57 protein-coding genes, 2 tRNA genes, 1 pseudogene, 1 riboswitch and 3 other annotated features (1 of these 64 running past the window's edge) are annotated in these 57671 nt (G+C 47.1%); of the genes and pseudogenes, 4 read left to right on the forward strand and 56 right to left on the reverse strand.

The window, feature by feature from the left end:
- The 19 genes and pseudogenes from thrR to BR62_RS0110285 form a co-directional block, all read right to left on the reverse strand.
- Nucleotides 1–223 (reverse strand): annotated as a pseudogene (gene thrR / locus BR62_RS0110195) (transcriptional regulator ThrR); the annotation flags it as partial.
- A gap of 53 nt (nt 224–276) precedes the next feature.
- On the reverse strand, nt 277–1563 hold the full coding sequence (gene obgE / locus BR62_RS0110200; RefSeq protein WP_007408172.1) for a GTPase ObgE: 1287 nt from the start codon (nt 1561–1563) through the stop codon (nt 277–279).
- A gap of 31 nt (nt 1564–1594) precedes the next feature.
- The gene (locus BR62_RS0110205; protein WP_007408171.1) at nt 1595–2173 is read right to left on the reverse strand and encodes a sporulation initiation phosphotransferase B; all 579 of its coding nucleotides are present in this window, start codon (nt 2171–2173) and stop codon (nt 1595–1597) included.
- A 317-nt stretch (nt 2174–2490) separates the two neighbouring features.
- Nucleotides 2491–2775: a 50S ribosomal protein L27 gene (gene rpmA / locus BR62_RS0110210; RefSeq protein ID WP_003152662.1), complete on the reverse strand. Its 285-nt coding sequence runs from the start codon at nt 2773–2775 to the stop codon at nt 2491–2493.
- A gap of 12 nt (nt 2776–2787) precedes the next feature.
- Nucleotides 2788–3129 (reverse strand): ribosomal-processing cysteine protease Prp, encoded by a 342-nt coding sequence (locus tag BR62_RS0110215; protein WP_012118103.1) that lies wholly within the window; start codon nt 3127–3129, stop codon nt 2788–2790.
- 2 nt (nt 3130–3131) lie between these two features.
- Complete coding sequence (rplU, locus tag BR62_RS0110220; protein ID WP_003152660.1) at nt 3132–3440, reverse strand: 50S ribosomal protein L21; 309 nt, start codon at nt 3438–3440, stop codon at nt 3132–3134.
- Nucleotides 3441–3453: 13 nt separating this feature from the next.
- Nucleotides 3454–3527, reverse strand: a sequence feature (ribosomal protein L21 leader region).
- 58 nt (nt 3528–3585) lie between these two features.
- Complete coding sequence (locus BR62_RS0110225) at nt 3586–4452, reverse strand: M50 family metallopeptidase (RefSeq protein ID WP_032866598.1); 867 nt, start codon at nt 4450–4452, stop codon at nt 3586–3588.
- Entirely contained in the window at nt 4445–5248 is an 804-nt protein-coding gene (locus BR62_RS0110230) for a M23 family metallopeptidase (protein ID WP_007408168.1), read from the reverse strand. The genes BR62_RS0110225 and BR62_RS0110230 overlap by 8 nt, the downstream gene beginning before the upstream one ends.
- Nucleotides 5249–5375: 127 nt before the next feature.
- On the reverse strand, nt 5376–6179 hold the full coding sequence (gene minD, locus BR62_RS0110235; protein WP_003152655.1) for a septum site-determining protein MinD: 804 nt from the start codon (nt 6177–6179) through the stop codon (nt 5376–5378).
- Nucleotides 6180–6181: 2 nt separating this feature from the next.
- Nucleotides 6182–6862 carry a septum site-determining protein MinC gene (gene minC / locus BR62_RS0110240; protein ID WP_003152653.1) on the reverse strand — a complete coding sequence of 227 codons (681 nt, stop codon included), beginning with the start codon at nt 6860–6862 and terminating at the stop codon, nt 6182–6184.
- A 53-nt stretch (nt 6863–6915) separates the two neighbouring features.
- Nucleotides 6916–7434 carry a rod shape-determining protein MreD gene (gene mreD, locus BR62_RS0110245; RefSeq protein WP_007408167.1) on the reverse strand — a complete coding sequence of 173 codons (519 nt, stop codon included), beginning with the start codon at nt 7432–7434 and terminating at the stop codon, nt 6916–6918.
- Nucleotides 7431–8294, reverse strand: a complete 864-nt coding sequence (mreC, locus tag BR62_RS0110250; RefSeq protein ID WP_007408166.1) for a rod shape-determining protein MreC — start codon at nt 8292–8294, stop codon at nt 7431–7433. Before mreC ends, mreD begins: the two co-directional genes overlap by 4 nt.
- A 30-nt stretch (nt 8295–8324) precedes the next feature.
- Nucleotides 8325–9338 carry a cell shape-determining protein MreB gene (gene mreB, locus BR62_RS0110255; RefSeq protein WP_003152647.1) on the reverse strand — a complete coding sequence of 338 codons (1014 nt, stop codon included), beginning with the start codon at nt 9336–9338 and terminating at the stop codon, nt 8325–8327.
- Between the two features lie 91 nt (nt 9339–9429).
- The gene (gene radC / locus BR62_RS0110260; protein ID WP_007408165.1) at nt 9430–10125 is read right to left on the reverse strand and encodes a RadC family protein; all 696 of its coding nucleotides are present in this window, start codon (nt 10123–10125) and stop codon (nt 9430–9432) included.
- 31 nt (nt 10126–10156) lie between these two features.
- On the reverse strand, nt 10157–10726 hold the full coding sequence (locus tag BR62_RS0110265) for a Maf family protein (RefSeq protein WP_007408164.1): 570 nt from the start codon (nt 10724–10726) through the stop codon (nt 10157–10159).
- Between the two features lie 140 nt (nt 10727–10866).
- Complete coding sequence (locus BR62_RS0110270; protein ID WP_032870749.1) at nt 10867–11868, reverse strand: SPOR domain-containing protein; 1002 nt, start codon at nt 11866–11868, stop codon at nt 10867–10869.
- A 126-nt stretch (nt 11869–11994) separates the two neighbouring features.
- Nucleotides 11995–12747 carry a prepilin peptidase gene (locus BR62_RS0110275; RefSeq protein WP_007408162.1) on the reverse strand — a complete coding sequence of 251 codons (753 nt, stop codon included), beginning with the start codon at nt 12745–12747 and terminating at the stop codon, nt 11995–11997.
- Between the two features lie 139 nt (nt 12748–12886).
- Nucleotides 12887–14179, reverse strand: coding sequence for a bifunctional folylpolyglutamate synthase/dihydrofolate synthase (locus BR62_RS0110280; protein WP_007408161.1), 1293 nt, complete (start codon nt 14177–14179; stop codon nt 12887–12889).
- Between the two features lie 58 nt (nt 14180–14237).
- Entirely contained in the window at nt 14238–16880 is a 2643-nt protein-coding gene (locus tag BR62_RS0110285) for a valine--tRNA ligase (protein ID WP_020956152.1), read from the reverse strand.
- 58 nt (nt 16881–16938) lie between these two features.
- Nucleotides 16939–17160 (reverse strand) — a binding site (T-box leader).
- 172 nt (nt 17161–17332) lie between these two features.
- On the opposite strand from BR62_RS0110285, the gene BR62_RS0110290 reads away from it, so the two are divergent.
- On the forward strand, nt 17333–17524 hold the full coding sequence (locus BR62_RS0110290) for a hypothetical protein (RefSeq protein ID WP_003152639.1): 192 nt from the start codon (nt 17333–17335) through the stop codon (nt 17522–17524).
- A gap of 14 nt (nt 17525–17538) precedes the next feature.
- Here BR62_RS0110290 and ysxE read toward each other — a convergent pair whose 3' ends face one another.
- The 8 genes from ysxE to hemA all read right to left on the reverse strand — a co-directional run bounded on the left by ysxE (nt 17539) and on the right by hemA (nt 26736).
- Nucleotides 17539–18561: a spore coat protein YsxE gene (gene ysxE / locus BR62_RS0110295; protein WP_032870779.1), complete on the reverse strand. Its 1023-nt coding sequence runs from the start codon at nt 18559–18561 to the stop codon at nt 17539–17541.
- A 33-nt stretch (nt 18562–18594) separates the two neighbouring features.
- Nucleotides 18595–20355, reverse strand: a complete 1761-nt coding sequence (locus BR62_RS0110300) for a LysM peptidoglycan-binding domain-containing protein (protein ID WP_032870751.1) — start codon at nt 20353–20355, stop codon at nt 18595–18597.
- 132 nt (nt 20356–20487) lie between these two features.
- Complete coding sequence (hemL, locus tag BR62_RS0110305; protein WP_021494394.1) at nt 20488–21777, reverse strand: glutamate-1-semialdehyde 2,1-aminomutase; 1290 nt, start codon at nt 21775–21777, stop codon at nt 20488–20490.
- Between the two features lie 28 nt (nt 21778–21805).
- Nucleotides 21806–22780: a porphobilinogen synthase gene (gene hemB, locus BR62_RS0110310; protein WP_015240312.1), complete on the reverse strand. Its 975-nt coding sequence runs from the start codon at nt 22778–22780 to the stop codon at nt 21806–21808.
- Between the two features lie 5 nt (nt 22781–22785).
- The gene (locus BR62_RS0110315; RefSeq protein WP_032870754.1) at nt 22786–23565 is read right to left on the reverse strand and encodes a uroporphyrinogen-III synthase; all 780 of its coding nucleotides are present in this window, start codon (nt 23563–23565) and stop codon (nt 22786–22788) included.
- Nucleotides 23555–24496 carry a hydroxymethylbilane synthase gene (gene hemC / locus BR62_RS0110320; RefSeq protein WP_032870756.1) on the reverse strand — a complete coding sequence of 314 codons (942 nt, stop codon included), beginning with the start codon at nt 24494–24496 and terminating at the stop codon, nt 23555–23557. Before hemC ends, BR62_RS0110315 begins: the two co-directional genes overlap by 11 nt.
- Nucleotides 24497–24530: 34 nt before the next feature.
- Nucleotides 24531–25361, reverse strand: a complete 831-nt coding sequence (locus BR62_RS0110325; RefSeq protein ID WP_007408154.1) for a cytochrome c biogenesis protein — start codon at nt 25359–25361, stop codon at nt 24531–24533.
- Nucleotides 25362–25368: 7 nt separating this feature from the next.
- Nucleotides 25369–26736 (reverse strand): glutamyl-tRNA reductase, encoded by a 1368-nt coding sequence (hemA, locus tag BR62_RS0110330; protein ID WP_020956157.1) that lies wholly within the window; start codon nt 26734–26736, stop codon nt 25369–25371.
- A 194-nt stretch (nt 26737–26930) separates the two neighbouring features.
- Between hemA and BR62_RS0110335 the strand changes: the two genes are divergently transcribed.
- Entirely contained in the window at nt 26931–27422 is a 492-nt protein-coding gene (locus BR62_RS0110335; protein WP_015240316.1) for a hypothetical protein, read from the forward strand.
- Between the two features lie 32 nt (nt 27423–27454).
- Here BR62_RS0110335 and yihA read toward each other — a convergent pair whose 3' ends face one another.
- From yihA to ilvB, 13 genes are all read right to left on the reverse strand, one after another.
- Nucleotides 27455–28042, reverse strand: coding sequence for a ribosome biogenesis GTP-binding protein YihA/YsxC (yihA, locus tag BR62_RS0110340; RefSeq protein ID WP_003152626.1), 588 nt, complete (start codon nt 28040–28042; stop codon nt 27455–27457).
- Nucleotides 28039–30363 carry an endopeptidase La gene (gene lon / locus BR62_RS0110345; RefSeq protein ID WP_007612896.1) on the reverse strand — a complete coding sequence of 775 codons (2325 nt, stop codon included), beginning with the start codon at nt 30361–30363 and terminating at the stop codon, nt 28039–28041. Before lon ends, yihA begins: the two co-directional genes overlap by 4 nt.
- 199 nt (nt 30364–30562) lie before the next feature.
- Nucleotides 30563–32221, reverse strand: a complete 1659-nt coding sequence (gene lonB / locus BR62_RS0110350; RefSeq protein WP_012118116.1) for an ATP-dependent protease LonB — start codon at nt 32219–32221, stop codon at nt 30563–30565.
- Nucleotides 32222–32370: 149 nt separating this feature from the next.
- Nucleotides 32371–33633, reverse strand: coding sequence for an ATP-dependent protease ATP-binding subunit ClpX (clpX, locus tag BR62_RS0110355; protein ID WP_007408149.1), 1263 nt, complete (start codon nt 33631–33633; stop codon nt 32371–32373).
- Nucleotides 33634–33904: 271 nt separating this feature from the next.
- Nucleotides 33905–35179, reverse strand: coding sequence for a trigger factor (gene tig, locus BR62_RS0110360; protein WP_003152618.1), 1275 nt, complete (start codon nt 35177–35179; stop codon nt 33905–33907).
- 216 nt (nt 35180–35395) lie between these two features.
- Nucleotides 35396–36400 (reverse strand): DNA damage checkpoint antagonist DdcA, encoded by a 1005-nt coding sequence (gene ddcA / locus BR62_RS0110365; RefSeq protein WP_032870758.1) that lies wholly within the window; start codon nt 36398–36400, stop codon nt 35396–35398.
- A gap of 117 nt (nt 36401–36517) precedes the next feature.
- Nucleotides 36518–37117 carry a 3-isopropylmalate dehydratase small subunit gene (gene leuD / locus BR62_RS0110370; protein WP_007408146.1) on the reverse strand — a complete coding sequence of 200 codons (600 nt, stop codon included), beginning with the start codon at nt 37115–37117 and terminating at the stop codon, nt 36518–36520.
- A gap of 15 nt (nt 37118–37132) precedes the next feature.
- On the reverse strand, nt 37133–38551 hold the full coding sequence (gene leuC / locus BR62_RS0110375) for a 3-isopropylmalate dehydratase large subunit (protein WP_007408145.1): 1419 nt from the start codon (nt 38549–38551) through the stop codon (nt 37133–37135).
- A gap of 49 nt (nt 38552–38600) precedes the next feature.
- Nucleotides 38601–39698: a 3-isopropylmalate dehydrogenase gene (gene leuB / locus BR62_RS0110380; protein ID WP_032870760.1), complete on the reverse strand. Its 1098-nt coding sequence runs from the start codon at nt 39696–39698 to the stop codon at nt 38601–38603.
- Between the two features lie 20 nt (nt 39699–39718).
- Entirely contained in the window at nt 39719–41275 is a 1557-nt protein-coding gene (locus BR62_RS0110385) for a 2-isopropylmalate synthase (RefSeq protein WP_032870763.1), read from the reverse strand.
- Entirely contained in the window at nt 41262–42290 is a 1029-nt protein-coding gene (ilvC, locus tag BR62_RS0110390; RefSeq protein ID WP_007408142.1) for a ketol-acid reductoisomerase, read from the reverse strand. The genes BR62_RS0110385 and ilvC overlap by 14 nt, the downstream gene beginning before the upstream one ends.
- A gap of 22 nt (nt 42291–42312) precedes the next feature.
- The gene (gene ilvN, locus BR62_RS0110395) at nt 42313–42831 is read right to left on the reverse strand and encodes an acetolactate synthase small subunit (RefSeq protein ID WP_003152598.1); all 519 of its coding nucleotides are present in this window, start codon (nt 42829–42831) and stop codon (nt 42313–42315) included.
- Nucleotides 42828–44552 carry an acetolactate synthase large subunit gene (gene ilvB / locus BR62_RS0110400; RefSeq protein WP_032870781.1) on the reverse strand — a complete coding sequence of 575 codons (1725 nt, stop codon included), beginning with the start codon at nt 44550–44552 and terminating at the stop codon, nt 42828–42830. Before ilvB ends, ilvN begins: the two co-directional genes overlap by 4 nt.
- 119 nt (nt 44553–44671) lie before the next feature.
- Nucleotides 44672–44923: a binding site (T-box leader), on the reverse strand.
- A 422-nt stretch (nt 44924–45345) separates the two neighbouring features.
- Here ilvB and BR62_RS0110405 point away from each other — a divergent pair.
- Nucleotides 45346–45696 carry a hypothetical protein gene (locus BR62_RS0110405; protein WP_015417942.1) on the forward strand — a complete coding sequence of 117 codons (351 nt, stop codon included), beginning with the start codon at nt 45346–45348 and terminating at the stop codon, nt 45694–45696.
- Nucleotides 45697–45735: 39 nt separating this feature from the next.
- Here the strand turns inward: BR62_RS0110405 and BR62_RS0110410 are convergent, their stop codons facing one another.
- From BR62_RS0110410 to sdhC, 14 genes are all read right to left on the reverse strand, one after another.
- Complete coding sequence (locus tag BR62_RS0110410; RefSeq protein ID WP_007408136.1) at nt 45736–45921, reverse strand: hypothetical protein; 186 nt, start codon at nt 45919–45921, stop codon at nt 45736–45738.
- A 249-nt stretch (nt 45922–46170) separates the two neighbouring features.
- Nucleotides 46171–46244 (reverse strand) — tRNA-Arg (locus tag BR62_RS0110415).
- 124 nt (nt 46245–46368) lie between these two features.
- Nucleotides 46369–46442: transfer RNA gene (locus BR62_RS0110420), tRNA-Arg, on the reverse strand.
- 113 nt (nt 46443–46555) lie between these two features.
- On the reverse strand, nt 46556–47065 hold the full coding sequence (locus BR62_RS0110425; RefSeq protein WP_032870765.1) for a YfcE family phosphodiesterase: 510 nt from the start codon (nt 47063–47065) through the stop codon (nt 46556–46558).
- Between the two features lie 15 nt (nt 47066–47080).
- Complete coding sequence (locus BR62_RS0110430) at nt 47081–47677, reverse strand: XTP/dITP diphosphatase (protein WP_087920775.1); 597 nt, start codon at nt 47675–47677, stop codon at nt 47081–47083.
- A gap of 11 nt (nt 47678–47688) precedes the next feature.
- Entirely contained in the window at nt 47689–48426 is a 738-nt protein-coding gene (rph, locus tag BR62_RS0110435; protein WP_007612934.1) for a ribonuclease PH, read from the reverse strand.
- Nucleotides 48427–48535: 109 nt separating this feature from the next.
- On the reverse strand, nt 48536–49621 hold the full coding sequence (locus BR62_RS0110440) for a GerMN domain-containing protein (protein WP_032870767.1): 1086 nt from the start codon (nt 49619–49621) through the stop codon (nt 48536–48538).
- 106 nt (nt 49622–49727) lie between these two features.
- Nucleotides 49728–50546, reverse strand: a complete 819-nt coding sequence (gene racE, locus BR62_RS0110445; protein ID WP_012118125.1) for a glutamate racemase — start codon at nt 50544–50546, stop codon at nt 49728–49730.
- A gap of 7 nt (nt 50547–50553) precedes the next feature.
- The gene (locus BR62_RS0110450; RefSeq protein WP_003152580.1) at nt 50554–50994 is read right to left on the reverse strand and encodes a MarR family winged helix-turn-helix transcriptional regulator; all 441 of its coding nucleotides are present in this window, start codon (nt 50992–50994) and stop codon (nt 50554–50556) included.
- Nucleotides 50995–51180: 186 nt separating this feature from the next.
- Nucleotides 51181–51405, reverse strand: a complete 225-nt coding sequence (gene gerE / locus BR62_RS0110455) for a spore germination transcription factor GerE (protein ID WP_003152579.1) — start codon at nt 51403–51405, stop codon at nt 51181–51183.
- Nucleotides 51406–51525: 120 nt separating this feature from the next.
- Entirely contained in the window at nt 51526–51963 is a 438-nt protein-coding gene (locus tag BR62_RS0110460) for an acyl-CoA thioesterase (RefSeq protein WP_012118126.1), read from the reverse strand.
- A gap of 59 nt (nt 51964–52022) precedes the next feature.
- Nucleotides 52023–52781 carry a succinate dehydrogenase iron-sulfur subunit gene (gene sdhB, locus BR62_RS0110465; protein WP_003152575.1) on the reverse strand — a complete coding sequence of 253 codons (759 nt, stop codon included), beginning with the start codon at nt 52779–52781 and terminating at the stop codon, nt 52023–52025.
- Between the two features lie 2 nt (nt 52782–52783).
- Nucleotides 52784–54544 carry a succinate dehydrogenase flavoprotein subunit gene (gene sdhA, locus BR62_RS0110470; protein WP_003152573.1) on the reverse strand — a complete coding sequence of 587 codons (1761 nt, stop codon included), beginning with the start codon at nt 54542–54544 and terminating at the stop codon, nt 52784–52786.
- A gap of 33 nt (nt 54545–54577) precedes the next feature.
- Nucleotides 54578–55186, reverse strand: coding sequence for a succinate dehydrogenase cytochrome B558 (gene sdhC / locus BR62_RS0110475; RefSeq protein ID WP_003152571.1), 609 nt, complete (start codon nt 55184–55186; stop codon nt 54578–54580).
- Between the two features lie 296 nt (nt 55187–55482).
- On the opposite strand from sdhC, the gene BR62_RS0110480 reads away from it, so the two are divergent.
- Complete coding sequence (locus BR62_RS0110480) at nt 55483–55929, forward strand: YslB family protein (protein WP_007612940.1); 447 nt, start codon at nt 55483–55485, stop codon at nt 55927–55929.
- 46 nt (nt 55930–55975) lie between these two features.
- Here the strand turns inward: BR62_RS0110480 and BR62_RS0110485 are convergent, their stop codons facing one another.
- On the reverse strand, nt 55976–57205 hold the full coding sequence (locus tag BR62_RS0110485) for an aspartate kinase (protein WP_032870769.1): 1230 nt from the start codon (nt 57203–57205) through the stop codon (nt 55976–55978).
- Nucleotides 57206–57330: 125 nt separating this feature from the next.
- A riboswitch (Lysine riboswitch) is annotated at nt 57331–57510 on the reverse strand.
- A gap of 61 nt (nt 57511–57571) precedes the next feature.
- A protein-coding gene (gene uvrC, locus BR62_RS0110490) for an excinuclease ABC subunit UvrC (RefSeq protein ID WP_032866574.1) crosses the window boundary here: on the reverse strand, nt 57572–57671 show its 3' end. It continues 1673 nt past the right edge of the window; only the last 100 of its 1773 coding nucleotides appear in the window; the start codon falls outside the window, past its right edge; the stop codon is at nt 57572–57574.

The raw sequence follows: 57671 nt of genomic DNA on the forward strand, positions 1-57671 counted from the left end.
AATGAAAGAAAAGTGTGATTATTTGTTCTTTAACCATCGTGTAAAAAGGGAAAACCGCATCTCGGTATTTGTAAAAAGCGCTTCTGCTTAAATCAACTTTCTGCACAGCATCTGCAACCGATTCAGCCTTTTTTCTGTCGAGCAGCTTTTTGACTTCAAGGGTTTTCCGCATCGCATCAGGCAGAACGTCTTCACGCACTAAATAAAATGTCTCTTCTTTCACCTGCACCCCTCCCTTTTACATCAGAGAGCCTGCATTGCAAGCTCTCCGTTTTTTTAATCAATAAATTCAAATTCAAATTCCAGAAGCCGGATGATATCGCCGTCTTTAGCACCGCGTTCTCTGAGCGCTTCATCAACGCCCATACCGCGCATCTGTCTTGCAAAACGCTTGACGGATTCGTCACGGGAGAAATCAGTCATTTTAAAGAGGCGTTCCAGGCTGTCACCTGAAAGCACAAACGCGCCGTCCGGATCACGCGTAATGTTAAATGGAATTTCTTCATCTTCCATCGTGTACATTACGCGGTTTTCCGCCAGTTCTTCTTCATCATACAGCGGGAATTCAGGCGTTGTTTCCAGCTGGTTGGCGACTTCAAACAGAAGATCGCGGAGCCCTTCTCTCGTCACAGCGCTGATCGGAAAGACAGGGTGATCATCCTGAAGCTTTTCTTTAAACGCTTTAAGATTTTCAGCCGCTTCGGGCATGTCCATTTTATTCGCAACGATAATTTGCGGACGCTCCGTCAGCCGCAGATTATATTCACTGAGCTCCTGATTAATGGTGACATAATCCTCATACGGATCACGGCCTTCCATCGCTGACATGTCAATGACGTGAACGATGACGCGCGTCCGTTCGATATGGCGGAGAAATTGGTGGCCTAAGCCGACTCCTTCGTGCGCTCCTTCAATCAAACCGGGCAGATCCGCCATGACGAAGCTTCTTCCGTCATCCGTTTCCACCATGCCCAGATTCGGAACAAGCGTTGTAAAATGATAATCGGCGATTTTCGGCTTTGCCGATGAAACGACAGACAGAAGCGTAGATTTTCCGACGCTCGGGAAGCCGACGAGACCTACGTCTGCAAGTACTTTCAGTTCAAGCACGATATAGCGCTCTTTTCCGGGCTCTCCGTGCTCTGACAGCTGCGGTGCCGGGTTGGCCGGTGTTGCAAAGCGGGTATTTCCGCGTCCGCCGCGTCCGCCTTTTGCGATGACGGCGCGCTGCCCGTGCTCTGTCAGATCAGCAATGACCTGTTTTGTATCGTCATCCGTTACGACTGTGCCGGGCGGAACTTTAACAACCATATCGTCCGCATTTCTGCCGTGCTGGTTTTTAGACATGCCGTGCTCGCCGCGTATCGCTTTGAAATGCCGCTGGTACCGGAAGTCCATGAGCGTGCGCAGTCCTTCATCAACCTCAAAAACGACGTCGCCTCCATTACCTCCGTCACCGCCGGCAGGCCCGCCTTTCGGCACATATTTTTCACGGCGGAACGCAACCATTCCGTTACCGCCGTCGCCGCCTTTTACATATACTTTCACCTGATCTACAAACATAATATCCTCCGTTCTAAACCGTAAAAAACCGCTAGTTCATTCCAATTTCGGCCACACATTCATGGCCGGTCAGCTCAAATTGCATGACATCAAAGTCCTCATGCCGGGATTTGCGAAATTCATCAAACACATCTGCATTTGCAATCGTTCCATGAAAATCGAGATATACAATAAGCTGTCTGTCAGGGTGATCCGTCTGCAGCGATACGGTCAGATGATTTTCACTTTCATTGTTTACCGCCAGACCGAACAGATGAAACAGTTTTCTCATCAGGTTCGACAGCTTTTGATCATATGCCGATAAATCTTTAATTTCTCCGAGCACTTCGTATTCGAGCCTCATATAACGGGACTTCCAATTAAATGTAAGAAAGTCAAACGCCAAGTGCGGGGTTTTCAGGTTTGAGAGCTTTGATTCGTGCTTTGCATCTATGACCATTTCGTCAATAATTTCAACGACCCTGTCATACTTCTGCAAACTTAAGTTTCCTTTTATCAGCTGCAGCTTATTCATCCAATCATGACGGAAATGGCCCATTAATTGGATCAGCTCATTGATCAGAGCCGCATCGCTTACAGGTTCTTCTTGTTTCTTCGATACATCCTTCATTTTCGCACTCCCAATCGTTTAATTTCTTTTTAGGAGTCTTGATAAGTGTGTACTATGAATTATAACAGAGAAGGCTTTGTTAAAAAAACACTTGTTTTTCCTGGTTCATCATGTTCCTTTTTCGGATCGCATACAATGCGGATGCCAGGCAGAAACATTTTTGGTATCACTGCTTGGGGAACATATCCAGTGGGTATGGGAAGCTGATGTCCTCATTCAAGGCGGGGTTCACTCACGCATCCTCTGCTTTTCATTCTTGATGTTACTCCGCTTACTGCAAAAAAAACTCCAGTCAACGACCGGAGTTTTTTGTGTCATTATTGAGCTACAGGATATACGCTCACTTTTTTGCGGTCACGGCCGAAACGTTCGAATTTAACAGTTCCGTCGATTTTAGCAAAAAGAGTGTCATCTCCTCCGCGGCCCACGTTTTCACCTGGGTAGATTTTCGTTCCGCGTTGACGGTAAAGGATAGATCCGCCTGTTACGAATTGACCGTCTGCACGTTTAGCGCCTAAACGTTTAGATTCAGAGTCACGTCCGTTCTTTGTAGAACCTACACCTTTTTTAGAAGCGAAAAACTGAAGATCTAATCTAAGCATGTAACTCACCTCCTATATTTGGTTTGCAGTCAACCGTAAGTGTTCACTGTAATCCCGCTCGATCGTTTCAAGAGAAACAATCATGCCTTCAATCAGCAGCTGCGCTTTTTGCAAAGCTTCCTGATCAGCGGCTTCAGGGAATTCAAAGTAGAAATAACCCCCGTCCTCGCCTATATCAAGAATCGGTTCGAGAGGAGCCAGCGCGATAACCGCATTGACCGCTCCGAAAACGACAGCCGTGACCCCGGCGCATACGAGATCTCGTCCATGTTCAGCAAAATCGGCATGTCCCGTCATTTCAAAGGACAATATGCCCCCGTCATTCCGGGATCTTCGAATTGTTGCCTCAATCATGCTTACGCGTTGATTTTTTCGATTGTCAATTTAGTATAAGGCTGACGATGACCTTGTTTTTTATGAACATTTTTCTTTGGCTTGTAACGGAAAACAGTGATTTTTTTCGCACGGCCTTGTTTTTCAACTTTAGCTGTAACTGTCGCGCCTGCAACTGTTGGGTTGCCGACTTTCACGCTGTCTCCGCCAACAAACAATACGTCTTCAAACGTCACTGTTTCACCTGCTTCAGCAGCAAGTTTTTCGATGTAAACAGTTTGACCTTCTTCAACTTTGATTTGTTTTCCGCCTGTTTTAATGATTGCGTACATTCTCTGCACCTCCTATTAGACTAAGACTCGCCAGCAACAGGGGGCTTTAAAGCTCTTATCACCTGTCCCGAGCGGTTGTAGCATTGGTGCTACATCCATAACATTAAAAAATATATCAGAACCAAAAGGATATGTCAATCTATTTCTAGTAAGGCAGCAGCAGGTCTTCCATAGAGGAATCTGTCCGTTTATCGGCAAAATACGCATGAAGCACTTCATTTTCATCGAGCTGGCTGAGCTTTTCGCCGGCTTTTTCAACGATAATGGGGTGCTTGCATCCCCGTTTGAATTCGGCCATGACATGCTTTACTTTGGCATCGGCCGCGACCGTCAAAGGATGCAGCATGGCGACATCGCGGTTTTTGCCGTAGTATCTCTCCAAAAGAAACCTCAGCTGAATATAATGCCGCTTCCGGTATTCATCCCATAAAGAAGCGGCGAGAAAGACGAACAGCACCCATGCGCTGACCTGAAGGGGGACGGCCAGCACAACCCAGCAGCAGAGCAAAAGCGCGGAAACGGCCGATGTCTGCAGGCTGAGGAGATGCGCTTTTTGAAAAGCCATTTGTTTAGAGAAGTATAAAAACACGAACTTTCCGCCGTCAAGCGGCCAGATCGGCAAAAGATTGATGAAAAGAATGGAGAGATTATAAAAGGTAAACATCTCAAATGTCTGCTCACTTGCAAAGCCTGACATGAAAAAGAGCCAGGCTGCCGCCTGAAGCCACACATGCTGAAGCGGGCCCGCCAGAATGACCGCGAATTCCTCTTTAAGCGGCCGGTTTCCGTGCTCCTCCACCTCAACCGTCCCGCCGAAAGGGAGCAGAAAGATTCGTTTAATGCGCCACGAAAAAAACACAGCCAGAGCAGCATGCCCCAGCTCATGAACGGATACGACCAGCAAAAGACACAGCAGCGCTTTGATGTGCCCCGTCATAAGACCAAGCCCCATGATAATCCAAAGAAAAGGATGGACATGAATTTTAAAAAGGAGGATGAGCCATTTATTCATCAAATGTGATCACCTGGATCGGATCTATGAATTTATCGCCATCCTGGATCGCGAAATAGTACTGGCCTTTACTTTTATCGTTGAGCTTGATCGAACCGATCTTTTTCCCTTTATCGACAAAGTCGTACAATGAAACGTTAACATCTTTTAGCCGGCCGTAAATGCTGCTGGTATTGTCGGCGTGCTGCACCTTCACCGTCAGCCCTGTTTTTTTATCTTTGCTCACTTCCATAATGTAGCCTTCTTTTACGCTGTCAATGGCTTCGCTGGCGGTTTCGACGACGACGCCTTCTCCGTTATTTTGAAAGTCCTGCTGGATTTTCCCCGCGGCAGGAACGGCCATATCCTGACTGACCGCCACCTGACCGTCCTTCTTTTTCGTTCCCGGCGTAAGAAAAGCGAGCGGGTTTCCGAAGGAAGATACGAACCAATTGCTTACGGCAGCAAACTGAAATTCTTTTTGAAAGGTTTGTGCGATCGCCGGTTTGATCTGACTCAGCGGCTGTTTGTCAGTTTTATAGGCAATAGCGGAGATCAGTACGAGACAGGCGGCCAGCAGGCATTTTAAAATAATAGAATGAGCGCTGATCAATGGATGCCGTCCGTTAAATTCGGGCGGGTGTTCCGTTTGATATTCGTAGTCCGGAAGAAGTTTGTGCTTTTCCTGCTCCTTGACCGTCTGCCACGCGGGAAAATTCTGCGTTTGGGCGTTTTGAACGAAAGTCCGTTTTGATTCAGGCCGCTGTTTTCTTCTTTTGGCCAGTCTTTTTCTAATTTCATCAGCTCTGTGACTCATCGCCATCATCCTTTGCAATCGTTGGGTTTGTACATCCTATGTCTTGTCCATTGCAAATATGCGCTCTTGAAAAACAAAAAAGACCTGACAAGCTGGGCTTCATCAGATCTTTGTATTCTGGTATATATTATGAACGCACGCCGAAAAATGACTTGATTTTCGCCATCATCCCTTTTTGCTGCTCTTCAAGCACCTGCAAAGGAACGGATTCTCCTAAAATGCGCCGGGCGATATTGCGGTACGCAATGCTGGCGCGGTTTTTGGAATTCATGGCAATCGGTTCGCCGATATTTGAAGCCCTGATCACTTCATCATCGTCAGCAACGATTCCGAGGAGATCAATAGACAGATGATGAACAACTTCATCCACATCCATCGTGTCACCGTTTTTCACCAGATGATTTCTGATGCGGTTCACGATAAGGCGCGGCGGTTCGATATCTTCCTGCTCCAAAAGTCCGATAATGCGGTCAGCGTCCCGCACCGCTGATATTTCCGGCGTCGTCACAACAATCGCCTTATCAGCTCCGGAGACGGCATTTTTATAGCCTTGTTCAATTCCGGCCGGACAATCAATAATGACATAATCAAATTCCTGCTTAAGCTCCTGCACAAGCGATTTGATCTGCTCAGGGACAACAGCCGTCTTGTCGCTTGTCTGGGCAGCCGGCATTAAATGAAGCAGATCATCAAAACGTTTGTCTTTGACAAGCGCCTGATGCGTCTTGCATCTGCCTTCAATTACATCTACTAAGTCGTAAATAATTCTGTTTTCAAGACCCATTACGACATCAAGGTTGCGCAGTCCGATATCTGTGTCTACCAAACAGACGCGCTTCCCTAAAATGGCTAAGGCGGTACCGAGGTTTGCAGATGTTGTTGTTTTACCTACTCCGCCTTTTCCCGAAGTTATTACGATAGCCTCACCCAATTTCACATTCCTCCCTCAAGCCTTGTTAGATCAGGTCTTAAATGAGCCAATTGCTGAAGGCGTTCAATGACCATATTTCCGTCAGTATCTAAATAAGCACATTCCATGTCGTTCCCTTTTTGAATGTGGTCTGGGGAGCGATTTAACACGTGATTGATCCTCAATTGTGTCGGCATCATTTCTGATGCGGCGATCACAGCCCGGTTATTTCCGTTATAACCCGCGTGGGCAATCCCTTTTAATGAACCGAGAACAAATATATTTCCTCCGGCTCTGATCGTACCGCCGGGATTCACATCTCCGATTAAAAGCAAATCTCCCGTCACGTGAAGCACCTGGCCCGAACGGACGATTTTGGAAACAGAAACAATTTCCTGCTCCTCTTTCATCCGCTGCGCTTCTTCTTTGGCGATGACTTCACTGTCAATTGAATGCACGACTAAATCTTTCTTTGACGCGATCAGATCAGTCAGCTGCTCTGCCTGTTCCTGATACAGATACCGATGCCCGAGTTTAATATGAACACTGATTTTTTGGCCTTTGCCATCAGTATATTGTTCAATCGACAGCATGTTTTGAAGACCATCGAGAAGCTCATCAAAAGAACACGCATCATCCAGATGCAATGTTAAGCCGTTTTTTGTTCCTTTTATTGTTACATATTGCTGCTTTTTGGTCTTCATCAATGTTCACCTCAACAACATACTCTTTTCGTCAAAAAAAGATAAAATCCTTTTTACTCATCTCTTAATTCTTTCTTCAGACTTATATAAAACAGCCTGAAGGGCAGGACTAATATAACGGCTCCCGCAATATTCAGCAAAGCGGTCGGCAAGAACCTCTGAATGACAAAATCGTTAAATGTCATTGTGCCGCTGCGGATTAACGTCTGAATGCCGTAGACGTAAAATTCAAGCACACATACGCTCAGCACCGCAACCAGAATGACCATCAGGGCGTTTGTCTGCAGCACTTTAAACGCTTTGGCCGCCAGATAGCATAAACCGGCAAAACCAAACATATAAACGCCTAAAACACCCGTATAATTGATGTCATAAAGAAATCCGAAAATCAAACCGTAGATCACCGCATGCTTTTGGTTGATATAAGCGGACATAAAAATCAGCGCAAGCAAAAGAAAATGCGGAACGACCTGCTGCTCGACGGAAACGAAAGGAAAACGCACCAGATCGGTATAGATGCTTTCCGCACAAAAGACCAAAATCATAATCAAAGGGAGAAGGAAACGTTTCACGATCCTTCCTCCCCTGTTGCTACGCTTCGGTTCACGACGATGACATGGTCAAGATCGTACAAGTCGGCAGCCGGTTTCACGTAAGCGATTTTCGTCAGGCCGTAAGCATCTGATTCTACATCGGTCACTTCCCCGACCGTCAGCCCTTGAGGAAATACGCCGCCCGTTCCGGATGTCTCCACGAGGTCGCCTTTTTTCACTTCACGTTTTTCATCCGGCTCAAGGATGGTCATTTTCAGAGTCTGTTTCTTTTTATCATACCCTTCAATTAAACCGTAGCCTTTGCTTCCCTTTTTGCCGGAGATTTTGGTGGCCACTCTGTTATTGCGGTCAACATCGCTCAGCAGCTGAACGGCGGATGTGAAACTGTTGAGTCCGCTGCTTTTGATCTTCCCGACCAGCGCACCCTTTTCGTTCGTGACAGCCATGTCTTTGGCCACTTTCTGCTTCGTTCCCTTATTGATCATGATCTGCTTGTACCATTGATCAGGGTTTCTGGCGATAACGGTCGCTAAAATCGGATCATAGTCGGAAATTGATTTGACATGCCCGAGTTCATCACGCAGCTTCTTGTTTTCATCTTTGAGTTCTTGGAGCTTCGCTTCATATTGTGTCTGTCCGTCCAGCTTTTGTCTTAAGCGTTCGTTTTCTTTGTACGTGTTTTTCAGGTCTTTTATGTCCCCGAAGAACCCTGCAAAATATTCGGCAGGCGTGTGAAAAATGTTTTGAAATACTCCCGTCGTATCACCGATCAGCTTTTCAGGCCAGGTGGTATTACGGCCGTTCTTCAGCGAGAATCCAATCATAGCCACCAATATGATAATACACAGAAGTAATAGCATTAACCGTTTGTTCGGCATCGTGATACACCTCTTCTATTTAACTCCTGATTATCTTGTTTTTCCTTTGAAAAGATGGATGTGCTCCAGTGCTTTTCCAGTGCCGATCGCAACACAATCCAGCGGATCTTCAGCGATAAGAACAGGCATTTTCGTTTCGTCGCTGATGACTTTGTCGAGATTGCGGAGCAGGGCGCCTCCCCCTGTTAATACAATACCTCTGTCCATAATATCAGCGGCCAGCTCAGGCGGTGTTTTTTCAAGCGTGCTCTTCACCGCGTCAACGATTGAGAGAACTGTATCACGCAGTGCATTTGCAATTTCCGTTCCCGTAATTTCGATCGTTTTCGGCAGACCTGTCAGAAGATCGCGGCCGCGGATTTCCATTGACGCATTTTCTTCACCGGTTTCTGCTGAACCGATTTCCATTTTAATGGCTTCCGCCGTACGGTCACCGATCATCAGATTATATGTTTTTCTGATATAGCTGATGATTGAGTCGTCCATTTCGTCACCGGCTACGCGGATTGACTGAGACGTGACAATGCCGCCTAAAGAAATGATCGCCACTTCAGTTGTTCCGCCGCCGATATCAACGACCATGCTGCCCGTCGGCTCCCATACCGGAAGATTCGCGCCGATTGCTGCTGCAAACGGTTCTTCAATCGGATAAGCGTCACGTGCGCCCGCTTGTCTTGTCGCGTCGATGACCGCCCGTTCTTCAACGGCCGTAATACCTGACGGCACACACACCATAACGTAAGGCTTTCTCGCAAACAATCCTTTATTTTTCACAGCCTGATTAATGTAGTATTTCATCATTGTCGCAGTTGTTTCATAGTCAGCGATAACGCCGTCTTTCATCGGACGGAGCGCGACCACGTTGCCCGGAGTTCTTCCGATCATGTTTTTCGCATCGTTACCGACCGCAACGATGGACTTCGTATCCGTTTGCAGAGCAACGACAGACGGCTCTCTCACTACGATTCCTTTTCCTTTAACAAACACAAGCGTATTCGCGGTTCCCAAATCTATACCAAGGTCTCTTGTACCAATTCCGAACATATGTATGTATCTTCCTTTCTTAAAGCAAAAATACCCTAAAGGGAAAAACTCATAAAATCTATTATATCTTAAATCAACGAAAAAAAAAGTGTTACAAATATCCTTTTTCCTTTAAACTCACAAATTTTTTGTCACCAATGACCAAATGATCCAGCAGCTCGATGCCGATTAAATTGCCGCACTCAAAAAGCCGCCTGGTTACCTCTATATCTTCCCTGCTCGGTGTAGGATCTCCTGAAGGATGATTGTGAACACAAATGAAGGACGCGGCGGATCGTTTGAAAGCTTCTTTAAACACCTCCCGCGGGTGGACAATAGATGAATTCAGACTTCCGATAAAAACGGTGCGTTTATGAATGACTTGATTTTTGGTATTTAAATATAAACAGACAAAATGCTCCTGGGATAAAAAGCGCATATCCTCCATCACATACTTCGCCCCGTCTTCCGGAGAGCGGATGACGCAATGCTCCCCGGCGGATGTCTTATGAATGCGGCTCCCCAGCTCAATTGCGGCAAGAATCTGAACGGCTTTCACCGTGCCGATTCCCGGAATGCTGGAAAGCTCCTGGGCAGAGGCGCCTTTTAACAGTCGCAGCCCGTCAAACGTCCGCAGCAGCCGGTGAGCGAGGTTCATGACGGACTCATGTTTCGTTCCCGTCCGCAGCAGGATGGCGAGCAATTCATTGTTAGAGAGATGTTCGGCTCCGAAGTGCAGAAGCCGCTCTCTCGGTTTTTCTTTTTCGGGGAAATCTCTTAATTTTAACGGCAGATCACGGATGATCAACCCCTCCTTGTTCCCCTTCCCGGTTTGAACATCAAGCTTTTATATTAAATTCTTTCAAGGCTCTCATTGTTTTAGCGACAGGAAGCCCGACGACAGAATAAAAATCACCGTCTATTTTTTTCACTAAAAGCGCGCCTTTTCCTTGGATGCCGTATGCACCTGCTTTATCCATCGGTTCTTTTGTTTCAATGTAGAGCTGTATGTCGTCTTCACTGAGCGGCCAAAACGTCACTTCCGTCGTGTCACAGAACGTTTCTTTCCGGTCATGCGTCTGAATGCTGACCGCCGTAATAACTTGATGGCTTCGGCCGGAAAGCCTCCGCAGCATGTGTGCCGCTTCTTCTCTGTCATGCGGTTTGCCGAGGCATTCGCCGTCTATGCACACCATCGTGTCAGCCCCGATAACGACTGCATCGGGATTTTCGGCCAATACAGCTCCGGCTTTTTGCTCGGCCAAACATTGGACGTTTTCTTCCGGCGAAAGGTTTCGATTTAATTTTTCTTCTGTGCGGCTTGCAATAATGCTGTAAGGAATCTGAAGAAGAGTAAGGAGTTCTTTTCTTCGCGGAGATTGTGATGCGAGTATTAAGCGTTTTGTCATGATTGTCATCCTTTCAGGGTTTGCTTAAGAAAAAAAGATACTTGTCTATCCTACCAAATCAAACGGGCAACCACAATTTCAGAAAAATAACTTTTTGATGACAAAATAAAAAATCCCGCCGGATGACGGGAAATGAGATACTATTTTACAACACTTAAAAGCTCTTTTTGGGCTTTCCAGCCGGATTCCGAACCCGGCGTTTCCAGTTCTTTCAGCGCTTGAAGCACGGCCTCTTTCTGCTTTTTGTCAGCGGCGTCTGCACCGTCTGCCGCTTTTGCCGCTTCAGCCACTTCCGTTTTTGAAAGATCTTTGCCGGTAATCGCTTTGGCGGAGAGCTCAGATGCTTGTTTAAAAGAGTCTTCCAGTCCTGAATCGACCGCAAAGCTGAGCTCTTTTCCGCCCCAAGCCTCAAAATCATGGTCTATCAGTGTCTGACCCAATTGCTGTGATAGGCTTTTTTCCGCTGCAAGCCCGGCGATCACGTATGTGTATCCGTCTTCTTTAGCCAGAGAGACGGCCGAGTATCCTTTTTCAGTCAGCTGGTCAACAAGCGTTTGCGCTCCTTTTTCTGATGAAAATTTTCCGGCCTGCACCGCATATGTTTTATAGTTTCCCTCTGAAGATTCCGCATCTCCTGTGCCGGCTGTTTCAGATTTGTCTTTAGAAACATCTCCCGCTTTCGCCGTCTGCCCTTGTAAACCTTTGTCAGCTGATGCGGGAGCGGAGGCTTCTTTACTTCCCGACATATTTAAGGCGACAAGGCCGAGCCCGGTGCCTAAAACAGCCGCAACGGCAATTGTCGTGACCGCTTTTTTAACTGGAGAAGACGGCTGCTTTTTTTTCGGAAAATGAGGGCCGTTTTTTTTCTTCTGGTATGGCGGAACGACTTTCGGGTCATCTTCAAATACCTCAGAATTCTTCTCATGATCCCAATTGAAATCTTCTTCTTTCGGATCTTCATGGGATGCGGCGGTCTCCTGCTCCGCCTTTTTTGTTTCTTCCCAATTTGAAAATGTGACGGTTTTCTCCCCGCCTTCTTTCACATCTTCTTGTCCATACATCGTTTCTTCTTGTCCGTTAATGGTTACTTTAAGGGCATTGTTTTTGGCTTTGCTGTGCTTTTTGCTCTTCCTTTTTTTCAACGTCTCTTCCCCCTTGCATTCGTCTTGGCCGTACTTTGAACTGATCATGGTTCACACTTTAGCATAGGCGAAAAAAAAAAGAACAAGACTTTTGTCGTCTTGTCCAAAAAACGTTCGCCAAATTTTTCAAGCCCCGCCTGAAGCGAGCTTGATGTAAAACGAAAACAGCTCTTCACCGTATAAATAACTCAAAGCGCTCCCGGCTGAGATGGCCGGCGCAAACGGAAATGGCTGCTTTTTACCAAGCCTGCCCCGGGCTGCGGCGCACATACCGTATACGGCTCCGATCATAACGGAAAGAAAGAATGCAATGAGCACGAGCTTCACGCCGAGCGTCAGGCCGATCACCCCAAACAGTTTCACATCACCTGCGCCGATGCCTCCTTTACTGACAAACATGATAAAAACAAGCAGAAAAAATCCGCAAACGGCTCCGGCAAACCCTGCATACCATGAATCCAGCGGAGAAAACATACGGCCGGCGATAAAAAGCGGAAGAAAAAACAGCAGAACCTTGTCAGGAATCAGCATATATTGCAGATCCGTCACGGTAACAATCATGAGCAGAGACAGAAATAACAGCGCGACTAACAGTTCTTTTGAGAAACCGAAATGAATGCCTGCAGCCGTGAATAAACACGCCGTCCAGCATTCCGCCGCCGGATACATAACCGACAGCTTTGCACGGCAGTTTCTGCATCTGCCTCTTTGCAGAATATAGGAAACGACGGGCACAAGCTCCCCCCAGGAGAGCGGCAAGCGGCAAAACGAACAGGCTGAACGCGGCGAAATAACCGAGATTCGCAGCGGGATACGGCACGCTGCTGTATAAAAAAAAGAACCGAAAATCAAGCCGAGAAAAAACAGAATCAAAAGCACTCAGACCACACCTTTACTATCAATCTGGCTCAGATTATAGCAAAGAAAAACACCATGACTGAAATGGCTGAAAATATATTTTCAGCATAAAAACACCCGGCAAAACCGTAAAATGGTCCGCCGGGCATCCGAGGGGCTGTCAGATAAGCCGCTTTCTCATTTCGGAAATAAAATATAAGGAGCCGGTAATGATGATGACATCATCCGCCCCGTCTTTTTGTTCTATCCATTCTTTCACACTGTCCGGGTTCTCATCGAAGCTCTTATCCGCTAGACTGCTTGCGTTATAAAGGGCTTCGGCGCTTGAAGCACGCGGAAAGTCAAATGATACAAAGTGAATGGAATCCGCTTCGGTTTCAAGCTTTTTAATCATTTCCTGATACGGTTTGTCTTTTAATGCGCTGAATACGACATGGACGTTTTTACCGGCAAAGCGCTGCCGGATCGTTTCTGTCAGCGTTTCAACGCCCTCTTCGTTATGCGCGCCGTCCGCAAACACTAAAGGGCGGCTTTGAAGACGTTCAAACCGGCCCGGCCACGATGCTTTTTTCAGGCCGTTTCGTATCGCTTCTTCAGAAATGGCTGCGGCTTCCATGCGATTCAGCCATTCAGCGGCCAATATCGCCAATGCCGCATTCTGTCTTTGGTGAATGCCGATCAGCGACGTTTGAATGTTTTCATAGCATTTCGTTTCCGTTTCCAGCGAAAAGCTTTCACCGGAAGGAAGCGCCGCTTCATTAAACAGTCTGCACGTTTTATATAGTGACTGATACGGAGCCTGCTTTTTTTCGGCTTCCGCTTCAATAACGCCGAGTGCTTCCGGCTGATTGACGCCCGTAATGACCGGAATGGAATTTTTAATGATACCAGCTTTCTGCCCGGCGATCTCCTCGATGGTATTGCCTAAAATCGCCATATGGTCATGTCCGATACTTGTAATGACCGACAGGAGCGGATTCACAATATTGGTTGAATCAAATGTGCCGCCGAGCCCCGCTTCAAAAATGACAAAATCGATATCAGCCCGCTTCGCAAAATATAAAAATGCACACGCTGTAATGATTTCAAATTCTGTCACCGTTCCGGCATCGGTCTTATCAAGCTCATCGACTATCGGTTTTATGTCATTAACGAGCGTTCTCCATTCCTCATCAGAAATCGGCGTGCCGTTGACGCTGATACGCTCATTAAACGTAATGATGTAAGGCGATGTGAACGTGCCGACTTTATAACCGGCTTCTTGAAGCACGGAACGGATAAAAGCGACGGTTGATCCTTTGCCGTTTGTGCCCGCCACATGAATGGCGCGAATGTTCTTTTCCGGGTGTTCCAGTTTTTCCATCAGCTTTTCCATACGGAGAAGGCCCGGCTTAACGCCGAACTTGAGTCTGCCATGAATCCAGCTGATCGCTTCTTTGTACGTATTAAACAATGAAATCCCCTCTTTTATACGACAAGGCGGTTTCTTAGGAAACCGCCCCGCTGTTTTATCAGCCTTTCAGCTCTGCAATCCGCTGCCGGACAGCTTCGCGTTTTGCCGTGTAGTCTTTCTCTTTTCCGCGTTCTTCTTCAATGACATGCTCAGGAGCTTTTTTAATGAATCCTTCGTTGCCGAGTTTTTTCTGAACGCGTTCGACCTCTTTTGTCAGCTTGTCGAATTCTTTTTGCAGACGGGCGATCTCCTCATCAATGTTAATCAGCCCTTCAAGCGGCAGAATGACTTCCGCTCCGGTGACGACCGCTGTCATCGCTTTGTCTGCCGCAGTGATATCCGTCCCGATTTTCAGCGTGCTCGGATTCGTAAAGCGCTCAACGTAAGAACGGTTCTTCTCAAGGCGGCCGGCAATGTCTTCGGTAGCTGTTTTAATATAAAGCTCAACCTGCTTGCTCATCGGCGTGTTGACTTCGCTCCGGATATTGCGGACAGAACGGATTAATTCAACGAGCAGTTTCATATCCGCCGCTGCCTCTTTATCCGTATGCTCCGGCACCGGAACCGGCCAAGAGCTGATCGTGATTGACTCGCCTTCATGAGGAAGGTGCTGCCAGATTTCTTCCGTTAAGAATGGCATAAACGGGTGAAGAAGACGCATCGTCTGGTCAAGCACGTATGCCAGAACAGAACGGGTTGTTTTCTTCGCCGCTTCATCTTCCCCGTACAGCGGAAGCTTCGCCATTTCGATATACCAGTCGCACACATCGTCCCAGATAAAGTTGTACAGGTGGCGTCCGACTTCACCGAATTCATAACGATCCGCAAGCTGGGTTACGTCTTCTATCGTTTCATTCAATCTTGTGAGGATCCACTTATCAGCAACTGATTTTTCACCGGACAGATCAAGCTCGTCATACGTCATGCCGTCCATGTTCATTAATGCAAAACGGGAGGCGTTCCAAATTTTATTTGCGAAATTCCATGTGGATTCCACTTTTTCATAGCTGAAACGGAGATCCTGTCCCGGTGAACTTCCGGTTGCCAGGAAATAGCGCAGGGAATCCGCTCCGTACTTGTCGATGACATCCATCGGGTCCACGCCGTTCCCAAGGGATTTACTCATTTTTCTGCCCTGCTCGTCACGGATTAAGCCGTGAATCAGCACGTCTTTGAACGGACGCTCGCCGGTAAATTCAAGACCTTGGAAAATCATCCGGGATACCCAGAAGAAAATGATGTCATATCCCGTTACAAGAACATCGGTTGAGTAATACCGCTTAAAGTCTTCAGCGTTTTCATCAGGCCAGCCCATTGTAGAAAACGGCCAAAGCGCGGAGCTGAACCATGTATCAAGCACGTCTGAATCCTGTTCCCAATTTTCACTGTCCTCAGGCGCCTCAAGGCCGACGTACACTTCTTTTGTTTCTTTATGATACCAAGCCGGGATGCGGTGGCCCCACCACAGCTGACGGGAAATACACCAATCACGGATATTTTCCATCCAGTGCAGGTACGTTTTCTCGAACCGGTCTGGAACGAAGTGAACTTTCTCTTCTTTTGACTGAAGGTCAACCGCAGCATCGGCCAGCGGCTGCATTTTGACAAACCATTGTGTGGACAGGTACGGTTCAACAACGGCGCCGCTTCTCTCACTATGTCCGACAGAATGCATATGGTCTTCGATTTTAAAGAGAACACCGGATTCCTGAAGATCTTTGACGAGTTTTTTGCGGCATTCAAACCGGTCCATGCCGTTATATTGCAGCGCTTTTTCATTCATTGTTCCGTCTTCATTCATGACGAGAATCCGCTCTAAATTGTGGCGGTTTCCGAGTTCAAAATCATTCGGGTCATGGGCAGGCGTGATTTTAACGGCTCCTGATCCGAATTCCATATCAACATAATCATCGCCGACAATCGGAATTTCACGGTTTGTAATCGGCAGAATCACCGTTTTGCCGATTAAGTGCTTGTAGCGCTCATCTTCAGGATGAACCGCGACAGCCGTGTCGCCAAGCATCGTTTCCGGACGGGTGGTCGCGATTTCAATTGAGCCTGAACCGTCTGCTAACGGATAGCGCAAATGATAAAACGCGCCCTGTACGTCTTTGTAAATTACTTCAATATCGGATAAAGCCGTTTTTGTGGCAGGGTCCCAGTTGATGATATATTCGCCTCTGTAAATCAAGCCTTTTTTGTACAGCTTGACGAATACTTCCCGCACGGCTTTGTTCAGCCCTTCATCAAGAGTAAAACGTTCGCGTGAATAATCGAGTCCGAGTCCCATCTTAGCCCATTGGCTGCGGATGAAATCAGCATACTCTTCCTTCCACTTCCACGTTTCTTCTAAAAACTTTTCACGGCCGAGGTCATAACGGCTTGTGCCCTGTTCGCGGAGCTTCGCTTCGACTTTTGCCTGAGTGGCGATGCCGGCGTGGTCCATGCCCGGAAGCCAGAGCACGTCATAGCCCTGCATGCGTTTCATACGCGTAACGATATCTTGCAGCGTCGTATCCCACGCATGTCCGAGGTGCAGCCTGCCCGTCACGTTCGGCGGCGGAATAACGACAGAATACGGCTGTTTCGTTTGATCGCCGCCCGCTTCAAAATATTTTCCTTTCAGCCAAAAATCATAGCGGCCTTTTTCAATCGCAGACGGATCATATTTTGTCGGCATTGTTTGTTCGTTTGTATCCATGATAACCCTCCAGCATGTTTAGAAATGGCTGAGCAACTAAAAAAGAGCCTTCATCCTGATAAAGGACGAAAAGCTCTTTCGCGGTACCACCTTTTTTCATGAACAGATTTGTTCATGCACTTAAACGGATAACGGGTGCGGCCCGAATTTCTCTACTGTATGTTCAAGAAATTATGCTCCCGGGCGACCTTCCAATGAGACGGCATAAGAAGCCTTTCAGCACAGTAGCTTCTCTCTCTTCATGCGTCTTTCTTGTACTCTTCCCGTTCAAAGCAGGTGTATTTATATCAGCTCATGATCTTATTTATTATGTTCTTTATTATAGTAAAAGTGTTTTTGATTCGTCAATCATCTTTTCCAAAAACCGCTGCCGTCATACATAAATGGGCATGCACCCCGCCCTTTCCCTTACATACGATACATAGAAAGGCGAATGTGAGGAGGAATTGCCCGTGAGAAAAAAATTCAATTCTTATTCGCTCCCCCAGTGGGCCAGACAGGTCCGCCTTGTATCCGTGCAAGTCATTATCCCGATTACGATCTTTCAGGGGATCAGGACGATTTTCTTTCCGACGACTTTTGATGTCCTGCTGCTTGCCATCCTGCTGTTTTTAGCGTGCGCCCTGCATTTGGAATGGATATAAAAAAACGAGTCCCGTTATGAAGAGGACTCGTTTTCCGCTTTTATTTTTTTCTCCCGCTCAATCTGATGAACCTTCATGAGAAAAGGCTCAACATTTTTCATCTGCCAAAACGCTCTTAATAATTGCGTGCACTCTTCTTTTTCAGAGCCCCTTTGGCCGGTCTGATACCGTTTTAGCACTTTGTACATGGCGGACGGATAAGCCATATAGCTGAGAAACAGGCTGATTTCCGCTTCACGGAGCGGGAATGATTTGTGATACGTATAAAACCAGTCCAGACACTCCGGGCATGCTTTCGGATAGCTTCTGAACATTCTGGAGTAAAAGCCGAGCAGGTCATTTTGCGGAGGGCCCAGCGCAGCTTTCTCGAAATTCGTGAAAAAGCCCGATCCCGCATCATTATACAGAAAGTGGCGGCTCGATAAGCTGCCGTGGTTGATCACCGTTCTCGTCTTGTCATGATCCTTTGCCGCGTCAAACCATTCTTCCAGACGTTCGAGAGCAAAATTGACGGCGGAAACCGTTTCTGTAAGATACGTAACAGCCTGCAGTTCAAAAGGTGAAAGATACCACTCTTTTTCCGCCCGGTCGGCGAATTGTTCATAGACAAGCTTATCATTTTCCCAATCTCTTTTCGTTGCTTCATAAAAGCCGCTGATATCTTCAGTCCGGATTTGGATGTCCCGCACAGTCGCAGAATGGAGCTTCGCGACCTCTTTAAAAAGGTAAACATGTTTTTGATCCCGTTCCTCTTCCTGATCGTACTGAAGCCAAGGCATTAAATAATAAGAATTCTCCGTCTGTCTTCCCGCAAAAAAATCGCCGGCATACGTGCGGCAGATCGGCACAAATGATCGGTAGCCTTTCTCCTCAATCTCAATCATAAGATCCGTAAATTCACTGCTGCGGGCCGGCTTGAGCTGTTTCAAAGCAAAAATGCCGTAGTTTGAGTAGACCTTCCAAACATGCGGGCTGACAGGCTCAATATACTCAGCCGACAGCCCGTATTCCTGAAGCACTGATTGGACTGCTTCCATTCCATTCACCACATTTTTACGGCCTCTTTGTGCTTACGCATGGCTGTTATTATATTCAGGTATATACAGAAGCTGACCTTCTTCAAGCTCGTCATCAAACGATAAAGCATTCGTTCTGATGAGCTGCTGGGATGTTATGTCATATCGTTCACACACCCGGTCGATAGTATCTTGCTGCTGTACGATACAAATTTTCATTCTTGAAAACTTTTCTTCTTCCCTTGTAAATAATTTTGTCAAGTAATGTGAGTTGTCATTTTCCTTCTGCTCGGTTCCCGGTGCAGCTTCTTCATTCTTTCTTTCAGACTTAAGCGGCTCAGGCGGTTCAGCTTGCGCCGGCTCCTCAGGCGGCAGTTTGGAAAACTGAAAAGACAAATCGAGAGGCTTCCCGGTTTCCTCCTCCGGCGGCGCCATCTTCCTTACCTCAATTTCAAACCCTTCTTCATCATGAGCCTCTTCTTCAAGCAGCTTAGGAGCGCTGTAAAACTCCTCTTCCTGCCGTTCCGGAACGAACTCGCGATAAACGGGCGCCTGCTCTTCTTGAAAAACCGCAGGCTCATCTTCGTCTTCTGCCGCCTCATGATCACTCTGACGGAGAAGCGGCTCGGCCTCTGGCTGCTCTTCTTTTTGAAGGAAGGGCTGTTCCGCAATTTTTGGCTTTTCTGCATGCGGAGTCAGAGTGAACGCAGGGAAAACCGGCTCGTTATCATCTTTTGGCTCTTCCTGCACTTCTGCTGAATCATCCTCAAATACAGGTTCATTCCTCACAGCCGACATGATTGCAGGCTCCTCAGCTTCTTCCGGCTCTTCTTCGTGTTGGAAGGAAACGGGAGGAGGAGGCTCAGTAAAGGAAACAGGTTTCGGCACCTCTTCCTGCTCCCTCAGAACCGAGGCGGTCTCCTGCTCTTCTTCTTCCTGCTCCCTCAGAATCGGGGCTGCTTCCTGCTCTTCTTCTTCCCGCTCCCTCAAAATCGGGGCTGCTTCCTGCTCTTCTTCTTCCTGCTCCCTCAGAATCAGGGCAGTCTCCTGCTCTTCTTCTTCCTGCTCCCTCAAAATCGGGGCAGTTTCTTTCTCTTCTTCTTCCTGCTCCCTCAGAATCGGGACAGTTTCCTGCTCTTCTTCTTCCCGTTCCCTCAGAATAGAGGCAGTTTCCTGCTCTTCTTCCTCCTGCCTGAGTAAAGGCGGGGTTTCTTCCTCGTTCTTCTCGGTTTCTTGTGCTGCTTCTTTTGATACACTCAAAGGTATTTCAGGCTCATGGCGTATCATTAGTTCTGGTTCGTTTTCGTCCTCAGAATGATGTCCGGCAAGATTGATCATTTCTTCTCTGGCAAATTCAGGCGCCACGTACAAAGGGATCTCCGGCTCTTTTGGCTCGGATTCCTCAAGCAGCCCTTCAATTGCCAAATCAGCCTGAATGGTTAAGATCCTTGAATCCGTCAGCTGATAATCAAAGGCATCGATAAATACGAAAACATCATTGAGGTGGCTCACTTTATTTTTCGGAATCGTGATGTCCACCGGGAAACAATGAATGAGCTCGGCCGTGCCATCCTCCCTCGCCCTCACTTCCTCTACATGCCTCAGCTCCCTGTCAAGCTCTTCAAAATGACTGCTGTGATCTATGTTGTACTCGCCAGTAAGTTCTAATGATCCTTTAATTGAGACATAATCATTTACTTCCTGCACCCTGATGTCAGGGTCTAATGAAATCGAAAGTAATTCAGAAACTTCCTGTCCTTTTTGGAAACAGATTGATTCTTCAACAGAAAATTGCAATCGGTGATTATGCGGCAAGTTCATATCCTCCTTTCATCTAATCCATACAATTAGATGTCACTAAAGGTGTATGCCGCAATCCGGAAAAATATGATAATGGAGGCATTGAAAAAAGCCGATACAAGTCTTGCTTGCATCGGCTTTTCTGTATCAGCGGCTGATCGCCTGGAACACTTTCTCAGCGGCTTGAATGGTTTTTTCAATATCCTCCATTGTATGCGCAGTGGAGAGAAACAATCCTTCAAATTGAGACGGCGGCAGAAATACGCCTGCATCAGCCATCCCTTTATAATATTTAGCAAACAGCTTTAAATCAGATGATTTGGCTGCTTCATAGTTAATGACAGGCTCATTTGTGAAAAAGAAGCCGATCATTGAACCCGCCCGGTTAAACGTGTGCGGAATGCCATGTGCTGCAGCTGCTTTTGAAATGCCTTCTTCAAGCATATCGCCTTTTTTCACAAATTCTTGGTAAGATTCAGGTGTGAGCTGCTGTAACGTCTCAAGTCCCGCTGTCATGGCAAGCGGATTTCCTGACAATGTTCCAGCCTGATAGATCGGACCGCTCGGCGCGATTCGTTCCATAATGTCAGCTTTTCCGCCATACGCACCGACAGGAAGACCGCCGCCTATGACTTTGCCGAGACACGTTAAGTCAGGCGTCACGCCGAAATACCCTTGCGCACAGTTATAATCCACGCGAAAACCGGTCATGACCTCATCAAAAATGAGCAGCGCGCCATACTGTTCCGTCATGTCGCGAAGTCCTTGTAAAAAGCCTTCCTGCGGCGGAACAACGCCCATATTGCCTGCTACCGGTTCAACAATGACCCCGGCAATATCTTCACCGTACTCCCGGAATGCGAGTGCAACGCTTTCCAAGTCGTTGTATGGAACGGTAATCGTATTCATTGCTATTCCTTCCGGCACGCCCGGGCTGTCCGGAAGGCCGAGTGTCGCCACCCCGGATCCCGCTTTGATCAGCAGTGAATCACCATGGCCGTGGTAACAGCCTTCGAATTTCAAAATTTTGTTTCGGCCGGTATATCCTCTTGCCAGACGCAGGGCGCTCATTGTCGCCTCTGTGCCGGAGCTGACCATCCGTACGATTTCAACAGACGGCACACGGTCAATGACCAATTTGGCCAGTTCGTTTTCCACCTCAGTAGATGCTCCGAAACTTGTCCCGTTCTCGGCTACTTTTTTCAGGCTTTCAACGACCCGGTCGTTCGTGTGACCCAAAATGAGCGGCCCCCAGCTCAGGACGTAGTCGATATATTCATTGCCGTCAATATCAAATATTTTCGATCCTTTTCCGCGCTGCATAAAAATCGGATCCATATCGACTGATTTAAACGCGCGCACCGGGCTGTTCACTCCGCCCGGCATCAGTTTCTGCGCTTCTTTAAAAGCGGCTTTTGATTTTTCATAGCTTCTCATCTGCCTCAGCTCCCGTCAAATGAAATCGTTACTCAGCAAGCCATTTTGCTGCGTCTTTTGCATGATACGTCATAATCAGATCGGCTCCTGCACGTTTCATGCTCGTTAAAATTTCCAGCACCATTTCTTTTTCTTTAATCCAGCCGTTTTGGGCTGCCGCTTTCACCATGGAATACTCCCCGCTCACATTATATGCGACCAGCGGCAGGTGATGGCGGTTTTTCACATCACGCATAATATCTAAGTATGACATAGACGGTTTGACGATTAAAAAGTCAGCGCCTTCTGCCGCGTCTGATTCAGCCTCACGGAGCGCTTCCAAGCGGTTGGCCGGATCCATCTGATATGTTTTTCGGTCTCCGAACTGCGGCGTGCTGTCAGCCGCGTCGCGGAACGGACCGTAAAATTCACTTGAATATTTCACGGCATAAGACATGATCGGAATATTCGTGAATCCTTCTTTGTCGAGCGCTTCCCTGATCACTGTGACAAAACCGTCCATCATATTTGAAGGAGCGATGATGTCAGCGCCGGCTTTGGCCTGGCTGACGGCTGTCTGAGCCAGCAGTTCAAGCGACTCGTCATTGAGGATTTCTCCGTCTTTCACGACCCCGCAATGGCCGTGATCCGTGTATTCACAGAGACACGTATCAGCGATTACGATCATTTCAGGATAATGCTTTTTAATTTCAGCAATCCCTTTCTGCACAATGCCGTGATCGTGAAAAGCCTGGGTTCCGCAGGCGTCTTTTTCTTCCGGCACGCCGAAAACGATGACCGACTTAATGCCGAGCGATATCAGCTCAGCCATTTCATCCTTTAACAAATCGAGTGATACATGATAAACCCCCGGCATGGAAGGAACTTCTTTTTTTCCTTCGAGCCCTTCAACGACAAATAACGGGTAAATAAAATCTGAGGGGTGAAGACGTGTTTCTTTTACTAAATCTCTCATCGCAGCGTTCGCACGCAAACGGCGGTGTCTGTTAAATGTTTGATTCATCATTATCAATCCTTTCCCGACATGCTGCACATGACGTCCAGCATGCCTTCAATCGTATAAGTGTCAGGCACATGGGATGAGATCCCGTATTCCAAGAGCGCTTTCTCTGTCAAAGGGCCGATGCTGATATAGCTCGCACCGCTGTTTTCCCACGCTTTTTCTCCGTCTCCGACCGCGTGCATAAACGTATGCACCGCCGATGAGCTGGTAAACGTAATAAAATCAAAATGAGAGCGGGATGCAGCCCGTCTCAGCTCGTCCATGCCTTTTTCATCCTGAATGGTATTGTATAACACCCATTCCCTTATTTGATAGCCAAGCGGCTCAAGCTCCGCTTTTATGACATCGCGTGATAAATTGCCCTTTATCACTGAAATGGGTTCGGCAGCTGATGCGTGCCGTTTTAAAGTATCAGCCAGACATTCCGCCACATACTCGTCAGGCATCGCATCCGTCCGGGCTCCCCGCTCTTTCAGGGCGCGCGCAGTCTTTTCACCGACGGCTGCGATTTTTTTCCGTCCCGAAAGCGCAAGATCGTGACGATCAAGATAGGAAAAAAAGAACCGGACACCGTTTACGCTTGTAAACACAAGCCATCCCGGCTCAGAAAGGTCTTCCCGCAGACTGTCCGCACATTCATCCGGGAGCGCTTCCTGAAAAGCGATCAGCGAAGCGGAAACAGCCGTTCCGCCGAGCGCCTCCACTTTTTTTCGGAACGGAGCGGCCTGTCTTTTGTTCCGAGTGACAAGCACGGTCTTTCCTTGTAAAGGAAGGTCATTTGCCATCCTGATCGAGCTCCTGTTTCACGCTGTCGATTAATGCTTTGGCTCCTTTGTCAGACATCATCGCCGCACAGCGTTTTCCGATTTCTTCCGGATCATGTCCCGCCGCTGTTTCTTTATAAATCGTCTTTCCGTCCGGAGACGCGACAAGACCGACCAATTCAACCTCATCCCGGTCATTGACGGACGCATACCCGGCTATCGGCACTTGGCAGCCGCCTTCCATCGCGTGTAAGAAAGCCCGTTCGGCTGCCACCGTGCGCTGCGTATACTCATCGGTAAATTGCGCAAACAGCTTCAAAAGCTCCTCATCTGACTCTCTGCATTCAATGGCAAGAGCGCCTTGGCCGACCGCAGGCAGACAGCGGGCCGGTTCGAGAAATTCAGATACGACATCATCTTTCCAGCCCATTCTTGAAAGTCCCGCAGCCGCTAAAATAATAGCATCGTAATCTTCCGTTTCAAGCTTTTGAAGTCTCGTATCGATATTGCCTCTGATCCACTTAATTGTAAGATCAGGGCGTTCAGCAAGAATCTGGGCGCTTCTTCTTAAACTGCTGGTGCCGATGATGCCCCCTTCTTTTATGTCGTCCAGCTTTTGATGCCCCTTTGAAATCAGCGCATCACGCGGATCCTCACGTTTCGGTATGCAGCCTATGACAAGACCCTCAGGCAAAACGGCGGGCATGTCTTTCATGCTGTGAACCGCCATATCAATCTCCTGATGCAGCAGCGCCTGTTCAATCTCTTTGACAAACAAACCTTTGCCGCCCACTTTTGACAGTGTAACATCGAGGATGCGGTCGCCTTTTGTGACAATCTCCCGGATTTCAAAGTTATAGGAAGGGTTCAATTCCTTCAGTTTGTTAATCACCCATTTTGTCTGGGTCATAGCCAGTTTGCTCCGTCTGGAACCTACCTTAATCGTTCTCATTTTCTTTCCTCCCGAATCTGTTTGGGCGCGTGCGTTAACTGAACCAATGGAACTGCGACAGGCTTCCGAGCAGGAAGTAATTAATCATCAGCACGAGAAAACATGCTGAATTCCATAACGCCGCCACTTTTCCCTGCAGTTCCTTAATCATTCTGATATATAAATAGTAGCTGTATAAAAGCAGCACAATAAACGAGCCGAGCACTTTTGAATCAAACCAGTACAGCGTTTCCAGCGACACATACGCCCAGATCACGCCTAATATCAGGCTCAACAGCAGCATCGGAACCCCGATGACATTTAAAACGTAAGCCATATAATCAAGTTTTGACAAATCTTCAATTCTCAACAGCCATTTTCCCCACTTTTTCTTCTTTAATAAAGAGTATTGAAACTGATAAAGAAGCGAAAAGACAAAAGAAAGGGAAAAAGCGCCGTAAGACAGAATCGCCATTGTAATATGAATGACCAAAAGCTCCGAGACCAGCTGGCCGGAAAAAGCGGCCGAATGCTGATCCGTCGGTGAAAACGTATGGATCGCAATCATCGAGAAACCGATGACATTCGTGAAAAACACGATAAAATCAACGCGCAGAATCTGCGTGACCACAAGTGAGAGCGTGACAAGCACCCACGCATAAAAGTAAAGGGCCTCCGTAATATTCAAGACCGGAAATCTGCCCGTCTGCCACATGAAATAAGAAAGATAGACGGTTTGCAGAGTCCAGACAATAGAAAGCAACCAGAAGGCCATTTTCCCAGCCTTCCGGTTGTGTTGAAGAAAATCTATAAAGTAAAAAAGGACGCTTACTGCATAAATAACAATTGTCGCTTCATTAAGTCTTGCCATTGCTGTATCAATCATACAGCCCTCACTCACTTACAAGCGGACGTAAGCCCGTTTTTGCTTCTGCCTTTTGAAACGAATGAACCGTCTGGCGGTTATCCAGGCTTTTGTCCAGCTGGCGGCCGGCCTCTTCCTCAATATCGAATATCTGCATAAACAGCTTCAGCTTTTCATCTGAATCCGCTTCAGCCGCAAGCTCTTTCGCTTTCAGAATCGGGTCGCGCAGCATTTGGTTAATGATGCTTTTCGTATGTTTGCTGAGAAGTTTTTTCTCTCTTACCGTCAGATGAGGCAGCTTGCGCTCAATGCTCTGCATCGTATCAGACTGGATGGACAGCGCCTTTTCACGCAGCGCCGAAATGACCGGCACGACGCCGAGCGTATTAAGCCACTGCTTAAACTCAACAATTGCCGCTTCAATAAACAGCTCGACTTTTTCAGCGGTTTCACGGCGTTCTTGTAAGTTGGCTTCAACGATTCCTTCAAGGTCATCAATATCGTACAGAAAAACACCTTCAAGATCGTTCAGCGCCGGATCGAGGTCCCTCGGCACAGCGATATCCACCATAAATAACGGGCGGCCTTTCCGCTGTCTGCCCGCTCTCTCCATCATTTCTTTAGACACGACGAAATCACTTGCGCCTGTCGAACTGATTAAAATATCAGCTTCAGCAAGTGCATGTTCAAGCTGGTTTAAGCTGCGCGCTTCTCCGGAGAAACGGTCAGCAAGCGCTTTTGCCTTCAAAAACGTTCTGTTGATGACCGTTACTTTGCCGATGCCCTGACCGTGCAGGTTTTCTGCGGCGAGCTCGCCCATTTTTCCCGCACCGAGAATCAAAATGTGCTTATTTGACAATGAGCCGAAGATTTTTTTCGCGAGTTCAACGGCGGCGTAACTGACGGAAACGGCATTGGCGCCGATATCGGTTTCGGCATGCGTGCGTTTGCCGACGGTGACCGCCTGTTTAAACAGCTCATTGAAAATGGTGCCGATCGTCTTTTCTGCCTGCGCCGTTTTAAAGCTTGAGCGGACCTGGCCGAGTATTTGCGTTTCTCCGATGACCATGGAATCCAAGCCGCACGCCACACGGAATAAATGCTCGATCGCCGCGTCGCTCTCATAAAATTTCAGAAACGGAGACAGCTCTTCTTTCGGCAGTGAGAACCATTCGGATAAAAATGTCTTTATATAATAACGGCCGGTATGAAGCTGGTCGACCACCGCATATATTTCGGTGCGGTTGCAGGTTGACACGATAATGTTTTCAAGAACGCTTTTTTCTCCTTGTAAACGGAGCATCGCTTCTGCAAGCTCATCCGGCTGAAAACTTATTTTTTCGCGTATTTCAATAGGGGCGGATTTATAATCTACTCCCACAACAAGAATATGCATCGCTTTCATGCACCCCCGTACATCGCAATTTATTTATAATCATTCTAACATAGAATTTATTATTTATAATGATTATAACATAGTTTCTTCGGGAAAATGTGAACAGATTTCAAAAATGTTATGCTATAGTATAAAAAGCTCGTTTCCACTGTAATCATCATACTAAAAATCCTTTACTGCGGGTAGGTGACAGGATGAAAAAAACATCAATTTTATTACCGGGACTTCTGCTTGCCGCTTCATTATTCGCATGGCTTCAGAGCGGACAGGTTCACCTGTTTGCGAATCAGGGGGAATGGCCGGTGCTCCTTATGCTTTTGGGCGCTGTGCTCTTGTATCAGGGCAAAAAGGAAGCGGCCGGGCCTCACGTCCTGATCGGCATGCTTCTTTTCGGCATAGGTTTACACTTTTTCGCCAAACCTGAGCTCTCATGGTGGCCGGGAGATTTTGAAATGATTCTCTTCGTCTTCGGATTCTCCTTATTTGCGGCAGCCAGAAAAGAATATGTATACGAAGCGGTTGCCATGATTGGTTTTTCCCTCTTTTTATACTTCTTTAAACAAATTACGGCGTGGCTGGAGTCCGTCCATATTCCGACGGAACACTTCAAAACATACTGGCCGTATGTTTTCATCGGAATCAGCCTTTTATTATTGTTTATCAAGCGGAACAAAACTATACGATAAAACCCAAAACGCACTGCGTTTTGGGTTTTTCATTACCGGCTGATCATTTTTTTAATGGCTCCCCATGCTTCATCTTTGCCTTTTTTCGTTTCAGAGGAAAATAAAATCAGCTCATCTTCAGGATCCATATCAAGCGTCTGTTTGACAACCTTTAAGTGCTTGTCCCATTTTCCTTTTGGAATCTTATCCGCTTTTGTCGCGATAACGATGACGGGAATGCCGTAATACTTCAGGAATTCATACATGTTCACGTCTTCAGCAGACGGCGCGTGCCTGAGATCGACAATCTGCACGCAGGCTTTCAGCTCTTCGCGGGTCGTCATATAGGTTTCAATCATTCTCCCCCATGCTTCCCGCTCGCTTTTGGAAACTTTCGCAAATCCGTACCCGGGAACGTCGACAAAATGCAATTCATCATTGATGATGTAAAAGTTTAGGGTCTGTGTTTTCCCCGGTTTTGATGACGTTCTGGCCAAGTTTTTCCGATTGATTAATGAATTGATAAAAGATGACTTTCCTACATTTGATCTTCCCGCCAGCGCGATTTCCGGAAGCCCCCCATCAGGGTACTGTTCGGGTTTGACCGCGCTGATCACGATTTCTGACTTTGTGACTTTCATTTCTTCTCTCCTACTAAGGCATGTTCCAAAACGTCATCCAGGTGAGAAACGAATATAAACTTCAGTCCTTCTCTGACGCTTTCTGGAATATCCTCTATATCTTTTTCGTTATCTTTAGGCGCAATAATAGTGGTCAGGCCCGCTCTGTGCGCGCCGAGCGCCTTTTCTTTCAGTCCGCCGATCGGAAGCACGCGGCCCCGCAGCGTAATTTCTCCCGTCATACCGACTTCGCGTTTTACCGCACGGTCCGTTAATGCTGAAACGAGCGCCGTGGCCATCGTAATTCCGGCAGAAGGGCCGTCTTTCGGCACCGCTCCTTCAGGGACATGGATATGAATGTCATACTTCTCATGGAATTTCGGATCGATTCCGAACTGTTCCGCTTTCGAGCGGACATAACTGAAAGCGGCCTGCGCTGATTCCCGCATGACATCTCCAAGCTTCCCGGTCAGAATCAGCTTTCCTTTTCCCGGTGACAATGACACTTCGATTGACAGCGTATCTCCGCCGACCGTCGTATACGCAAGCCCCGTGACAACCCCGATTTGATCTTCGGTTTCCGCCTGTCCGTATCTGAATATCCGTTTTCCGAGATAGTCGGCCAGATTTTTCTCTGTAACGGTAATGCGTTTTCTCTCCTCAGACACAATGGCTTTTGCAGCCTTTCGGCAAATGGCGGCAATCTGGCGTTCAAGCGTTCTCACGCCGGCTTCCCTCGTGTAGTAGCGGATGATGTCCGTAATCGCCTGGTCCCGAATCTGCAGGTTGCTCTTTGTGAGCCCGTGCTCTTTGATTTGTTTCGGAAGCAGGTGGTCCTTCACGATCTCCAGCTTTTCGTTTTCAGTATAGCCTGACAGGCTGATAATCTCCATTCTGTCTCTGAGAGGTCCCGGTATGGAAGCAAGGTTATTCGCAGTCGCGATAAACAGCACTTTCGATAAATCGAACGTCTCTTCAATATAGTGGTCGCTGAATGTGCTGTTTTGTTCCGGATCCAGCACCTCAAGCATCGCCGAAGACGGATCGCCTCTGAAATCAGACGACATTTTGTCGATCTCATCCAGGAGAAAGACCGGATTTTGTTTACCGGCTTTTTTCATCCCCTGTATAATACGGCCCGGCATCGCTCCGACGTATGTACGCCGGTGCCCGCGGATTTCAGACTCATCGCGCACTCCGCCCAGTGAAATTCTCACAAAACGGCGCCCCATGCTCGTACTGATTGATTTTGCAAGAGATGTTTTACCGACTCCCGGAGGTCCGGCCAGACAAAGAATCGGCCCTTTCAGCGTTTTCGTCAGCTGTTTCACGGCCAAATATTCCAAAATCCGCTCTTTCACTTTCTCTAAGCCGTGGTGCTCTTTATCTAAGATTTCCCCGGCTTTTTTAATATCAAGTTTATCTTCTGTTTCATCCGACCACGGAAGGGCGATGAGCCAGTCAATATAGTTGCGGATAACAGAGCTTTCCGCTGAGCTTGACGGCACTTTTTCGTAACGGCTTAATTCCTTAAGCGCCGTTTCTTTGACACGCTCAGGCATGCCTGCTTCTTCTATCTTTTCCGTGAGCGACTGAACTTCGCCGGTTTTTCCTTCTTTGTCGCCAAGCTCCTTCTGAATGGCTTTCATCTGTTCACGCAAGTAGTATTCCTTTTGAGTGCGTTCCATCGAACGTTTGACGCGCTGACCGATTTTTTTCTCAATCTCCAGCACTTCTTTTTCATTATGAATGGAACGGATGACCTTATTCAGACGTTCTTTAATATCCGCCGTTTCTAAAATGTCCTGCTTGTCCTTTAATTTCAGCGGGAGATGAGAAGCGACGATATCCGCCATTCTGCCGGGCTCTTCAATATCAGTCACAGCCGCATACGTTTCTGCGGAGATTTTTTTAGAAATTTTTATGTACTGGTCAAAATGGTCCAGCAGCGTCCGCATAAGCGCTTCGTCTTCCACGTCTTTTGAATCATCCTCATGCATCAGCTGTATATCGACCGAAGTATAATCTTCGAGCTCGGTGTATTCAAGGATCTGCGCCCGCTGAATTCCTTCTACGAGCACTCTGATCGTACCGTTGGGCAGCTTCAGCATCTGTTTAATTTTTGTATAAGTGCCGACGGCGAAAATATCCTCTTCACCCGGTTCGTCTATCGAAATATCCTGCTGAGTGGCTAAAAAAATCATATGATCATGCATCATTGCCTGTTCAAGAGCCTGAACCGACTTGTCACGGCCTACATCTAAATGTAAAACCATTGTCGGGTATACCAATAAGCCTCTTAAAGGGAGGAGCGGGATGCTGCGTTTTGTATCTTCTGCCATGTGACTGACACCTCCGTGACTTTAGTATGAACCATTATAATACAACTTTTTCATCGTTGTACAATTCCGGGATCGGGCTTTAATCGGCTTATCCGCCTGCCCTGTATATAAAACAGTCTCTTCGTAGTATACCCTTTCTTTCTGTTCTGAAAAAGGAAAAGATGTCCTCCATAAAAAAACCCCATTATAAAAATGGGGTTTATACGGATTCTTTATTCATTTGGATATCAAACGGTTTTTGTTCTGAAGGAGGGTCAACCAATATGACGTCCAGCACTTCCTGGAACGTTTTTACCGCTTTAATGGTGATTCCGTCTATTCGTTTCAGAATGGACTGCTGATTTTCATATGGGATAATGACCGTTTTTGCTCCGGCCTGTTTTGCGGCTTTAATTTTCGGAATGACGCCGCCGATCGGTTTGACAAGCCCCGTCAGGCTGATTTCTCCCGTCATCGCCACCGTATGGTCGATCGGGATGCGGTGAATCGCGGAAAAAATCCCCGCGGCCATCGCGATACCTGCTGAAGGTCCGTCAATCGGGCCTCCGCCCGGAAAATTCACGTGAATGTCATAGTCTGAAGGTTTGATGCCCATTGTGCGCAGAACCGTCAGAACATTTTCCACAGATCCCTTTGCCATGCTTTTGCGGCGGATCGACTTCGATTGGCTGCCGATACTTTCTTCCTCTGCAATTCCCGTGATATTCAGGCTTCCTTTGTCCTGCGCAGGTGTGACATTCACTTCGATTTCCAGCAATGCGCCGCTGTTCGGCCCGTAGACGGCAAGTCCGTTCACGATGCCGACTTGCGGTTCATCGGCGATTTTCTGCTCATTTTTAGGTGTAAGCTGACTGGAATGAACAACCCATTCTATATCTTCTGTCGTAATTTCTTTTCTGTCCTCAGTCACCGCCATGCCGGCGGCGATCTGGATCATATTGACGGCTTCACGTCCGTTTCTCGTATATGTGGTCAGCACACTGAGAGCTTCGTCAGAAATCTCTTTCTGAATTTTGTCGGCTGCTTTTTTCGCAACGATTTTAAGTTCATCCTTTTCCAGCTCGCGGAAAAATACTTCAAGACAGCGCGAACGGATGGCCGGCGGAATTTCATTCGGCATTCTCGTTGTCGCTCCGATCAAACGGAAATCTGCCGGAAGCCCATTTTGAAAAATATCATGAATGTGATTCGGTATTTGCGTATTTTCTTCACTGTAATACGCACTGTCTAAAAATACTTTTCGATCTTCAAGCACCTTCAGCATTTTATTCATCTGAATCGGATGAAGCTCGCCGATTTCATCAATAAACAATACCCCGCCGTGAGCATGGGTCACAGCCCCCTGTTTCGGCTGCGGAATGCCTGCCTGGCCCATCGCTCCCGCTCCCTGATAAATCGGATCATGCACTGAACCGATAAGCGGATCGGCAATCCCCCGTTCATCAAACCGCGCGGTCGTCGCATCAAGTTCAACAAAAACAGCCTGCTTTTGAAACGGTGACTGTTTATGTTTTTTCGCTTCTTCCAATACCAGCCGCGCCGCAGCCGTTTTTCCGACTCCCGGAGGACCGTAAATAATGACGTGCTGCGGGTTCGGTCCGCAAAGCGCTGCTTTTAACGCTTTAATTCCGTCTTCCTGGCCGACAATGTCCTGAAAGCTTTTCGGCCGCACCTTTTCTGATAAAGGTTCTGATAAACTGATGGCGCGCATTTTGCGCAGCTGTTCCATTTCTTTTTTTGATTCTTTATCTATCGTCACTTTTTGTGTACGCTGGTTTTTGAGCAGATTCCAAAAATATAATCCGATGACTATCCCGAAAAACAGCTGTACAAATAATGCGATCCCTGTCCAACTCATGCTGGTCCCTCCTGAAAAAACGATTTATGTATCCAATTCATTCCTCTGTCCGCTAGTATCTCCCAGCAAAGCCCGGAATAAACATTTTCAGAAGGGTCAGGACAAGAAAAAAACCTCCTGATCAATTCGAGTCAGGAGGTTTTGTCATGTTATGCTGATGTTTTATCTTGGCCGACAACTGTGCCGTCTTTTAATACAAGACGCGGTGCTTCACCGTCTGCGACTGTCGCTCCGGTAATGACACATTTTTCAATATCATCGCGGGACGGCAGATCAAACATGACGTCAAGCATGATGCCTTCAATGATAGAACGCAGGCCGCGTGCGCCTGTTTTACGCTCGATCGCTTTTTTCGCAATTTCAGATAATGCCTCGTCTTCAAATTCAAGCTCGACATCATCAAGTTCTAACATTTTCTTGTATTGTTTGACGAGTGCGTTTTTCGGTTTAGTCAGAATTTCAACCAGTGCCGTTTCGTCAAGCTGCTCAAGGCTTGCAATGACAGGAAGACGGCCGATGAATTCAGGAATCAGACCGAAACGGAGCAAGTCTTCCGGAAGAACTTTAGAAAGCAGTTCTTCTTTTTCAAGGTCTGCCGCTTTATTATCTGAGCCGAAGCCGATGACTTTTTGTCCGAGACGGCGTTTGATGATTTGTTCGATGCCGTCAAATGCACCGCCGCAAATGAACAGGATGTTCGTCGTATCGATCTGGATGAATTCCTGATGAGGATGTTTGCGTCCTCCTTGAGGCGGCACGCTTGCAACCGTTCCTTCAAGAATTTTCAGCAGCGCCTGCTGAACGCCTTCGCCTGATACGTCGCGTGTAATGGACGGGTTTTCAGATTTTCGCGCTACTTTATCGATTTCATCGATATAAATAATGCCTTTTTCTGCTTTTTCCACATCATAGTCTGCTGCCTGAATCAGCTTGAGGAGGATGTTTTCTACGTCCTCACCGACATATCCGGCTTCAGTCAGAGATGTAGCGTCCGCGATCGCAAACGGCACGTTCAGAATACGCGCAAGCGTCTGGGCAAGAAGTGTTTTCCCGCTTCCAGTCGGTCCGATTAAAGAAATATTACTTTTAGAAAGCTCGACATCATCCACTTTACTGTTGGAGTTGATGCGTTTGTAATGGTTGTATACCGCAACCGCAAGTGATTTCTTCGCCTGATCCTGTCCGATGACATATTCATTCAGAATCTCACGGATTTCCTGCGGCTTCGGAACGTCTTTAAATTCGACTTCTTCTTCCGTACCAAGCTCTTCCTCTACGATTTCTGTACAGAGCTCAATACATTCGTCGCATATATATACACCCGGTCCTGCAACCAGCTTACGAACCTGATCTTGCGTTTTTCCGCAGAACGAGCATTTCAATTGTCCTTTTTCCTCGTTGAATTTAAACATTCTTTCACCCCTTAATCTTGTCTCACTTTTTCTTTTACCTGAAGGGCAAAAGAAAACGGTTCTTGCTACGATCGAGTATGTATTGCATTTTACCATACTTTCCAGTAAGACGGTAACAATGTGTTTCGCACTTGCACATTCTATATGTATGACGAAAAACAGCCCGGCAATGACTATCTTGCCCCAAGAAAAAGAGTTATATCATAATTGTACAAAACAAGGCACGAATTAATCGCGCCCTGTTTTATTATGTCTATTATTATGAACCATATTAACGGTTTTCTACAAGAAAATCAATTGCTTTTCGAACTTTTAAATCTTCTTTCATCGCGTCAGTTGAACCGATTGCCTGCTTAATGTTTTCAACCGGCATGTTGTAAGCTTCAGCCATTTTAGTCAGCTCAGCTTCAACTTCTTCGTCCGTTACTTCAAGGTTTTCCGCTTGAGCGATCGCTTCAAGAGTCAGGTTTGATTTTACGCGTTTTGCGGCATCTTCTTTCATTTGCTCTTTTAACGCGTTTTCGTCTTGGCCTGAGAATTGAGTGTAAAGCTCAAGGTTCATGCCTTGCATTTGCAGACGCTGTTCGAATTCTTTCAGCATGCGGTCAAGCTCAGTGTCGATCATCGCTTGAGGAACATCAGCTTCAGCGTTTTCAGATGCTTTCAGAACAAGCTCTTCACGCAATTTAGCGTCAGCTTCGTTTTCTTTTGCTTCTTCAAGGCGTTTTTTTGTTTTCTCAGTTAATTCAGCAAGCGTTTCAACTTCTTCGTCAATGTCTTTTGCGAATTCGTCGTTAAGCTCAGGAAGCTCTTTCGCTTTGATTTCATGAATTTTCACTTTGAAAACAGCTGGTTTTCCGGCAAGCTCTTCAGCGTGGTACTCTTCAGGGAATGTTACTTCAACATCCTTTTCAGCGCCTGCTTCAAGGCCTGTTAACTGCTCTTCGAAGCCCGGGATGAATGAACCTGATCCTACTTCAAGTGAGTAGTTCTCAGCTTTTCCGCCTTCAAACGCTTCGCCGTCAACGAAACCTTCGAAGTCAAGAACGACTGTATCGCCGTTTTCAACAGCGCCTTCTTCTTTCACGACAAGCTCAGCCTGACGCTCTTGAAGCGCTTTAAGTTCGTTTTGTACATCTTCGTCAGTAACGGCAGTGTCATCTTTTTCGATTCCTAAGCCTTTGTAGTCGCCAAGTTTCACTTCCGGTTTTACAGTCACTTTTGCAGTGAAAATTAAGCTTTCGCCTTTTTCGATTTTTTCAACATCGATTTCAGGGCGGTCTACAGGCTCAATGCCGGCTTCTTCAACCGCTTTAGGGTATTCTACAGGAAGTAAAATATCTAAAGCATCCTGGTAAAGAGCTTCAACGCCGAAACGCTGTTCGAATAAACCGCGGGGAACTTTCCCTTTGCGGAATCCAGGAATAGAAACCTGTTTTACTACTTTTTTAAATGCATCATCAAGAGCTGTTTTGAACGTATCCGCATCAACTTCAACCGTTAATACGCCTTCGTTGCCTTCTTGTTTTTCCCATTTTACAGACATGTGTTTCCCTCCAAAAATCTATTCAGGTTGTGTCGGTCTTCCATTCTAAAGCAATCCGCGGCTTTGTCAAAGAAAAAACCGCTTTGAATCAGAATCATTATGTAATGAACTGGCAGCCTGTCCAACCGTAATTCTCATTTCAGTTAAACCGCTATACATAAATACAACCACTATATTATAACATAACGCCTACCGCTTTCAACTATATGGTGTGATTTACAAATAAGAAATTTCTTCAATATCCTTAATCATCGTGCAGGCTTCTTCAAGTTCGCGGCTGTCAAACTCGTACATCATATGAAGTTCCTCCAGCTCAATGTCAATGCCGTGCATCTCGTAACCGACCTTATGAAGCGCCGCCGCCCATAAATCTGCGTTCAAAAACTTCGGCATAAAAGGGTGCAGGACGTACAGATGCCTTCTCCACAGCTCCTCGACGGCAGCGTATAATGTAGGGTTTTCATTGCCGAGCGTTTCATCAAGCACCCGGAGAACACGATGCAAAATCGGAGCCGCATCAGGCTGAACCGTTTCACTCGGAACCGCGGTCATTGAATCGCCGAATTTTGTAATATGAACCGGCTTGCTGTAGTCGTGCTCCGCCATCAGCGTCAAAATCATCGTTTTGATAAGCGGATGTGCGCCCGGATCTTGAAGAATCGTTTTTAAGAGACCCGTGTATTTTGCAATATTGCGGTCTTTGAGAGAATGAATCAGATTCATTTGTTCAGCGGGGTTGTTCAGCACTTTTTCCGCATCAAGAATGTCCTCGTATTCCTCCTCCCACGCTTCATCCTGCTGGTCGGGATCGGTCATTTTGCGGCTGAATTCGAGCAGCCGGTAGAATTGCTCCGCACTTTCTGCGGGCAGCTGGTTTTCTTCCAGCACAGCTTCAATTGTGCTTTTGACTTCTTCATATTGTTTCAGCTGAATTAAAATGGTCATGTACACCTGCAGTACGGTGAAATAATGGCCGTACCCTTCATTCAGCATTTTCTCGCAAACTTGTTTTGCTTCTTCCAATTCCCCGAGTTCCAGAAAACAAATCGCCATGCCTAAATGCACGTCGGACTCGGTATCGCCGTGGCTTACCGCCTCTGAAAACAGTTCGAGGGCCTCCTGATACTGTTTATCCTTCATGGCGGCCATTCCTTTATCAACCAAGCGTTCTTTCAGACGGGGGAAAGGAATGATATCAGCTTTTTTCTTGTCATGCGTCATACTTTATTTCCTTTCAGGCGCTATTTTTTTCAAGTGTATCAACACGCGTCAGGAAACACAAGAAAGGATGGTGCGCACGGTAAAAAAAGCCGCCGGACAGATGCCGGGCGGCTTTTTTCAGGCTTGAAGCCATGAACTTCTTTTCGATTCAAACTGCTGAATGTCGTCCTCCAGCAGAAGCGTTAATGAAATTTCATCATAGCCGTTAATCAGCATTTCCTTCCAGTGCGGATCGACTTCAAATGAAATCTCTTTTCCTTCACTGTCGTGAATGAGCTGGTTTTCCAAATCAACCGTCATGTTAAGAGACTGATTTTCATATTGACCGGCGAGTTTTTTCCACTGATCATACGGCATACGGATGGGAAGCATACCGTTTTTAAAACAGTTTTGATGAAAAATATCGGCAAATGACGGAGCAATGATAATTTTGAAGCCGTAATCATCCAGCGCCCAAGGAGCGTGCTCACGGGATGATCCGCAGCCGAAATTCTCTCCGGCAATTAATATGGACGCGCCTTCATAGACTTTGCGGTTTAATTCAAATTCAGGATCAGGCTCACCGTTCTCAAGGTATCTCCAATCAAAAAACGCGAATCTGCCGTATCCGGTTCTTTCAATTCTTTTCAAAAACTGTTTCGGAATAATCTGGTCCGTATCGACGTTGATCCGGTTTAAGACGGCCGCTTTTCCCGTATGCGTTTTTAAAGGTTCCATCTTTTCGCGCACTCCTTACACAACTGTTTTTTCTTGATAAAACTTTCTTACATCGACGAAATGCCCGTGAATGGCTGCCATTGCCGCCATCGCCGGACTGACAAGGTGTGTTCTCGCGCCTTTTCCCTGTCTGCCTTCGAAGTTGCGGTTGGAAGTGGAAGCGCATCGTTCCCCTTCAGGCACGACATCATTGTTCATACTGAGGCACATGCTGCAGCCTGATTCTCTCCATTCAAATCCGGCCTCGAGAAACACGCGGTGCAGCCCTTCTTCCTCGGCCTGCTGTTTCACGCTTTGAGAACCCGGGACCACAATGGCTCTGACGCTGTCAGCGACTTTTCGGCCTTTGATCATATCCGCAGCCTGGCGAAGATCGGTCATCCGCGAATTTGTACAGGAGCCGATAAACACATGCTCGACTTTAATATCTTCAATTTTTTGATTCGGTGAGATTCCCATGTATTCGTACGCGCGGATGGCTTCTTTTTTACCGTCTTCAGAATCAATCGTTTCCGGCGCCGGTATTTGGGCATCGACCGGAAGAACCATACCGGGATTGACGCCCCATGTTACCATTGGAGAAATCTCGCTGCCGTCTAACACGATGGAATGATCGTATACGGCGCCCGGATCGGTTTTTAACGCTTTCCATTCTGCGGCGGCTTTTTCAAATTCCTCGCCTTTTGGCGCGTATTTACGGTTTTTACAATATTCAATCGTCGTGTCATCCGGAGCGATCAGTCCCGCCCGTGCTCCCGCTTCTATTGACATATTGCAGACCGTCATGCGTTCGTCCATAGACATGTTTCTGAATACTTCCCCGGTGTATTCAATGACATATCCGGTACCGAATTTCACCCCGTATTTTCCGATGACCGACAAGATGACATCCTTCGCGGTCACTCCTTTTTGGAGCGTTCCGTCAACACGGATTTCAAGCGTTTTCGGCCGCTGCTGCCATAGTGTCTGAGTGGAAAGAACATGTTCCACCTCACTTGTGCCGATACCGAAGGCAAGCGCTCCAAACGCGCCGTGAGTCGATGTATGGCTGTCTCCGCAAACGATCGTTTTTCCCGGAAGTGTCAGACCAAGCTCAGGCCCGACCACGTGAACGATCCCCTGGTCTGCGCTGTGAAGATCCGCAAGACGGACGCCAAACTCCTCGCAATTCCGTTCAAGCGCGGTTACTTGGCGCTTTGCGACTTCATCTTTAATGTCAAAACGGTTGACGGTCGGAATATTGTGGTCCATCGTTGCGAATGTATTCTGCGGCCGTCTGACCTTTCTCCCCTTCTGCCTTAACCCTTCAAACGCCTGAGGAGACGTCACCTCATGAATTAAGTGCAGATCAATATAGAGAAGGTCGGGTTTTCCTTCACCGCTTTTTACAACATGCCGATCCCAAATCTTTTCGATGATTGTTCGAGGCATCATCTTTGTTTCCTCCCTCTACCTATGAACTAAGACCGCTTTCTTTAAAGCGTCACACTATAGATTTTGTATTCGAGCCGGCTAATGCGGCTTTTACTTTTTCAGTAATGTCATGCGTTCCGGCATATTGGCCGTCCCGGGCGATATCACGTGTACGGCTGCCATCTGCAAGCACCTTTGCGACCGCTTTTTCCACCGCCTGCGCTTCGTTTTCAAGCCCGAAAGATGTTCTCAAAAGCATCGCCGCTGATAAAATCGCCGCAAACGGATTGGCCATCCCTTTACCGGCGATGTCAGGCGCAGATCCATGCACGGGTTCAAACAAGTGAAGACCTGAACTTGATAAACTGGCTGACGGCAGCATGCCGAGCGAGCCTGTCAGCATGGAGGCTTCATCGCTTAAAATATCGCCGAACATATTCTCAGTTACGATGACGTCAAACTGGCTCGGGGCGTAGATGAGCTGCATCGCGGCATTATCGACAAGCATATGTTCAAGCGTCACATCAGGAAATTCTTTTGCGATTTCATTTGCGGTTTCCCGCCACAGCCTGCTTGAAGAAAGCACATTCGCCTTATCAACGGACGTCACTTTTCCTTTTCTGCCGGCAGCCATCTTAAAAGCTTCTCTGACAACGCGTGCGATTTCTTCTTTCTTATAAAAAAGGGTATCGACCGCTTCCTTTTCTCCCGCTTCATTGACATACTGTCTGCTCGGTTCTCCAAAGTAGAGGCCGCCCGTCAGTTCCCTGACGATTACAAAGTCGACGCCTCTGATATATTCTTTTTTCAGCGGAGACGCCTCAGACAAGCTTTCAAATACGGTCACGGGACGCAGATTGGCAAACAGGCCGAGTTTTTTTCTGATGCCGAGCAGGCCTTTTTCCGGTCTGAGCTCCGGAGGATTTTGGTCCCATTTCGGCCCGCCGACTGCCCCGAGCAGGATGGCGTCGGATCTTTCACAAAGAGCCACCGTCTCCTCAGGAAGGGGGTTTTGATGGGCGTCAATAGCCGCTCCCCCGATCAGCCCGTTTTCAAATTCAAATTCATGTCCGAATTGTTCGGCAACGCTTTTCAATACATCTGCCGCTGATTCCGCCACTTCCGGTCCGATTCCGTCACCGGGCAGCAAAGCAATACGTTTTTTCAAATCAAACGTTCTCCTTTCTATTACGAGCCGACCGCAGTCTGTCTCTTTAATCCGTCTAAATTGCAATCCAGCACCAGCTGCCGGTTCACGGCGTTCAGATAAGCTTTAGCAGAAGCTTCCAGAACATCCTGCGCGATTCCCCGCCCTGATGTTTCTTTTCCGTTCACGGTCACTCTGACAAAAACTTGAGCCAGCGCGTCTTCGCCTTTCCGGTTGGATTGGATGCGGTAGTCTGTCAGTTCAATATTTTTATCGATGCAGCGCCCGAGCGTATTATAAACGGCTTCTACGCTGCCCGCCCCCGTTGCCGCCTCTTGAATCAGCTGTTCGTTTTCCTGATTTTTTAAAGAGACTGTTGCAGTCGGCACCTGAGACGTCCCGTAATGCACTTGCAGAGACAAAAATTCATAGCCGATTTTTTTGTCTGTCACTTTTTCTTCTAAAATAAGAGAAATCAAGTCATCATCGGTGATTTCTTTTTTCTTTTCGGTCAGTTCTTTAAACATCGTAAAAAATTTATTGATTTCCTCACTATCAAACTGGAATCCAAGCGCATTCAGGCGGTCTTTGAACGCATGGCGTCCGGAATGCTTTCCGAGTACGAGCGCATCAGCAGTCACGCCGACAAGTTCCGGTGAAATGATTTCATATGTTGATTTTTCTTTCAGGAAACCGTCTTGGTGAATGCCGGACTCATGTGCGAAAGCGTTATCTCCGACGATTGCTTTATTGCGGGGAACGGCCATGCCCGTCAGTTTGCTGACAAGATCACTCGTCCGCTTCAATTCATGAAGATTAAGAGATGAATCGGCTTGATGCGCGTCATTTCTGACATGAAGCGCAACGGCGATTTCCTCTAGCGCGGCGTTCCCGGCTCTTTCTCCTATGCCGTTAATGGCGCATTCAATTTGATCAGCGCCGTTCTCAATTGCCGAAAGCGAGTTGGCAACCGCCATTCCGAGATCATCGTGGCAATGGGCTGAAAGCTTTACCCGGTTGATATTCGGAACGTGTTCCTTCATATATTTAAAGATGTTTCCGTATTCAGCCGGCGTCAGGTAACCTACAGTGTCCGGCAGGTTGATGACGCTCGCGCCGGCATCAATCACTTCTTCAACGATTTCAGCCAGAAACGGAAGTTCGGTGCGGCATGCGTCTTCTGCTGACCATTGAACGATCGGAAAGCGTTCTTTTGCATACTTCACCATTTCAACCGCTTTTTCCTTAACCTCTTCCCGCGTCATTTTCAGCTTATGCTTCAGATGAATGTCAGAGGTGGCGATAAAGATGTGAATCCGCGGGCTGGCCCCGTCTTTCAGCGCTTCCCAGGCTGCGTCGATGTCACCTTTGACAGATCGGGCAAGCCCTGTTACCGAACAATTTTTAATCGTTCTTGCGATTTCCTGCACGGCTAAAAAATCACCTCGGGATGAAGCGGGAAATCCCGCTTCAATAATATCCACCCCGAGTCTTTCAAGCTGCTTGGCTATCGCCAGTTTCTCCCGGGAATTGAGGTTGACCCCGGGGGATTGTTCACCGTCACGAAGGGTCGTGTCGAAAACATTAATTTTGCGCAACGGAGACCACCGCTTCCTTCTTTTTGCCTTGTTTGACAAACGGCATCATTTCACGAAGCTGTCTGCCGACCTTTTCAATCTGATGCTCGTTTTCACTTGCATTGATCGCATTGAAGCGAGGACGGTTCACTTGGTTTTCCACGATCCATTCTTTCGCGAATGTACCGTTTTGAATATCTGTTAATACTTGTTTCATCGATTCTTTTACCTTTGCATCGACTACGCGCGGCCCTGAGACAAAATCTCCCCATTGAGCCGTATCGGAGATAGAGTATCTCATGCCCGCCAATCCTTCTTCATACATCAAGTCTACGATCAACTTCAGTTCGTGCAGACACTCGAAGTATGCGAGTTCAGGCTGGTAGCCGGCTTCTGTCAGCGTTTCAAAACCCGCTTTGACAAGCGCCGTTAAACCTCCGCACAGAACAGCCTGCTCACCGAACAAATCCGTTTCCGTTTCTTCCTTAAATGTTGTTTCAAGAACGCCCGCACGCGCTCCGCCGATTCCTTTTGCATAAGCAAGAGCCGTATCTTTCGCTTCGCCTGATACATCCTGGTAGATGGCAAACAATGCCGGTACGCCCGCGCCTTGTTCATATGTTCTTCTGACAAGGTGTCCAGGTCCTTTAGGGGCGACAAGGAATACATCCACATCAGCAGGAGGCACGATCTGATGGAAATGGACGTTAAATCCGTGTGCGAATACCAATGACTTGCCCGCCGTCAATTCATCTTTGATTTCAGCTTCATATACTTTTTGCTGCTGTTCATCCGGAAGAAGAACCATAATGATATCAGCCTGGGCAGCCGCTTCTCTTACCGAAAAGACTTGATGACCGTCTTCTTGAGCCTGTGTAAATGATTTTCCTTGTCTGACGCCGACAATGACATCAATTCCGCTTTCTTTTAAGTTCAGCGCATGTGCGTGACCTTGTGAACCGTAACCGATAATCGCTACTTTTTTACCTGCCAATACGTTCTCTTTGATATCACCGTTATAATATACTTTTACCATTTTAATCTCTCCCTTTTTTGTGTTATACAATTGAAATTGTTTTATTGGATGACGCCTTCTGCTGGGTTCCCCTCGCAAAAGCCGTTGTGCCCGTTCTCGCGATTTCTTTAATGCCGTAAGGTTTGAGAAGCTCTATGAGCGCTTCGATTTTATTAGATTCGCCGGTAACCTGAACGACGATGCTGTCTCTTGAGACATCAACGACGGAAGCTCTGAACGGCTCAATGATTCCATTGATTTCCGTTCTGGCCGACGGTGCGGAAACAACTTTGATTAATGCCAGCTCACGCTGTACAATCGATTGGTTTGTAATATCCGTCACTTTCAGGACGTCAATTTGTTTGTTAAGCTGCTTTGTCAGCTGCTCTACGTCATTTTCGCCTTCCACATGGACGACAAATGTAATTCTTGAAACACCGCTTGTTTCCGTGTGGCCTACAGTGATGCTTTCGATATTATAGTGTCTTTTTGTAAACAGGCCGGTGATCCGGTTTAATACTCCCGAGCGGTTGACCACCGTTAATGTGATTATGCGTTTCAAGGTTTCATCCCCACCATTTCATGAAGTCCTTTACCCGGCGCAATCATCGGGAATACTTTCTCGCTTTTGGCGACCCGGACGTCAATAACGGCCGGTTCTTTTGATGAAAGCACCTTTTTAAGCTCTTCTTCCGCCTCTTCCTCCGATGAAATCCGGACGCCTTTAATGCCGTAGGCTTCTGACAATTTGACAAAGTCAGGCTGCGCCGAGAATTTGGATTCAGAATAGCGCTCTTCATAGAAGATTTCCTGCCACTGTCTGACCATGCCCAGACATTCGTTGTTCAAGATAACCACTTTGACGGGAAGATTCAGCTGTCGGATGACATCTAATTCCTGAAGGGTCATCTGAAAACCGCCGTCTCCGAGGATGGCAACGACCGTGGCGTTACGATCGGCCAGCTGCGCTCCGATAGCCGCCGGAAGGCCGAAGCCCATTGTGCCGAGTCCCCCCGAGGTCACCCACTTATCAGCCTTTCGGAAAGGATAAAACTGAGCCGCCCACATCTGGTGCTGGCCGACATCCGTCGCCACAATCGCCTCACCGTTTGTGAATTGGTGAATATACTCAATCAGCTTTTGGGGTTTCAAGCCCTCTTCTCTGTTGTCTGTATACCAAAGCGGATATTCTTCTTTCCATTCTGAAAGCTGCTGTTTCCATTCCTCTGTCTGTCCCTGTTTTCCGTTTTGCTTCAATAATTCCTGAAGGACGATTTTACTGTCGCCGACCACCGGAATCTGCGTTTCGATAATTTTTCCGATTTCAGCAGGATCAATATCGATATGCGCCACTTTGGCCGACTTTGCAAAATGCTTCAGATTTCCGGTCACGCGATCATCGAACCGCGCTCCGATGCTGATCAACAAGTCACAGTGGTAAAGCGCCATATTCGCTGTGTATGTGCCGTGCATCCCCGCCATTCCCAGAAAAAGAGGATGGTCTGCCGGGAAACCGCCCAGACCGAGAAGCGTGTGCGCTACCGGAATTTGCTGCTGTTCGACATAATTTTTTAAATCTTCTGAAGCTTTACCGTGCAAAACACCCGCTCCGGCTAAAATAACCGGCTTTTTCGCACTGCTGACAGCTTCCACGAGCTTTCGGATCTGCAGATAGTTAGGCTCTTTTACAGGCTGATAACCCGGAAGGCTGATCTCGTGATCATATCTGAACTCTCCTTCAAATGCTGCGACATCCTTCGGTATATCAATTAATACCGGGCCCGGTCTTCCCGTCGTGGCGATATGGAACGCCTCTTTAATCACACGGGGGAGATCTTCCGGACGGCGGACTTGGTAGCTGTGTTTCGTAATCGGCATCGTAATTCCTAAAATGTCGGCTTCCTGGAAAGCGTCGCTGCCGATGACCGAAGTGGCCACCTGACCGGTAAACACTACGAGCGGCAATGAATCTATCATCGCATCCGCAAGACCGGTCACTAAATTTGTCGCTCCGGGTCCGGAAGTAGCAATCACAACCCCCGGCTTTCCGGAGACTCTCGCATACCCTTCTGCCGCATGAATCGCGCCTTGCTCGTGGCGGGGCAGGATGTGAACCAATCCTGATTGATACAGTTTATCGTAAATCGGAAGGACGGCTCCCCCCGGATAGCCGAAGATCATCTCGACATTTTCTTTCTTTAATGATTCAATCAGCATCAGAGCCCCGTTCATTGTTTTTGTACATTCGGCAGACAAAGAATCCGCCTGTACATTTGTTCCCATTTTCAGTTCCTCCTTTTCAATATTCCCTTCTAAAATCCAATTCATAAAACGCAGCGCCGGCTGACGCAAATAAAAAAGCCTTCCCACCCACATTCAGCCAAGCATTTCATGCGATAGCCAAAAGGGGCGAAAAGGCTTTGCTTTCCGCGGTACCACCCTTGTTTACGGTCATATGCAGACCGTCTCATGGATAATGATTATCCGTTTTGATAACGAGTAAACATTGCGTTCACTCGGCCGAGTCCTACTCTTTACATTTCAGACCGGCACTCTGAGGGGAGTTCACTTTGATTTGTTTTACCGGCTCTCAGCGTTACCGGCTCTCTGTGAAAAACTTCAGCAAAGCTACTTATCCTCTTCTGCGCTTTTTATTATGGCAGCTCTTTTATTAAAAAAGAACCTTCACTTGTTTGTTTTTTCAGTGTTTTATGATTTTTCTTTTTAGCGTGAATCATTTATTTATTTTTGTTTGAACTCATATTACGCCCGTTTGCAGACAGTGTCAACAGCATTTTTATAATTATTAGACAATTTAGATTAATCAATCTATTTTGTATACGCTTTCATTACTGGTACAAAGGGATCTGTAAATGTTAAAAGTTTTTATCATTTTTTTATTAATCTCTCAAGATTACATGAAATTTTTCCGTTCATATACGAATATGTCACATTTTATTACACAATTTTTCTCTGTCCTTCCGGCATGCTTGTCAGATATTCCGTTCGATTGAACAGGCTCTTTCTACAGACATACGCATACACTGTTCTTATCTCGTAAGAAATGAGTGATGTCATGAATAAGATGTTATCAGGCATGCAGGGCCTGCCTCCTGGATTTCCGCCTTTACCGGTCTTACCGCCGCAGTCTTACTATCCTCCGGCCCCGATGCATACAGCACCATATCAAGGCGGCCCTTCTTTTCAGCAGGGATTCCCGTCATCCGGATACGGACAGCAGACCCCGCAAAGCACGCTGTCATTCGCCGGGCAGCAATTCGTTCCGTACCCTTATACAACCGGGTACTACGGCCAATCCTTCAGTGACGTCGGCGGAAGCCTCGGCGCCGGGGCGCATCCCGGCGCGCTCGGGGGCGGTTTCAGCGGCCATGCCGGGGGCTTCAGCGCTCCGAGCGGATTCAGATGATACAAAAACCGGCCTCCCACGGCCGGTTTCTTTTCTTATTCACAGAGTATAACGGTCATTCCATTGATTCATTTCCTGCTCCGTATAGTAATCAGCCCTTGAAACCTCAACAATGATTAAACCGCATTGAGTGATTAAAAATTGCTTCAGTTCCTCAAACAGCTCGTCTTTTCCGCAAAAGATCGTTTCTATATTGTGATTTTTATATGCAAATGCGTACTTCAAAAGCTAATTCCTCCTGCTGTCTTTCTATCATTCATTGACAAAATGTATGATAGAAATTAGATAATTTATCACTCAAGGGCGCCTTAAGTATCTTTATACATATATTTATTACGATAAATATTACATTAAGTTTCATTTATATTAAAATTACTTTACAATTTTCATCAAATATGGAACTTTTGTTTCGTAAAACAAAAAATAAAATACAAAAAAACCTCAAACCCATTGTCAGGGCTTGAGGTTTTTATACGTCCCAGGAGAGATTCGAACTCCCGACCGACGGCTTAGAAGGCCGTTGCTCTATCCGGCTGAGCTACTGGGACATGAAAATCAAATTGTTCTGCTGATCATTTTACCATGATTTCAGCGAATTGACAATATAGTCATCCGATAAAAAAGGCCAGCGGCATCAGTTTTCACTCTGATGTCACCAGCTCTTTTTTTGTACGTCCCAGGAGAGATTCGAACTCCCGACCGACGGCTTAGAAGGCCGTTGCTCTATCCAGCTGAGCTACTGGGACAGCTTTTGCTTTATGTATCAGCGACAAGATTTATTATATACAGGTTCAAATCATAAGTCAATATTTTTTTAAAAACTTTTGATGGGGAAGAATGAAATCTCCCCCATCACTTGTTAAAAACTGATTGTAGTCCCCAAGTTCTTCAATTCCCGACCCGTTTCGTCGTAAAATGTCACGGCGCCTTCTCTTTCTGTAAGAGTAAGAATGGCATAGCTTTTCACATTGCGGACTCTCGGAAGACGGATGCTGCCCGGATTAATCAAAAGCTTGCCCCGAAGCTCTTCACTCCCGGCAATATGAGAATGGCCGAAGCAGACGATATCCGCCCCAAGCTCTTCCGCCCGGTAAAAAACAGTTAAAAGTGACTGTTTAATGCCGTGAAGATGCCCGTGAACGGCCAGAATTTTCTTTGAACCTGCGTCCAGAAGGAGTTCATCCTGAAACCCGCCGCCAAAGTCGCAATTGCCTTTCACCGTGTGATACGGCGTGAGCGCCGGATGTGCGGCGTCAAGCTCTGAATCACCGCAATGAATCATCAGATCCGCTTCGTCTTCGTGCCGCTTTGCAATCGTCTCCAGCTCGTCTTCAAGGCCGTGACTGTCACTTATTATCAGCACTTTCATTGCATACGCTCCCCCTTATGAATCAAGCAGCTTTGACAGTTTCTTGAGCGCCTCAGCCCTGTGACTGATTTTGTTTTTCTCAGCGCTTGTCAGCTGGGCCATGGTTTTATCTTTATCTTTTACAATAAAAATGGGATCATAGCCGAACCCGTTATCCCCCTCGGGTCCTTCCGCAATATACCCTTCAACATGACCTTCGACCGTTTTTGTTTCCTGCCCCGGCATGCTGACGGCAAGGGCGCAGCGGAAACGGGCCGTGCGCTGCTCTTTTTCGATGCCTTTTAATTCTGACAGCACCTTGTCCATGTTCGCCTTATCATCTTTTGCTTCTCCGGCATAACGGGCTGAATAAACGCCCGGTCTGCCTCCAAGGTTGTCCACTGATAAACCGGAGTCGTCTGCAATGACCATTTTGTTGACGGCTTTTGCCACGGCTTCCGCTTTTAAGATGGCGTTTTCTTCAAAGGTATGTCCGGTTTCTTCAATTTCTTCCGTAAATCCGATTTCCGCCAAAGAAGAGACGCTGTAGCCTTTCGGTTCGAGAATTTCCTTGAATTCTTTCACTTTTCCCTGATTGTGTGTCGCAATAATGGCTTCTTTCACGGTGATCAGGCCTCTCTTTCTTATTTCAGTTCAGGCAATGTTTCTCCCAGCACTTCTTTTTGCTTTTGAATAAGCGTCTGGATTCCTTTTTCAGCAAGGCTTAACAGTCCGTTTAAATCTTCACGGGAGAATGTGGCTTCTTCGCCCGTCCCTTGAAGCTCTACAAAACGTCCGCTTCCCGTCATGATAATATTCATGTCGACTTCAGCCGCCGAATCCTCTTCATAATTCAGATCCAAAAGAAGGCCTTCTTCTTTATCCATCCCAACAGAAATGGCCGCGAGATAATCTGTCACAGGAGAGGTTTTGATAACGCCGCTTTTTACGAGTTTGCCGATCGCAATGGCCATTGCCAAGAAGGCGCCGGTAATGGAAGCCGTTCTTGTTCCGCCGTCAGCTTGAATGACGTCACAGTCGATCCAGATCGTCCGTTCGCCAAGCTTCTCCAAATCAACGACGGCCCGGAGCGCGCGCCCGATCAGCCGCTGAATTTCCATCGTTCTGCCGGAGACCTTTCCTTTTGAAGATTCTCTTATCGTTCTTTGATTCGTCGCGCGGGGAAGCATGCTGTATTCCGCTGTGATCCAGCCTTTTCCTCCGCCGCGTAAAAATGGCGGCACCCGGTCTTCCACAGATGCATTACAGATGACCTTCGTATTTCCCGCTGTAATTAAAACAGAGCCTTCCGGGTGAGTGATAAAATCCAAATCAAATGTGATAGGGCGCAGCTCATCGTGCTGTCTTCCGTCGTGTCTCATATTTTACCTCCGATTATATGTACATAAACCTTTTGTTCCGGATTGTGAATAAAGAAAGAGGCAGCCGGAACGCTAACCTCTTTTTTACTAGTATATCAAAAATCGCAAATTAAAAACTACCCGTATTCACTTGTGACGGCCTCGAAACAGGTTTTGAAAGGGATTCTCCTTTCTCATTCACCAGTTCTGATTTTCCGTTTACTTTTATAGAAACACTTTTGATCGACGGCTGTTCGGTTAATGTGAGAACGATGCTGTCCAGTACGCCCGATGATACCATTTTTGTTTTTTCGTCGGCGCTTCCGTAAATGGAGCTGTTAAAGTCCAGTGTAACTTGGCCGTCTTTTACTTTCGGCTTGCCGAGAAGCTTAACATCGTTATTAAAGTCCGTCAAAAGCCCGCTTGCTTTGCCCGGTCCGTCGGCGAGCTGTTCAACGGCAGCGGTGATGTCATTTGTTTCCGAATTGTCAATCCGCTTTGTGACAGGCACGTAGTATTCGCTCGTCTCTGTTTCCGCCAGATAATAGACAGTCAGCGGATGGGTGTCTGTCAGATCATTCACTCCGGCCGTTTCAATATTAATCCCGTCTTTTCTGCTTAAATCGCCCGTAATCGGCGTGCCGCCCACAGGCATTTCTTTCAGTTCGTGCCCGTTGATTCTGATTTTGACTTTATCTATTGAGCTGAATTGGGTAAGCGTCCATGTAATCGATTGCAGGATTTTTTGTTCGTCTTCTTTTTTATAGTTTTTAAATTCCTTCGAAAAATCAGCGACGGCAGTGCCGTCTTTTTTAATATCGACATTTACCGTCGTATCCGCAGGGAGCACCGCTCTGAAGCCGTTCGGCAGGATTTCTGACACAGGCCCTCCCTGAACCAAATACTCAAGGGCCTGCTTTGCGGTTCCCTCACTGTTCGGAAGAGGCAATGTCTGTGCTGCGACATAGCCGTTTTTATCAATCAGATACAGCTCTCTCATGACTGTATTGGCCGGCTGGTCGGCTTTAGAAGTGCCGTTTTTCTCTGACTGCTTTGATTTTGCCTGAATTCCCGCTTCATCCTTTACATATGAAATGTCTTGAGGCGGGTCAATTTCCCCGGCTGTTTTATCGGATTGAAACAAACCGCATCCAGATAACACAAAAGCCGAAGTAAGACATGTTGCAGCAATGACTGCAGGTCCTTTTTTCAGCATACTTTTCCCTCCTAAGGCTGTTTGTACTATGATGTATACGAGCCCTGTCCGGGAAATAGACCGGGAAGCGCAAAAAAACCCGCCGTAAACAGCGGGTTTTTTTGATTTATTTTCTGACCGGCTCTTGAAGGGAGATGCACTCGACATGGCCGATTTCGTGGCCGAACCAGTCTTCGGCAATTTTTGCGAAGCCGTTCCGCTCTCCCGTTGTAAGAAATTGATGCTCCGGTGCATGTTTCGATTGGTTTAACAAACCTTTATAAGACAAGATGGTGCTCACTTCTCTCGCCGTCTCGTCTCCGGAGGAAATGATTTTCACATGCTCTCCCATATAGTTCTGAATCGGATCTTTTAAAATCGGATAATGCGTACATCCTAAAATCAAGGTGTCAATTGATGTACCTTTTAAAGGCTCAAGCGATGCTTCAACCGCTTCCTCCGCTGATTCCTGAAGAAACCGTCCGCTTTCCACAAACGGCACGAGCAGCGGACAAGCCGTGTTCTCAACTTGAAGTTCTGCGTTTAACCCGAGCAGCGCCTGCTCATACGCTCTGCTTTTAATGGTATTGACCGTGCCGATGACGCCGATATGCTGGTTTTTCGTGACCTTTATCGCCGTTCTCGCACCCGGCTGAATGACGCCGACAACCGGAATATCCGTTTTGCGCTGAATATCCTCCAAGGCAATGGCCGTGGCCGTATTGCAGGCGATCACGAGCATTTTGATATGGTGGTTTTCCAGCAGGTAATCGGTCATTTCCCACGTGTATTGAAGAACTTCTTCTTCAGGACGCGGGCCGTACGGGCAGCGTTTTGTATCTCCCACATAGATGATATTTTCCTTCGGTAGCTGTCTCATGATTTCCTTAGCAACGGTTAACCCGCCAACCCCGGAATCAATGACTCCTATCGGCTGTTCCAACAAAATCGCCTCATTTTCTTTTCATTTCATGCTGCAGTTTCAATAATGATTTTTCGAAAGCGGCTGTTTCTTCTTCGGAAAATGTCGCAAACATATCCCGCAAATAAGCCTGTCTTTTCAAAATCACTTCTTGGATAATGCGCTCTCCTTCAGCGAGAAGATGAATTCTGACGACCCGTCTGTCAGCCGGGTCTTTCACCCGCTCGACAAGCTTATTTTTTTCCATGCGGTCTATCAGATCCGTCGTCGTGCTGCAAGCCAAATACATTTTGCCTGATAATTCGCCTATTGTCATATCGCCCAATTCATAAAGCCATTGAAGCCCCACGAATTGCGGCGGTGTAATTGCATATTGGTTAAGGATTTCTCTTCCTTTTTGTTTAATGATCGCAGCGATATGGCGGAGTGATTTTTCGATATCCGCAACATGCTCTACAGATTTTGATGTCATTTGTCCATCCCTCACTCAAGGATCTTTCTGGGCTATGCGCTCCGTGTCTATTTTCCTTCTTTTTTTAAGAAAATGCAAGACTGACGGAGAAAAAGGAAAAACCGGGATTTTCACCGCATGCCCATCAGCCCGGGCGCCAACGCAAATAACCGGCTCCTTCTCGAAAAGAAGGAAAACCGGCAAGAATCAGAGCTCTAGCTCACCCATTCTAAGAAGCTCGACAACAGCTTGCGAACGCCCTTTCACACCTAACTTCTGCATGGCATTTGAAATGTGATTCCGTACAGTTTTTTCACTGATAAATAGCTCGCTTGCAATTTCCTTTGTTGTCTTGTCTTGAACGAGCAATTCGAATACTTCTCTTTCTCTTTTGGTCAGCAGCGGCTTTGATTGAAAATCTTTCTCCTTCAAGTATTGTAACCCTCCTTGCTAAGGTGAGAGCGAATCTGAAACGAATGGGTTTATATAGTCAAGATATCATATGTAAAGGGCGCTTCGGAGGTGACGTCTCTTAGAGAAATAGTTATCCGTTCAGGCGAGCAGAATGCCTTTCTCCCGCTCCGTCCAGCTGACCGCTTTGCCGCTTTTCTTCGACACTTGAACCATAACGACGGAACCTGTAAAGCACGGCAGGCCCGACTCATTTTCTCCAAGGTAATGAAGGGTGACGGACGCATTTCCGGCAGCGCTTGCTTTCACATAAATCCGCAGATTTTCATACGGCATCACCTGACGCATATAGTCGCACTGCTGGCTTGCGACGACCGTCATCGTTTCCGAGTTTTGCGCCGTTATGCCTCGCTGTTTGAAATAAGCGATCCGCGCTTCTTCAAAATAGATGAAAGGGGTTACATTATTCATATGGCCGAACATATCCGTTTCTGAAAAACGAACCGATACTTCAGTAAAGAAAGAAAACGACTGTCTCCATTCTTCAAACGGGATATCAATATATTGCGGTTGTTTCATCACCTTCAGCTCCTTATAAAAAAACCTCTCCCGTGCGGAAGAGGCTCTTTTTCTCTTTCTTATACTCTGTCGCTTCCGAAGAAATTACGGAATGCTTGTAAATTGGTATCTCTGTTCAAAGCGGCGATTGAAGTCGTAAGCGGAATGCCTTTCGGGCAGGATTGAACACAGTTTTGTGAATTCCCGCAATCTCCGAGGCCGCCGTCTGTCATTAACGCTTCTAAACGTTCTGCTTTGTTCATCGCGCCCGTCGGATGGGCGTTAAACAGACGAACTTGCGACATCGGGGCAGGCCCCATGAATTTCGACTTGCTGTTGACGTTCGGGCAGGCTTCGAGGCAGACGCCGCATGTCATGCATTTAGACAATTCATATGCCCACTGGCGGCGTTTTTCCGGCATTCTCGGCCCCGGCCCCAAATCGTAAGTTCCGTCAATCGGCACCCATGCTTTCACTTTTTTCAGTGAATCAAACATTCTGCTGCGGTCAACCTGAAGGTCACGGACAACCGGGAATGTTTTCATCGGTTTCAGACGGATCGGCTGTTCCAGCTTATCAATCAGCGCCGTACATGACTGGCGCGGTCTCCCGTTGATGACCATGGAGCAGGCGCCGCATACTTCTTCAAGACAGTTCATGTCCCATGCGACCGGAGTGGTTTTCTCTCCTTTTGCATTCACGGGATTTCTGCGGATTTCCATCAGGGCGGAAATCACGTTCAGGTTCGGGCGGTAATTGATTTCGAATTCTTCATCGTATGGCGCGCTTTCGGGCGTATCCTGACGTGTAATGATAAACCGTATCTTTTTCTCACTCATGATTATTTCGCCACCTTCTTCTTCGAGTAGTCGCGTTTACGGGGCGCAATCAGTGATACATCGACATCCTGATATTCAAATTCCGGAGCTTCAAACGGACCGGCATGTTTAGCCATCGTCGTTTTGAGCCACTCATCGTCATTTCTTTCAGGGAAATCCGGTTTATAGTGCGCTCCCCGGCTTTCATTTCGGTTATATGCGCCGAGCGTGATGACTCTGGCAAGCTGAAGCATATTGGAGAACTGGCGGGTGAACATCGCGCCTTGGTTGCTCCATTTTGTCGTATCGTTGATATTGATTTTCTTAAAGCGTTCCATCAGCTCTTGGATTTTGTCATCCGTTTTCAAAAGCTTGTCGTTGTGGCGGACCACCGTGACGTTGGCCGTCATCCATTCTCCGAGCTCACGGTGAAGCACGTAGGCATTTTCGTCGCCGTCCATCTTCATAATATCGGCCCATTTTTCTTCTTCTTTTTTCACATAGGAATCAAATAATGAAGAAGACAGGTCTTCCGCTGATGTTTCAAGTCCGGAAACATATTTCACCGCATTCGGTCCGGCCACCATTCCTCCGTAGATGGCGGAAAGCAGAGAGTTCGCCCCTAAACGGTTTCCTCCGTGCATTGAATAATCACATTCACCCGCTGCGAACAGTCCGCGGATGCTTGTCATCTGATCATAATCAACCCACAGTCCGCCCATTGAATAGTGAACGGCAGGGAAAATTTTCATCGGAAGCTTGCGCGGGTCATCCCCCATGAATTTTTCATAGATTTCGATAATGCCGCCAAGCTTAACGTCAAGCTCTTTCGGATCTTTGTGCGACAGATCGAGATACACCATGTTTTCACCGTTGATGCCGAGTTTCTGATTCACGCACACGTCAAAGATTTCACGTGTCGCAATATCCCGCGGCACGAGGTTTCCGTAAGCCGGATATTTTTCCTCAAGGAAGTACCAAGGTTTTCCGTCTTTGTACGTCCAGACTCTTCCGCCCTCGCCGCGCGCCGATTCACTCATCAGACGCAGTTTATCGTCCCCCGGGATTGCTGTCGGGTGAATTTGGATAAATTCGCCGTTTGCATAATAAGCGCCCTGCTGATAAACGATTGATGCGGCAGATCCCGTGTTGATCATGCTGTTTGTTGATTTCCCGAATACGATTCCGGGACCTCCCGTCGCCATAATAACGGCGTCAGAACGGAATGACTCGATTTGCATATTGGTCAGATTTTGGGCTACGATACCGCGGCACGTGCGCTCATCGTCAAGAACGGCGCCGAGGAATTCCCAGCCTTCGTATTTTGTGACGAGACCCGCCACTTCATATCTGCGCACCTGCTCGTCCAGTGCGTAAAGAAGCTGCTGACCCGTCGTCGCTCCCGCGTATGCGGTTCTGTGATGCTGTGTACCCCCGAAACGGCGGAAGTCCAAGAGCCCTTCCGGCGTTCTGTTAAACATAACCCCCATGCGGTCCAATAAGTGGATAATGGACGGCGCCGCTTCACACATCGCTTTTACAGGAGGCTGGTTTGCCAAAAAGTCGCCTCCGTATACCGTGTCATCAAAATGCTCAAACGGAGAGTCTCCTTCCCCTTTTGTGTTGACAGCTCCGTTTATCCCGCCCTGCGCGCAGACCGAGTGAGAGCGTTTGACCGGAACGATGGAAAACAATTTAACGGCCGTGCCTGATTCCGCTGCTTTAATTGTCGCCATGAGGCCGGCAAGACCCCCGCCGACTACGATAATGCTTGATTGACTCATGATAGCCCCTCTCCCTCTAGTAATCTAGTTCTCTTACACAAACGCAAAAATCGCTTTTAAACCTACGTATGAAAGCGCTAAAAATATAATCAGCGTCACGTAAGTCGAAATTCTTTGAGAACGCGGCGTGACCGTGATCCCCCATGTGACCGCAAAAGACCATAAGCCGTTTGAAAAGTGAAAAATGACCGATAAAACGCCTACAATGTAAAAACCGAGCATAAACGGCGAGCTCAAAATATTCGCCATCATATCGAAGTTGACTTCAGCGCCCATCTGCGCGGCAATCCGCGTCTGCCATACATGCCAGCTGACGAAAATAAGGGTGAGAATACCAGTGACACGCTGAAGCACAAACATCCAGTTTCTGAAATAACTGTAGTGGCCAGCGTTGTTTTTCGCAGTAAATGCTATGTACACACCGTAAACCGCATGATAAATTAAAGGTAAGAAAATAATAAAAATTTCTAACGCATACCTGAACGGCAGACTGTCCATAAAGCCGGCCGCCTTGTTAAACGCATCCGCTCCCCTTGCGGCAAATTGGTTGACGACTAAATGCTGGATCAAAAAGATGCCGACCGGAATAACACCGAGCAAGGAATGCAATCTTCGAAAATAAAACTCTCTGTTCCCAGACATTACTTTACCCCCTGTTTGATTTAAGTGCGAAATGTACTAAAATCTCTGCCCCCACTTCGTTTCAATTGTAAGCACTTTATTAAAATTTATTGACAATTTCATTTTACTCCTCCCTCAAAAGGGCGTCAAGAAAACGTGTACATAAATTATAATTTTCGGAATTGATTATCTGGAGGGAAAATTTTATTTTCCTGCGATATCTTTCTCACATTTTTTCGCGTGTTTTATAGGATCATCCTGTAATCCTCCCCCCTGTTTAAGCTATAATAAACGAAGGAGAGAGGGGAATACATAATATGAAGAATAATTATGAAGCAGCTTTAGAACCTTTAACTGAACTCGACGTCAGCGCATACGGCTACGAATTAATCCGGGAAATCGTGCTTCCGGATATCCTCGGCCCGGAGCATTCATCGATGATGTATTGGGCGGGAAAACGCCTCGCCCGCAAATTTCCTCTTCAATCGTGGGAAGAAATCCCCGCCTTTTTTGAAAAAGCCGGCTGGGGAACTTTGACAAACGCAGGATCAAAAAAACAAGAACTGGAATTTGAACTGGAAGGACCGCTCGTATCCAGCAGACTCAAACATCAGAAAGAGCCTTGTTTTCAGCTTGAAGCCGGTTTTATAGCCGAACAGATTCAATTGATGAACGATCAGATCGCAGAATCTTATGAACAGGTAAAAAAGAGAGCGGATAAAGTCGTCCTGACTGTAAAATGGGATATGAAGGACCCTGTATAATTGAAAAAAGGCGGTGACTCCAAGTCCCGCCTTTTTGCCTGCCCGTTTACACGGCAGACGGCTGTTTAGAAAGCTCAAACGCATCATGAAGCGCTTCGACCGCTTTCACCATATCATTTTCGCTGACAACCGCTGATACTTTTATTTCAGATGTGCTCACCATTTTGACTTGTACATTTTTTTCCGCCAGTACGGCAAACATGTCCGCGGCGACGCCGGGATTTGAAACCATGCCCGACCCGACAATGGAGACTTTTGCCAGTTTTCTTTCGGTTTCAATTTTTTCATAGTCAAGCGCGTTTTTATATTCTTCAAGCACGGCGACCGTTTGCGCGGCATCTTCCGTTTTCACTGAGAAAGAAATATCCGCTTCCCCATCGTCCGACTGTGTCTGAATAATAATGTCAACGTTGATGTTTCGTTTTGCCAGCGCGGTGAAGATTGTTGAAAGAGTAGTCAGTCCGCTTGTCAGGCCCGTAACGGACACCCTCGTGATCTGGTCTTCAAATGCAATTCCTCTGACGATTAAATTCTGCTCCATTGATGATTCCTCCTCAATTAATGTTCCCGCTTCATGTTCCGTACTTGACCGCACTTCTAAAGGCACTTGGTAGTTTTTCGCGAACTCAACCGCCCGCGGGTGAAGAACACCCGCTCCCAGATTTGCAAGCTCCAGCATTTCATCATAAGAAATTCCCGCCAGCTTTCTCGCTGACCGGACATACCGCGGATCTGTCGTAAATACGCCCGGAACATCTGTATAAATGTCGCATTTATCCGCTTCCAGCGCTGCTGCAAGAGCGACCGCCGTCGTATCGGAACCGCCCCGTCCGAGCGTCGTGATGCCGCCGTCTTCCGTCACGCCCTGAAAACCGGCGACAACTGTAATTTTGCCTTCTGCAAGCTGCGAACGAATCGCCGTGATATCAATATCCGTAATTCTCGCATTGCCGTGAACGGCTTCCGTGCGGACACCCGCCTGCCAGCCCGTATAAGAGACGGCGTCATATCCTTTTTCCTGAAGCGCCATGGCCAAAAGCGAAATCGTGACCTGCTCCCCCGTAGACAAAAGCATATCCATCTCGCGTCTGCTTGGTTCAGATGTGATTTCAGCCGCGAGGTTAACGAGCGCGTCGGTTGATTTTCCCATTGCCGAAACGACGACTACGACATCATGGCCTTTTTGCTTTTCAGCAATGGCGCGATTTGCGGCATTTTGAATTTTTTCGGCAGAGCCGACGGAAGTGCCTCCGAATTTTTGTACGATAAGACCCATACTAGACCACCCTTTACATTTTGGTTCGTGCGGGTGAGGAGAAAAGAGCGTTTTGTCCACAATAAAAAAAGCAATGAGAGGAATAGCTCTCATTGCTTTTTCATATCATTACGATTGATTATGAACAACGAGATAGCCCTCCAAGAAAATGAATTCTTGACAGCCTTACATTTATTTAATGCAAGGCCAGCAAATCACACCGATGGGATGTGATACACTTCGGCGACGCTCCCCTTTCAGCCTTTTTCGCAGAATCCATCATTCTCCAAAGGCTTACTAATGAAGTTCGCACCTCTATCTTCACCATATAACACGATCTTATGAAATTAGTTCACATTCTAGCAGATTTTTCAGAAAAGCACAATACTATTTTTTTAATTTTTCAAACAGCAGCTGGGCCGCCGCGGCCGGCACACCCGCTTTTTTGATATCGTCAAGGCTTGCTTCCTTCATCTTTTTGACAGAT

This window comes from Bacillus sp. UNC69MF (assembly GCF_000746035.1).
GTDB lineage: Bacteria > Bacillota > Bacilli > Bacillales > Bacillaceae > Bacillus > Bacillus velezensis.

What these genes read in the sequence shown, in the direction of transcription:
- ilvB (WP_032870781.1), bottom strand. Translation starts at nt 44,552, where the DNA reads ATGGGAACAAATGTACAGGCGGATTCTTTGTCTGCCGAATGTACAAAA.
- hemA (WP_020956157.1), bottom strand. Translation starts at nt 26,736, where the DNA reads ATGCATATTCTTGTTGTGGGAGTAGATTATAAATCCGCCCCTATTGAA.
- BR62_RS0110265 (WP_007408164.1), bottom strand. Translation starts at nt 10,726, where the DNA reads ATGACAAAACGCTTAATACTCGCATCACAATCTCCGCGAAGAAAAGAA.
- BR62_RS0110335 (WP_015240316.1), top strand. Translation starts at nt 26,931, where the DNA reads ATGAAAAAAACATCAATTTTATTACCGGGACTTCTGCTTGCCGCTTCA.
- yihA (WP_003152626.1), bottom strand. Translation starts at nt 28,042, where the DNA reads ATGAAAGTCACAAAGTCAGAAATCGTGATCAGCGCGGTCAAACCCGAA.
- clpX (WP_007408149.1), bottom strand. Translation starts at nt 33,633, where the DNA reads ATGTTTAAATTCAACGAGGAAAAAGGACAATTGAAATGCTCGTTCTGC.
- BR62_RS0110205 (WP_007408171.1), bottom strand. Translation starts at nt 2,173, where the DNA reads ATGAAGGATGTATCGAAGAAACAAGAAGAACCTGTAAGCGATGCGGCT.
- sdhC (WP_003152571.1), bottom strand. Translation starts at nt 55,186, where the DNA reads ATGTCTGGGAACAGAGAGTTTTATTTTCGAAGATTGCATTCCTTGCTC.
- BR62_RS0110440 (WP_032870767.1), bottom strand. Translation starts at nt 49,621, where the DNA reads ATGCTGAAAAAAGGACCTGCAGTCATTGCTGCAACATGTCTTACTTCG.
- mreC (WP_007408166.1), bottom strand. Translation starts at nt 8,294, where the DNA reads ATGCCGAACAAACGGTTAATGCTATTACTTCTGTGTATTATCATATTG.
- hemL (WP_021494394.1), bottom strand. Translation starts at nt 21,777, where the DNA reads ATGAGAAGCTATGAAAAATCAAAAGCCGCTTTTAAAGAAGCGCAGAAA.
- lonB (WP_012118116.1), bottom strand. Translation starts at nt 32,221, where the DNA reads ATGAGTTGGACAGGGATCGCATTATTTGTACAGCTGTTTTTCGGGATA.
- mreB (WP_003152647.1), bottom strand. Translation starts at nt 9,338, where the DNA reads ATGTTCGGAATTGGTACAAGAGACCTTGGTATAGATTTGGGAACCGCG.
- BR62_RS0110325 (WP_007408154.1), bottom strand. Translation starts at nt 25,361, where the DNA reads ATGATTGATACAGCAATGGCAAGACTTAATGAAGCGACAATTGTTATT.
- lon (WP_007612896.1), bottom strand. Translation starts at nt 30,363, where the DNA reads ATGGCAGAAGATACAAAACGCAGCATCCCGCTCCTCCCTTTAAGAGGC.
- sdhB (WP_003152575.1), bottom strand. Translation starts at nt 52,781, where the DNA reads ATGAGTGAGAAAAAGATACGGTTTATCATTACACGTCAGGATACGCCC.
- rph (WP_007612934.1), bottom strand. Translation starts at nt 48,426, where the DNA reads ATGAGACACGACGGAAGACAGCACGATGAGCTGCGCCCTATCACATTT.
- BR62_RS0110405 (WP_015417942.1), top strand. Translation starts at nt 45,346, where the DNA reads ATGAATAAGATGTTATCAGGCATGCAGGGCCTGCCTCCTGGATTTCCG.
- BR62_RS0110315 (WP_032870754.1), bottom strand. Translation starts at nt 23,565, where the DNA reads ATGGCAAATGACCTTCCTTTACAAGGAAAGACCGTGCTTGTCACTCGG.
- BR62_RS0110285 (WP_020956152.1), bottom strand. Translation starts at nt 16,880, where the DNA reads ATGGATACAAACGAACAAACAATGCCGACAAAATATGATCCGTCTGCG.
- BR62_RS0110225 (WP_032866598.1), bottom strand. Translation starts at nt 4,452, where the DNA reads ATGAATAAATGGCTCATCCTCCTTTTTAAAATTCATGTCCATCCTTTT.
- rplU (WP_003152660.1), bottom strand. Translation starts at nt 3,440, where the DNA reads ATGTACGCAATCATTAAAACAGGCGGAAAACAAATCAAAGTTGAAGAA.
- rpmA (WP_003152662.1), bottom strand. Translation starts at nt 2,775, where the DNA reads ATGCTTAGATTAGATCTTCAGTTTTTCGCTTCTAAAAAAGGTGTAGGT.
- leuD (WP_007408146.1), bottom strand. Translation starts at nt 37,117, where the DNA reads ATGGAACCTTTAAAAACGCATACGGGAAAAGCGGCCGTCTTAAACCGG.
- BR62_RS0110230 (WP_007408168.1), bottom strand. Translation starts at nt 5,248, where the DNA reads ATGAGTCACAGAGCTGATGAAATTAGAAAAAGACTGGCCAAAAGAAGA.
- BR62_RS0110425 (WP_032870765.1), bottom strand. Translation starts at nt 47,065, where the DNA reads ATGAAAGTGCTGATAATAAGTGACAGTCACGGCCTTGAAGACGAGCTG.
- minC (WP_003152653.1), bottom strand. Translation starts at nt 6,862, where the DNA reads ATGAAGACCAAAAAGCAGCAATATGTAACAATAAAAGGAACAAAAAAC.
- BR62_RS0110215 (WP_012118103.1), bottom strand. Translation starts at nt 3,129, where the DNA reads ATGATTGAGGCAACAATTCGAAGATCCCGGAATGACGGGGGCATATTG.
- ddcA (WP_032870758.1), bottom strand. Translation starts at nt 36,400, where the DNA reads ATGACGCATGACAAGAAAAAAGCTGATATCATTCCTTTCCCCCGTCTG.
- tig (WP_003152618.1), bottom strand. Translation starts at nt 35,179, where the DNA reads ATGTCTGTAAAATGGGAAAAACAAGAAGGCAACGAAGGCGTATTAACG.
- ilvC (WP_007408142.1), bottom strand. Translation starts at nt 42,290, where the DNA reads ATGGTAAAAGTATATTATAACGGTGATATCAAAGAGAACGTATTGGCA.
- BR62_RS0110450 (WP_003152580.1), bottom strand. Translation starts at nt 50,994, where the DNA reads ATGACATCAAAATCTGTAGAGCATGTTGCGGATATCGAAAAATCACTC.
- hemB (WP_015240312.1), bottom strand. Translation starts at nt 22,780, where the DNA reads ATGAATCAAACATTTAACAGACACCGCCGTTTGCGTGCGAACGCTGCG.
- leuC (WP_007408145.1), bottom strand. Translation starts at nt 38,551, where the DNA reads ATGATGCCTCGAACAATCATCGAAAAGATTTGGGATCGGCATGTTGTA.
- sdhA (WP_003152573.1), bottom strand. Translation starts at nt 54,544, where the DNA reads ATGAGTCAATCAAGCATTATCGTAGTCGGCGGGGGTCTTGCCGGCCTC.
- BR62_RS0110485 (WP_032870769.1), bottom strand. Translation starts at nt 57,205, where the DNA reads ATGGGTCTTATCGTACAAAAATTCGGAGGCACTTCCGTCGGCTCTGCC.
- obgE (WP_007408172.1), bottom strand. Translation starts at nt 1,563, where the DNA reads ATGTTTGTAGATCAGGTGAAAGTATATGTAAAAGGCGGCGACGGCGGT.
- hemC (WP_032870756.1), bottom strand. Translation starts at nt 24,496, where the DNA reads ATGAGAACGATTAAGGTAGGTTCCAGACGGAGCAAACTGGCTATGACC.
- BR62_RS0110480 (WP_007612940.1), top strand. Translation starts at nt 55,483, where the DNA reads ATGAAGAATAATTATGAAGCAGCTTTAGAACCTTTAACTGAACTCGAC.
- ysxE (WP_032870779.1), bottom strand. Translation starts at nt 18,561, where the DNA reads ATGGAAGCAGTCCAATCAGTGCTTCAGGAATACGGGCTGTCGGCTGAG.
- BR62_RS0110460 (WP_012118126.1), bottom strand. Translation starts at nt 51,963, where the DNA reads ATGAAACAACCGCAATATATTGATATCCCGTTTGAAGAATGGAGACAG.